Source organism: Streptomyces sp. NPDC093801 (assembly GCF_040701585.1).
GTDB lineage: Bacteria > Actinomycetota > Actinomycetes > Streptomycetales > Streptomycetaceae > Streptomyces.
Genome location: NZ_JBFBDP010000015.1, coordinates 1 through 57191, shown reverse-complemented (window position 1 = coordinate 57191; position 57191 = coordinate 1). Strand labels below are relative to the sequence as shown.

The 57191-nt window shown below is 74.4% G+C and carries 49 protein-coding genes (1 of these 49 running past the window's edge); 31 read left to right on the top strand and 18 right to left on the bottom strand.

Annotated elements, in window-relative coordinates; all coding sequences use genetic code 11:
• On the top strand, positions 1–377 hold the final stretch of the coding sequence (locus tag AB0469_RS18895) for a Na+/H+ antiporter (protein ID WP_366452547.1). The gene continues 1207 nt to the left of window position 1, outside the view; only the last 377 of its 1584 coding nucleotides appear in the window; the start codon falls outside the window, past its left edge; its stop codon occupies positions 375–377.
• Positions 378–402: 25 nt separating this feature from the next.
• On the opposite strand, the gene AB0469_RS18890 is transcribed toward AB0469_RS18895, so the two are convergent.
• The 4 genes from AB0469_RS18890 to AB0469_RS18875 all read right to left on the bottom strand — a co-directional run bounded on the left by AB0469_RS18890 (position 403) and on the right by AB0469_RS18875 (position 3840).
• Positions 403–1314, bottom strand: coding sequence for a pyridoxal-phosphate dependent enzyme (locus AB0469_RS18890; RefSeq protein ID WP_366452546.1), 912 nt, complete (start codon positions 1312–1314; stop codon positions 403–405).
• Positions 1315–1406: 92 nt separating this feature from the next.
• Entirely contained in the window at positions 1407–1997 is a 591-nt protein-coding gene (locus tag AB0469_RS18885; protein WP_366452545.1) for an N-acetylmuramoyl-L-alanine amidase, read from the bottom strand.
• Positions 1998–2088: 91 nt separating this feature from the next.
• Positions 2089–3279, bottom strand: coding sequence for a globin domain-containing protein (locus AB0469_RS18880; protein WP_366452544.1), 1191 nt, complete (start codon positions 3277–3279; stop codon positions 2089–2091).
• A 99-nt stretch (positions 3280–3378) separates the two neighbouring features.
• The gene (locus AB0469_RS18875; RefSeq protein WP_366452543.1) at positions 3379–3840 is read right to left on the bottom strand and encodes an Rrf2 family transcriptional regulator; all 462 of its coding nucleotides are present in this window, start codon (positions 3838–3840) and stop codon (positions 3379–3381) included.
• A gap of 172 nt (positions 3841–4012) precedes the next feature.
• On the opposite strand from AB0469_RS18875, the gene AB0469_RS18870 reads away from it, so the two are divergent.
• The 5 genes from AB0469_RS18870 to AB0469_RS18850 all read left to right on the top strand — a co-directional run bounded on the left by AB0469_RS18870 (position 4013) and on the right by AB0469_RS18850 (position 8128).
• Positions 4013–5419, top strand: a complete 1407-nt coding sequence (locus tag AB0469_RS18870) for a family 2B encapsulin nanocompartment shell protein (protein ID WP_366452542.1) — start codon at positions 4013–4015, stop codon at positions 5417–5419.
• Positions 5410–6468 carry a family 2 encapsulin nanocompartment cargo protein polyprenyl transferase gene (locus tag AB0469_RS18865; protein ID WP_366452541.1) on the top strand — a complete coding sequence of 353 codons (1059 nt, stop codon included), beginning with the start codon at positions 5410–5412 and terminating at the stop codon, positions 6466–6468. The genes AB0469_RS18870 and AB0469_RS18865 overlap by 10 nt, the downstream gene beginning before the upstream one ends.
• A gap of 131 nt (positions 6469–6599) precedes the next feature.
• Complete coding sequence (locus AB0469_RS18860) at positions 6600–7259, top strand: GNAT family N-acetyltransferase (protein WP_366452540.1); 660 nt, start codon at positions 6600–6602, stop codon at positions 7257–7259.
• Positions 7260–7306: 47 nt separating this feature from the next.
• The gene (locus AB0469_RS18855; RefSeq protein WP_366452539.1) at positions 7307–7891 is read left to right on the top strand and encodes a dihydrofolate reductase family protein; all 585 of its coding nucleotides are present in this window, start codon (positions 7307–7309) and stop codon (positions 7889–7891) included.
• Between the two features lie 36 nt (positions 7892–7927).
• A complete protein-coding gene (locus AB0469_RS18850; protein ID WP_366452538.1) occupies positions 7928–8128 on the top strand; it encodes a hypothetical protein in 201 nt (66 codons plus the stop codon).
• A gap of 57 nt (positions 8129–8185) precedes the next feature.
• Here AB0469_RS18850 and snpA read toward each other — a convergent pair whose 3' ends face one another.
• A complete protein-coding gene (gene snpA / locus AB0469_RS18845) occupies positions 8186–8851 on the bottom strand; it encodes a snapalysin (RefSeq protein ID WP_366452537.1) in 666 nt (221 codons plus the stop codon).
• Positions 8852–9073: 222 nt separating this feature from the next.
• On the opposite strand from snpA, the gene AB0469_RS18840 reads away from it, so the two are divergent.
• The 3 genes from AB0469_RS18840 to AB0469_RS18830 all read left to right on the top strand — a co-directional run bounded on the left by AB0469_RS18840 (position 9074) and on the right by AB0469_RS18830 (position 12033).
• Positions 9074–10006, top strand: a complete 933-nt coding sequence (locus tag AB0469_RS18840) for a LysR family transcriptional regulator (RefSeq protein WP_366452536.1) — start codon at positions 9074–9076, stop codon at positions 10004–10006.
• A 214-nt stretch (positions 10007–10220) separates the two neighbouring features.
• Positions 10221–11144 (top strand): DUF4097 family beta strand repeat-containing protein, encoded by a 924-nt coding sequence (locus AB0469_RS18835; protein ID WP_366452535.1) that lies wholly within the window; start codon positions 10221–10223, stop codon positions 11142–11144.
• Between the two features lies 1 nt (position 11145).
• Positions 11146–12033 (top strand): helix-turn-helix transcriptional regulator, encoded by an 888-nt coding sequence (locus AB0469_RS18830; RefSeq protein ID WP_366452534.1) that lies wholly within the window; start codon positions 11146–11148, stop codon positions 12031–12033.
• A 52-nt stretch (positions 12034–12085) separates the two neighbouring features.
• Here the strand turns inward: AB0469_RS18830 and AB0469_RS18825 are convergent, their stop codons facing one another.
• From AB0469_RS18825 to AB0469_RS18810, 4 genes are all read right to left on the bottom strand, one after another.
• Positions 12086–12646 (bottom strand): Clp protease N-terminal domain-containing protein, encoded by a 561-nt coding sequence (locus AB0469_RS18825; protein WP_366452533.1) that lies wholly within the window; start codon positions 12644–12646, stop codon positions 12086–12088.
• Positions 12646–12855: a helix-turn-helix domain-containing protein gene (locus AB0469_RS18820; protein ID WP_042818984.1), complete on the bottom strand. Its 210-nt coding sequence runs from the start codon at positions 12853–12855 to the stop codon at positions 12646–12648. Before AB0469_RS18820 ends, AB0469_RS18825 begins: the two co-directional genes overlap by 1 nt.
• A gap of 66 nt (positions 12856–12921) precedes the next feature.
• On the bottom strand, positions 12922–13884 hold the full coding sequence (locus tag AB0469_RS18815) for a zinc-binding dehydrogenase (RefSeq protein ID WP_366452532.1): 963 nt from the start codon (positions 13882–13884) through the stop codon (positions 12922–12924).
• A gap of 459 nt (positions 13885–14343) precedes the next feature.
• Complete coding sequence (locus AB0469_RS18810; protein WP_366452531.1) at positions 14344–15546, bottom strand: NADP-dependent malic enzyme; 1203 nt, start codon at positions 15544–15546, stop codon at positions 14344–14346.
• A 526-nt stretch (positions 15547–16072) separates the two neighbouring features.
• Here AB0469_RS18810 and AB0469_RS18805 point away from each other — a divergent pair.
• From AB0469_RS18805 to AB0469_RS18795, 3 genes are read left to right on the top strand one after another with little or no spacing between them, the layout of a single operon-like run.
• Positions 16073–17023 (top strand): ABC transporter substrate-binding protein, encoded by a 951-nt coding sequence (locus AB0469_RS18805; protein WP_366452530.1) that lies wholly within the window; start codon positions 16073–16075, stop codon positions 17021–17023.
• Between the two features lie 30 nt (positions 17024–17053).
• The gene (locus AB0469_RS18800; protein WP_042818979.1) at positions 17054–18007 is read left to right on the top strand and encodes an amino acid ABC transporter permease; all 954 of its coding nucleotides are present in this window, start codon (positions 17054–17056) and stop codon (positions 18005–18007) included.
• 11 nt (positions 18008–18018) lie between these two features.
• Positions 18019–18771: an amino acid ABC transporter ATP-binding protein gene (locus tag AB0469_RS18795; RefSeq protein WP_366452656.1), complete on the top strand. Its 753-nt coding sequence runs from the start codon at positions 18019–18021 to the stop codon at positions 18769–18771.
• A 79-nt stretch (positions 18772–18850) separates the two neighbouring features.
• On the opposite strand, the gene AB0469_RS18790 is transcribed toward AB0469_RS18795, so the two are convergent.
• Positions 18851–19360 (bottom strand): hypothetical protein, encoded by a 510-nt coding sequence (locus AB0469_RS18790; RefSeq protein ID WP_366452529.1) that lies wholly within the window; start codon positions 19358–19360, stop codon positions 18851–18853.
• Between the two features lie 104 nt (positions 19361–19464).
• On the opposite strand from AB0469_RS18790, the gene AB0469_RS18785 reads away from it, so the two are divergent.
• Positions 19465–20094, top strand: coding sequence for a CGNR zinc finger domain-containing protein (locus AB0469_RS18785; protein WP_366452528.1), 630 nt, complete (start codon positions 19465–19467; stop codon positions 20092–20094).
• Here the strand turns inward: AB0469_RS18785 and sodX are convergent.
• Positions 19998–20417: a nickel-type superoxide dismutase maturation protease gene (gene sodX, locus AB0469_RS18780; protein ID WP_366452527.1), complete on the bottom strand. Its 420-nt coding sequence runs from the start codon at positions 20415–20417 to the stop codon at positions 19998–20000. The genes AB0469_RS18785 and sodX overlap by 97 nt on opposite strands.
• A gap of 174 nt (positions 20418–20591) precedes the next feature.
• On the opposite strand from sodX, the gene sodN reads away from it, so the two are divergent.
• Positions 20592–20987: a superoxide dismutase, Ni gene (gene sodN, locus AB0469_RS18775; protein WP_007266490.1), complete on the top strand. Its 396-nt coding sequence runs from the start codon at positions 20592–20594 to the stop codon at positions 20985–20987.
• Between the two features lie 125 nt (positions 20988–21112).
• Here the strand turns inward: sodN and AB0469_RS18770 are convergent, their stop codons facing one another.
• Positions 21113–21298 carry a DUF6104 family protein gene (locus tag AB0469_RS18770; RefSeq protein WP_018102711.1) on the bottom strand — a complete coding sequence of 62 codons (186 nt, stop codon included), beginning with the start codon at positions 21296–21298 and terminating at the stop codon, positions 21113–21115.
• A gap of 147 nt (positions 21299–21445) precedes the next feature.
• Here AB0469_RS18770 and AB0469_RS18765 point away from each other — a divergent pair, with 147 nt between their 5' ends.
• From AB0469_RS18765 to fxsT, 7 genes are all read left to right on the top strand, one after another.
• Positions 21446–23509: a trypsin-like peptidase domain-containing protein gene (locus AB0469_RS18765; protein WP_366452526.1), complete on the top strand. Its 2064-nt coding sequence runs from the start codon at positions 21446–21448 to the stop codon at positions 23507–23509.
• Between the two features lie 46 nt (positions 23510–23555).
• Positions 23556–24566, top strand: a complete 1011-nt coding sequence (locus AB0469_RS18760; RefSeq protein ID WP_366452525.1) for a MoxR family ATPase — start codon at positions 23556–23558, stop codon at positions 24564–24566.
• A 6-nt stretch (positions 24567–24572) separates the two neighbouring features.
• On the top strand, positions 24573–28628 hold the full coding sequence (locus tag AB0469_RS18755; RefSeq protein ID WP_366452524.1) for an SAV_2336 N-terminal domain-related protein: 4056 nt from the start codon (positions 24573–24575) through the stop codon (positions 28626–28628).
• A gap of 95 nt (positions 28629–28723) precedes the next feature.
• Positions 28724–28924 (top strand): FxSxx-COOH cyclophane-containing RiPP peptide, encoded by a 201-nt coding sequence (gene fxsA, locus AB0469_RS18750; protein WP_366452523.1) that lies wholly within the window; start codon positions 28724–28726, stop codon positions 28922–28924.
• 147 nt (positions 28925–29071) lie between these two features.
• Positions 29072–30352: an FxsB family cyclophane-forming radical SAM/SPASM peptide maturase gene (locus tag AB0469_RS18745; RefSeq protein WP_366452522.1), complete on the top strand. Its 1281-nt coding sequence runs from the start codon at positions 29072–29074 to the stop codon at positions 30350–30352.
• Positions 30349–31974: an HEXXH motif-containing putative peptide modification protein gene (locus tag AB0469_RS18740; protein ID WP_366452521.1), complete on the top strand. Its 1626-nt coding sequence runs from the start codon at positions 30349–30351 to the stop codon at positions 31972–31974. The genes AB0469_RS18745 and AB0469_RS18740 overlap by 4 nt, the downstream gene beginning before the upstream one ends.
• Positions 31975–32120: 146 nt before the next feature.
• Positions 32121–35123, top strand: coding sequence for an FxSxx-COOH system tetratricopeptide repeat protein (fxsT, locus tag AB0469_RS18735; protein ID WP_366452520.1), 3003 nt, complete (start codon positions 32121–32123; stop codon positions 35121–35123).
• 71 nt (positions 35124–35194) lie between these two features.
• Here the strand turns inward: fxsT and AB0469_RS18730 are convergent, their stop codons facing one another.
• The 4 genes from AB0469_RS18730 to AB0469_RS18715 form a co-directional block, all read right to left on the bottom strand.
• Positions 35195–39073, bottom strand: coding sequence for a multifunctional oxoglutarate decarboxylase/oxoglutarate dehydrogenase thiamine pyrophosphate-binding subunit/dihydrolipoyllysine-residue succinyltransferase subunit (locus tag AB0469_RS18730; protein WP_366452519.1), 3879 nt, complete (start codon positions 39071–39073; stop codon positions 35195–35197).
• A 258-nt stretch (positions 39074–39331) separates the two neighbouring features.
• Positions 39332–40411, bottom strand: coding sequence for an ATP-binding protein (locus AB0469_RS18725; protein WP_366452518.1), 1080 nt, complete (start codon positions 40409–40411; stop codon positions 39332–39334).
• Positions 40408–41145, bottom strand: coding sequence for a response regulator transcription factor (locus AB0469_RS18720; protein ID WP_042820756.1), 738 nt, complete (start codon positions 41143–41145; stop codon positions 40408–40410). Before AB0469_RS18720 ends, AB0469_RS18725 begins: the two co-directional genes overlap by 4 nt.
• Positions 41146–41268: 123 nt before the next feature.
• On the bottom strand, positions 41269–41838 hold the full coding sequence (locus tag AB0469_RS18715; protein ID WP_366452517.1) for a hypothetical protein: 570 nt from the start codon (positions 41836–41838) through the stop codon (positions 41269–41271).
• Between the two features lie 90 nt (positions 41839–41928).
• On the opposite strand from AB0469_RS18715, the gene AB0469_RS18710 reads away from it, so the two are divergent.
• The 5 genes from AB0469_RS18710 to AB0469_RS18690 all read left to right on the top strand — a co-directional run bounded on the left by AB0469_RS18710 (position 41929) and on the right by AB0469_RS18690 (position 48287).
• Positions 41929–43314: a hypothetical protein gene (locus tag AB0469_RS18710; protein ID WP_366452516.1), complete on the top strand. Its 1386-nt coding sequence runs from the start codon at positions 41929–41931 to the stop codon at positions 43312–43314.
• A gap of 124 nt (positions 43315–43438) precedes the next feature.
• The gene (locus AB0469_RS18705; protein WP_366452515.1) at positions 43439–44272 is read left to right on the top strand and encodes a sulfurtransferase; all 834 of its coding nucleotides are present in this window, start codon (positions 43439–43441) and stop codon (positions 44270–44272) included.
• A 122-nt stretch (positions 44273–44394) separates the two neighbouring features.
• Positions 44395–45141, top strand: a complete 747-nt coding sequence (locus tag AB0469_RS18700; RefSeq protein ID WP_366452514.1) for a DUF4097 family beta strand repeat-containing protein — start codon at positions 44395–44397, stop codon at positions 45139–45141.
• A gap of 174 nt (positions 45142–45315) precedes the next feature.
• On the top strand, positions 45316–47712 hold the full coding sequence (gene lon / locus AB0469_RS18695; RefSeq protein WP_366452513.1) for an endopeptidase La: 2397 nt from the start codon (positions 45316–45318) through the stop codon (positions 47710–47712).
• A gap of 134 nt (positions 47713–47846) precedes the next feature.
• Positions 47847–48287, top strand: coding sequence for a MarR family transcriptional regulator (locus AB0469_RS18690; protein ID WP_042818349.1), 441 nt, complete (start codon positions 47847–47849; stop codon positions 48285–48287).
• Between the two features lie 30 nt (positions 48288–48317).
• Here the strand turns inward: AB0469_RS18690 and AB0469_RS18685 are convergent, their stop codons facing one another.
• Positions 48318–49091 (bottom strand): hypothetical protein, encoded by a 774-nt coding sequence (locus tag AB0469_RS18685; protein ID WP_366452512.1) that lies wholly within the window; start codon positions 49089–49091, stop codon positions 48318–48320.
• A gap of 346 nt (positions 49092–49437) precedes the next feature.
• On the opposite strand from AB0469_RS18685, the gene AB0469_RS18680 reads away from it, so the two are divergent.
• From AB0469_RS18680 to AB0469_RS18660, 5 genes are all read left to right on the top strand, one after another.
• Complete coding sequence (locus AB0469_RS18680; protein WP_366452511.1) at positions 49438–52938, top strand: nitrate- and nitrite sensing domain-containing protein; 3501 nt, start codon at positions 49438–49440, stop codon at positions 52936–52938.
• Positions 52935–53411 carry a roadblock/LC7 domain-containing protein gene (locus tag AB0469_RS18675; RefSeq protein WP_366452510.1) on the top strand — a complete coding sequence of 159 codons (477 nt, stop codon included), beginning with the start codon at positions 52935–52937 and terminating at the stop codon, positions 53409–53411. The genes AB0469_RS18680 and AB0469_RS18675 overlap by 4 nt, the downstream gene beginning before the upstream one ends.
• A complete protein-coding gene (locus tag AB0469_RS18670) occupies positions 53408–53791 on the top strand; it encodes a DUF742 domain-containing protein (protein WP_366452509.1) in 384 nt (127 codons plus the stop codon). Before AB0469_RS18675 ends, AB0469_RS18670 begins: the two co-directional genes overlap by 4 nt.
• Positions 53772–54413, top strand: coding sequence for an ATP/GTP-binding protein (locus AB0469_RS18665; protein ID WP_042811569.1), 642 nt, complete (start codon positions 53772–53774; stop codon positions 54411–54413). The genes AB0469_RS18670 and AB0469_RS18665 overlap by 20 nt, the downstream gene beginning before the upstream one ends.
• A 91-nt stretch (positions 54414–54504) precedes the next feature.
• Positions 54505–55764 carry a styrene monooxygenase/indole monooxygenase family protein gene (locus AB0469_RS18660; protein WP_366452508.1) on the top strand — a complete coding sequence of 420 codons (1260 nt, stop codon included), beginning with the start codon at positions 54505–54507 and terminating at the stop codon, positions 55762–55764.
• On the opposite strand, the gene AB0469_RS18655 is transcribed toward AB0469_RS18660, so the two are convergent.
• On the bottom strand, positions 55716–56873 hold the full coding sequence (locus tag AB0469_RS18655) for an NlpC/P60 family protein (RefSeq protein ID WP_366452507.1): 1158 nt from the start codon (positions 56871–56873) through the stop codon (positions 55716–55718). The two genes, AB0469_RS18660 and AB0469_RS18655, sit on opposite strands and share 49 nt — an antisense overlap.
• Between the last annotated feature and the right edge of the window lie 318 nt (positions 56874–57191).

Below are 57191 nucleotides of genomic sequence, written 5' to 3'. Positions count from 1 at the left end.
CGCGCGACACCCAGGCGGAGACCCTGGCGGAGGCCCAGGCCCAGAGCGAGGCCTCGCGGGCGGCGGAGGAACGCCTGGCGGAGCTGTTGGAGGCCCCGGAGAACAGCACCCTGCCGCCGCCGCTGGCGGACCGGCTGCGGACGGTCCTGGAGCGGCGCCGCAACGCGGTGTGGGAGCGGCTGGGGGAGGTCAACCCGGTGACGGGGGAGTCGGCGGACGACGTCTACCGCAGGCTGGCCCGGGAGATGATCGAGGCGGAACGGGAGGTCTTCGTGACCCTCCGTGATCGCCGCCGCATCGACGACGAGATGCTGCGGGGCCTGCTGCGCAGGCTGGACCTGGAGGAGGCGGCGGCGTACCGGGAGGAGACGGGCTGAGGGGCGGTGCAGGGCGGGCCGGCCGTCAGTACGGCCGGCCCGTGACGACCGCGGCGACGGTCGTGCCGGGGGAGAAGGCGCCGGACGCGGTCAGCGCCTCCAGGGCCCAGAGGAGCTTCGCCACGTAGACGCGCTCCACCGGGAGGCCGTGGCGGGCCTCGAAGTCCGCCGCGAAGGCCTCCAGGGGTGGGGGGACGCGGGCGTAGCCGCCGTGGTCGTAGCCCTCGGCCAGGGTCCAGGAGCCGGCCGGGCCGCCGAAGGCCGCCGCCTGGAGGGAACGTATCTCCGCCCCCAGGAAGCCCCCCGCCAGGACGGGGACGCCCAGGGCCGACTGGCCGGGGGCCAGTCCCGCCGCGAGGCCGGCCAGGGTGCCGCCCGTACCGCAGGCCACCGCCACCACGTCGCACACGCCCCGCAGTTCGCGCCCCAGCTCCGCGCACCCGGTGAGGGCGGGCGCGTTGCTGCCGCCCTCCGGGACGGCGTACGCGTCCGGGGCCCCGGCGGCGGCCAGGAGCCGGGCCAGGACCTCGGGCTCCGCCTTGCGCCGGTACTCCGCGCGCGTGACGAAGTGCAGCCGCATCCCGTCCGCCGCGCAGCGGGCGAGGGAGTCGTTCAGGGGGCGGTCCGCGAGCTCGTCGCCCCGGACGAGGCCGACCGTCTCCAGGCCGAGGAGCCGTCCGGCGGCCGCCGTGGCCCGGAGGTGGTTGGAGTAGGCGCCGCCGAAGGTGGCGAGCCGGCCGTGGCCGGCGGCCAGGGCCGCCCTGAGGTTCGGCGCGAGTTTGCGCCACTTGTTGCCCGGGAGCTCCGGGTGCACGAGGTCGTCCCGCTTGAGCAGCAGCCGTACGCCGTGCCGTTCGAACCGCTCGTCGCGGACCTCCTGTACGGGGGAGGGCGGGCGGGGGTGCAGGAGGGCGTCGCGGCCGGCGGAGTGGTCCACCCTCCCATTGTGGGCGGGGGCGGCCCCGCCGCCGCACGCGGGAGCCGCGCCCGCACCCGTGGGGGCGGACGCGGGGGCGGGGCCCGGGACGGCTACTTCAGGCGCTCCGCGACGCGGTCGCGCAGGGACTGCATCGTGAACCCCTTGGGGTCGATCTTGCCCGGCTGCCATTCGAGGTGGCCGATGACCGACCGGGACGTCCACCCGTGGAACCGGCAGACGGCCGCCGCCGCGCGGGCGATGGCGTCCAGCTGGACGGCCGGCCAGGGGTCCTCGCCGTCGCCGAGGTTCTCGCACTCGAAGCCGTAGAAGTAGCGGTTCCCGTCGGTGTCGGCGTGGTGGTCCGGGGGGAGGCGCCGCTCGGCGATGACCGCCGCCAGGACGTCGGAGTCGCCTGCGCCGGCGTGGTTGGCGCGGCCGTAGCCGACGAGGTGGACGCGGCCGTCCTTGGTGATGACCCCGTGGCAGAGGGGGCCGGGCAGGGCCCGGTCCCCGTCGCGGCAGAGTTCCACGGTGTAGGAGGCGCCGCTGGTGACGGTGTGGTGGATCATCACCCCGTGCACCGGCCCCCAGGGCCCGCGGTGGTTGCGGTTGTGCACGCGCCAGTTCCCGACCTCGACGACGGTCAGGCCTTCGGCGCGCAGGGCGTTGATGAAGCGGTCCGCGGACATGGGTGCGGACATGGCCGCCTCCCTTACGGTACGTGCTCGGTTCGTTACGTACCGGTGTAGCGGAGGCGACCCTTCCGCGACTAGGGCGTGTTTCGGCCAGTCGTCACGCCGAGGCGAGCCAGAGGTCCGGTCCGAAGACCTCGTAGTGGATGTCGGACGCGGGGACCCCCTTGGCGATCAGCTGCTCGCGGACCGAACGCATGAAGGGAAGCGGGCCGCAGAGGTAGGCCTGGGTGCCGGGGGCGACGGGGATGCCGGCCAGGTCGAGCAGGCCGGTCCCGTCGCCCGGCTCGGCGTCGGACTCGTACCAGAAGCGGGCCGAGGCGTCGGGGAGCTTCTGCGCCAGGGCGCGGTGGTCGGAGCGCAGGGGGTGGTCGGCGGGCGTGCGGTCGGCGTGCAGGACGGTGACGGGGGCGGGGTGGCCGGTTTCGGCCAGGTGCTCCAGCATCGAGAGCATCGGGGTGCAGCCGATGCCCGCGGAGGCGAGCAGCACCGGTGCGGCACCGTCCCGCAGGACCAGGTCGCCGTACGGGGCGGAGACGCGCAGGGTGTCGCCGGTGCGCAGGTGGGCGTGGAGGTGGTGGGAGACCTCGCCGTCGGGGCCGCCGGTGCCGTGGACCCGCTTGACCGTGATGGCGCGGACGGCGGAGCCGGGGGAGCCGGAGAGGCTGTACTGGCGGATCTGGCGCGCACCGTCGGGCAGTTCGGTCTGGACGGAGACGTACTGGCCGGGCTTGAAGCCGGGGGCGGGGGCGCCGTCGGCGGGGGTGAGGTGGAAGGTGGTGCAGTCGGCGGTCTCCTCGATCCGCGCGGCCACGGTCCACTCCCGCCAGACGTCGCCGGCCAGGACCTGCTGTTCGGCGTAGAGGCGCTCCTCGATGGCGATGAGGGCGTTCGCCATCAGCCAGTAGACCTCGTCCCAGGCCTCGGCGACCTGGGGGGTGACGGCCTCGCCGAGGACCTCGGCCATCGCCTCGAAGAGGTGCAGGCGGACGACCGGGTACTGCTCGCGGGTGACGCCGAGGGACGCGTGCTTGTGGGCGATGCGGCCGAGCATCACGTCCGGGCGGGTGTCCGGGTGCTCCAGGAGGTGGGTGGCGAAGGCCGCGATGGAGCCGGCGAGGGCCTGCTTTTGGAGGCCGGCGTTCTGGTTGCCCCGGTTGAACAGGTCGCGCAGGAGCGCCGGGTGGGCCGCGAACAGCTTCTCGTAGAACAGTTCCGTGATGTCGCCGATGGCCGCCCCGACGGCGGGCAGGGTGGCGCGTACGGTCGCGGCCGACTTCTCGGACAGCATGGGTGCTCCTCGCGTGGGTCGTTAATTGGTATCTGAGGTTCGTATTTAACGGTGCGGCGGAGTCCTCCGCCGGATGCGGAGGTCCGTGCGGGGGGGGGGCTAGGGGGCCGGCTTCCCGGCCGGGCCGCGCGCGGCGCCCGCGATGCCGAGCAGCAGGGGGCCCGTGGGGGCGGCCACCAGCTCGTCCACTGTGAGCGGGTCCAGTGCGGCGAAGAAGGCCTCCTGGGCCCGGCGCAGCGCGCCGCGCAGGACGCACGCCCCGCGCAGCGGGCAGGGGGTGGCGCCTTCGCACTCCACCACGTCCCCCGCGCCCTCCAGCTCCCGCACCACGCCGCCCACCGAGGCGGCGCGTCCGGTCGCGGTGAGGGCCAGCCCGCCGCCGCGGCCGCGCCGCGCCTCGACCAGGCCGAGGTGCTGGAGCCGGGCGACCACCTTGGCGGTGTGGGTGTACGGAACCTCCATGGTCGCCGCCACCTCGCGGGTGGTGGGGAGTTCCGCGTCCTCGACCGCCAGGCGCATCAGGACGCGCAGCGCCAGGTCGGTGAATCGGGTCAGCCGCATGGCGGTAGCGTAGAAAAAGTGGCATCGAAGATGCAAGTTAATGAGGGTCCGAACCCTGGAGGATGCCCAGCCGGGCCCGGAGTAGTCCCACCCTTTTGTGTAATGGTCTGACCGCGTTGCGTGCTGAAAGGCTTCTCCACCGCAGACCATGGAGTGATCGAAAGGCGAAGACATGTCGGTCCAGGCGGGCTCCGAAACCGAAGCCCAGACACCGCAGCGCAGTCTCGGCACCGCGGCCGCGCGGAACTTGGCCAGCACCACCAAGTCCGCCCCGCAGATGCAGGAGATCACCTCGCGGTGGCTGCTGCGGATGCTCCCGTGGGTCTCCGTGCAGGGCGGCACCTACCGCCTCAACCGCCGCCTCAGCTACTCCGTCGGCAACGGCATCGTGGAGTTCGTCAAGACGGGCAGCCGGGTCCAGGTCATCCCCGCCGAACTCGGCGAGCTGCCCCTGCTGCGCGACTACGCCGACGAGGAGGTCCTCACCGAACTCGCCGCCCGCTGCCGGCAGGTCGACTTCGAGGCCGGCCAGGAGCTCACCTCCTTCGGCAGCCCCGCCGACCAGGTCTTCCTCCTCGCGCACGGCCGCATCGACCAGATCGGCCCCGGCCCCTACGGCGACGACGCCGTGCTGCGCACCGTCGCCGACGGCGCCTACTTCGGCGAGGACGCCCTCACCGACGACGAGGCCATCTGGGAGTACACCGCCCGCGCCGCCACCCCCGGCACCGCCCTCGTCCTGACCCGCCAGGACCTCCGGCTCCTCGCCGACCGCGCCGACTCCCTCCGCACCCACCTCGACCGCGCACGGACCCGGCCCGAGCGCAACGCCAACCCGTACGGCGAGGCCGCCATCGACCTCTCCGCCGGCCACCACGGCGAGGCCCTCCTCCCCGGCACGTTCGTCGACTACGAGGCCCGCCCCCGCGAGTACGAGCTCTCCATCGCGCAGACGGTCCTGCGCGTGCACACCCGCGTCGCCGACCTCTACAACCACCCGATGAACCAGACCGAGCAGCAGCTGCGGCTCACGGTCGAGGCGCTGCGGGAGCGCCAGGAGCACGAGATGCTCAACAACCCCGACTTCGGCCTGCTCCACAACGCCGACTACGACCAGCGCATCCAGCCCCACGACGGCGCGCCCACCCCCGACGACTTCGACGCGCTGCTCAGCATGCGCCGCGACTCGAACCTCTTCCTCGCCCACCCCAAGGCCATCGCCGCCTTCGGCCGCGAGTGCAACAAGCGCGGCCTCTACCCCGAGACCGTCGACGTCGCCGGAACCCGGGTGCCGGCCTGGCGGGGCGTCCCCCTCTTCCCCTGCGACAAGATCCCGGTCAGCGACGCCCGTACGACGTCCATCCTGTGCATGCGCACCGGCGAGGAGAACCAGGGCGTGATCGGGCTCCACCAGCCCGGCATCCCCGACGAGATCGAGCCGAGCATGTCCGTGCGCTTCATGGGCATCAGCGAGCAGGCGATCATGTCCTACCTGGTCACCGCCTACTTCTCCGCCGCCGTGCTCGTCCCCGACGCGCTCGGCGTACTGGAGAACGTCGAGATCGGCCGATGGCGCTGATGGCCGCGCACACCGTCGCCGCCGGCGAGGGGCAGGAGGCGGCCGCCCTGCTGGAGAGCACGAAGGAGACGGTCGGCCCGGAGCTGCGCCGGGCCGTCGAGGGCCTGCCCGGCCCCACGCGCCGGGTGGCGATGTACCACTTCGGCTGGGAGCACGAGGACGGCAGCCCGGCCGCCGTCGGCGCGGGCAAGGCCATCCGCCCGGCCCTCGTCCTCGCCTCGGCGCGGGCCCTCGGCGGCCTCGGGGGCGACCACGAGTCCACCGTCAGGGCGGCGGCCGCCGTGGAGCTCGCGCACAACTTCACGCTGCTCCACGACGACGTCATCGACAACGACTCCCGCCGGCGCGGACGGCCCACCGCCTGGACCGTCTTCGGGATCCCGGACGCCCTCCTCGCGGGCGACGCCATGATGGCCCTCGCCCTGCGGATGCTCGCAGACGACCCGCACCCCGCCTCGGCGCGCGCCTCGGCCCGCCTCGCGGCCTGCATCGTCGAGCTGTGCGCGGGGCAGCAGGCGGACTGCGCCTTCGAACGGCGCCCGTCCGTCTCGCTGGAGGAGTGCCTGGCCATGGCCACGGCCAAGACCGGCGCCCTCCTGGGCTGCGCCTGCGCGGTCGGCGCGCTGTACGCGGGCGCCGGGCCGGAGGAGGTCGAGGCGATGGACGCCTTCGGCCGGGAGGCCGGCCTGGCCTTCCAGCTGATCGACGACCTGATCGGCATCTGGGGCGACCCGGGGCACACCGGCAAGCCCGCCGGGGCCGACCTGCTCGCCCGCAAGAAGTCCCTCCCGGTCGTGGCCGCCCTCACCTCGGGCACCGAGTCGGGGGAGGAGCTCGCCGCCCTGTACGCCGGCCCCATGACCGGGGAGGACGACGTGCGGCGGGCCGCCCGGGCCGTGGAGCGGGCCGGCGGCCGCGACTGGGCGCAGGCGCACGCCGGCGACCGGATGGGCCGGGCGGTGCAGGAGCTGTCCCGCGCGGTGCCGGACGTGGCGGCCGCGGGCGGCCTGCTGTCGCTCGCGGAGTTCGTGACGCGCCGCACGAGGTAGCAGGGGGAGCGGGGAGAGCGGGGGGAGGCCTGTTCCGGCACCGCGGGGGTGCCGGAACAGGCCTTTCCGCACGCTCGGGCCAACTCTAGGATCGCTCGCGGTAGTTGACATGCGAGTGAAGGGTGTGACCTGTGGTGCTGGAGATACGCCAGGCGGATCAGTCGGACCGGGACGCCGTCGCGCGCCTGCTGGACGAGGCCTTCCGCAGCGACCCGGTCAGCTCCTGGGTCTTCCCCGATCCCGGGCACCGGGCCGCCGTCCACGGCAGGTTCCTCGGGGTCTTCGTGGACGTCGCCCTGGCGGAGGGCCGGATCGACTACGCCGCGGACGGCTCGGCGGCCGCGCTGTGGCTGCGGATCCCGGCCGGCGAGCCGGAGGGCGGGGCCGCCGAGGACGACGTCCCGGCGAGGATGCGCGCGGTCGCCGACCCGGACAACGAGCGGTGCGAGCTCGTCGGGCGCCTCACCGGCGCCGTCCACCCCACCGCCGAGGAGCACGAGTACCTGCTGATGATCGCGGTCGCACCCGGGCGGCAGGGCGAGGGGTTGGGCACGGAGCTGATCCGGCCGGTGCTGGAGCGCTGCGACCGGGACGGGGTCCCGGCCTACCTGGAGGCGAGCAGCGAGCGGAGCGTGCGCCTGTACGAGCGGCTGGGCTGGGAGTTCACCGGCGAGGCGGTGCAGCTGCCGGAGGGCCCGCCGATGTGGCCCATGTGGCGCAAGCCCCGGGGGCAGGGGGTTCCCGGTCCTGCGCTCGACGCTTGCGTAACCACTTCAGCTGAAGTACTTTAACTGTCGTGCCACGCTGCGGTGGCGCTCCCCGACGGAAGAGATTTCGCTTGCGCAAGCTCACGTACTTCATCGCCACCACGGTCGACGGCTTCATCGGAGCCCCGGACGGTGATGCCGATTTCATGTACGCCCACGTCGACCAGGAGTTCCTCGGACACCTGATCGCCGAGTACCCGGAGACCATCGCCGCCGCCGGACGCGCCCACCTCGGCCTCGCCGGCACGGCCCCGAAGCGCTTCGACGCGGTGATCATGGGCCGGGGCACCTACGAGCCAGGCCTCAAGGCCGGCATGACCAGCCCGTACGGCCACTTCCGCGAGCAGTACGTCGTCTCGCGCTCCCTCGCCGGGGCCCCCGACCCCGAGGTACGGCTGATCAGCGGGGACGTCGCCGCCAAGGTCCGCGAGCTCAAGGAGCAGGACGGCCTGGGCATCTGGCTGTGCGGCGGCGCCGACCTCGCGGCCCAGCTGGTCGACGAGATCGACGAGTACGTCGTCAAGACCTACCCCGTCGTGGCGGGCACCGGCATGCCGATGTCCCGCGCCGGCTTCGGGGTGCGCCTGCTGGAGCTGACCGGCTGCACCGCCTTCGGCGGCGGCCAGGTCGTCACCTCGTACGACGTCAGGCGCTGACCGGCCGGACGCACGGAACCGGCCTACCGTGGAGGTATGGCCGGTGAACAGAAGCAGTACGGACGCGCGACGGTCGCCCCGCAGGCCGGGCACGAGCAGAGGACCTGCCCGGTCTGCGGGAGCCCCGTGGAGACGGTGGTCCGCCGCCGCAAGTCGCTGGGGATCTTCATTCCCGAATGGGGCCCGGGCCCCTGCCGGAACGCGGACTGCCGCCGGAGCACGCCCGCGGAGGGATGACCCTCCGCGGGCGCTGCCCGCTCACGGCCCCGAGGGCCCCCGGGACCGTGCGGGGCCTCAGCCCTTGGTGCCCAGCCCCGAGCCGACCAGGCCGTTGGCCCACAGCTGGTTGACGCGCGAGCGCTCGGTGCTGTTCGGGTAGGCGTTGGTGCACGAGGTGCCCGGGCCGCCACCCGACATCAGCTCGCTGCACGGACCCGAGTAGTGGTCCGGCAGGCCCAGCACGTGCCCGGTCTCGTGGGCCGTCACGCGCGTGGAGTTGTACTGCTGGTTCTGGGCGTAGTCGAGGAAGATGTAGCCCCGGCCGTGCCCGTCCGTGCTCGCGTACGAGCCGCGCGAGTCGTTGCCCTCGTAGTACGAGAAGTTCCCGCCCGAGGCCACCTCCTGCAGCTTCACGTTGGCGACCGAACCGTTCCAGATGCGGGTCGAGTTGGCTATCTGGGTACGGAAGCTCGGCGCGTTGCGGGTGTTGTAGGTGACCGTGACGACGGCCGTGGCGCTCGGGTTCGCGGCACGCTGCTCGGCGACCGCGCGCTGGACGGCCTCGAAGAACGCCTTGTTCGCGGCCTGGTTCTCCGGCGACCGCTCGTACGCGGCGTAGCTCGCCGGGCTGCCGCCCGCCGGGGTCGCGGCCGTGGCCGTCGGGACGACGCCGGCGAGGACGGCGACGACACCGAGGCCGACGGACGCGGCGGACAGCATGGTCCTGCGGGAGTGGCGCATGTGGGGGGCTCCTACTCGTTGGTGCGGTGGGGGGTGGATTGGACGTCCGGTACGGGAGTCTGCGGGAGCCGATGGCGGCGGCGGATGATGTCAGAGGCCGATAACACCGCCCTATCGGGGGGTTTCGGCGAGATTTACCTTGGTCAACTAGCGTGAGAATGGCGGGATTCGGGGGGCTATAGGCGGCTGGTGCGGTCCCCTGGGCCCGCCTACCCTCGGGTCATGGAGCTCGAGGTGAGGCACCTGCGCGCGCTGTGCGCCATCGCCGACGCCGGCAGCCTGCACAAGGCCGCCCGGCAGCTCGGCGTGAGCCAGCCCTCCCTGACGACGCAGCTGCGCCGGATCGAACGGGCCCTGGAAGGCGAGCTGTTCCTCCGCGAGCGCACCGGCTGCCGGCCGACTCCCTTCGGGCGCACGGTCCTCGGGCGGGCGAGACCGCTCCTCGCCGAGATGGCCGCACTGGTCGCCGAGGCGCGGGCGGCCGCGCACGGCCCGCGGCTGCGGATCGGCTCGACCGCGAGCCGGGCCCTGCCGGGGTGGCTGCGCCGGCTCCACCGGCGCGCACCGGACACGGAGACCACGCTGGTGGTCGACACCTCCCCGAACGCCCTGCTGCGGATGACCGCGGCCGGGCAGCTGGACGTGGCGTTCGTGCACGAGGTGGAGGGCAGCCCGCTGCGGGTGCCGGACGGGCTGGAACTGCGGGTGCTGATGGAGCGTGAGCCGCAGTTCGTCTCCATGTCCCTGGACCACCCCGCCGCACGGTCGGCGGTGGTGGAGTTACAGGACCTGGCCGGGGACCGCTGGACGGTGGACCCCTCGGTCGACGGTGAATGGGACGGCCTGCGGCGGGTGTTCGCACGGGCCGGCCTCACCCCGCAGGTCCTGCACGCCGACTACCACACGGCGGCGTCGCTGATCGTCTCCGGCGAGGCGGTGGCCCCCTGCCAGCCGACGTCGGGCCCGCGGGACGACATGGCGATCCGCCCGCTGCTGGGCGACCCCCTGGCGGTCCGCCTGCTGCTGGCCACCCGCCCCGGGGAGCACGCGGAGGCCTACGACGACCTCCGCGCCGCCTACCGCGAAGCGGCCCTGGGGGCCCCGCCGTACCGTGCGTGGCTCTCGCGGCAGGGGAGCCCGCTGCTGGTGGCCTAGAGGCCACCCCCTCGACGCGCCGGACGTCCCGGTCCGCTCCGGTCTGCCCTGATTCCGGCAGCCGCCCCCTCACCCCCCCCGCCCCCGCCCCGCCCGCCCCGCGAGGACGCGCGGGCGGGTCGCCGCGTGCTTGACTTCGCCGAACCGCGATATATCGTGTTCTACAGGAGACGCGATATGTTGCGTGCGTCAGTCCACGAGGAGGAGCAGCACCATGCCTGAGCAGATGACCTGGTCCGTTCCCGCCCCCCAGCGGCTCGCCTTCGAGCAGCCGGTCACGGACCTGCGCGTCCGCGTCGTCGCCGGCACCGTCAACGTCGTCGCGGCCGAGGACGGTGCCGCCCGGCTGGAGGTCACCGAGGTCGACGGGCCCCCGCTGCACGTGGTGCAGGAGGGCGGCACGCTGACGGTGTCCTACGAGGACCTCCCCTGGAACGGTTCCCAGGGCTTCAAGAAGTGGTTCGAGAACAAGCCCTGGAAGGCCTGGTCCGGCTCCTCCTCCGACGGGCGCAAGGCCTGGGAGCGCAGCGTCACCGTCACCCTGACCGTGCCCGCCGGCACCACCGTCCAGCTGGCGACCGTCAGCGCCACCGCCTTCGTCTCCGGCATCTCCGCCGCCACCGAGGTCAACGGGGTCTCGGGCGACGCCACCCTCGTCGGCCTCTCCGGGCGGGTCAAGGCGCACACCGTGTCCGGCAGCGTCGAGGCGCAGTCCGTCACCGGTGAGCTCGGCTTCCACTCGGTCTCCGGCGGTCTGACGGTCGTCGACGGCGCGGGCGGCAGCGTGCGGGCCGACTCCGTCAGCGGCGACATGCTCATCGACCTCGCCCCGCACGGCGCGGGCCCCAAGCCGGTGGACATCTCCCTCAACTCCGTCTCCGGCCAGGTCGCGATCCGCCTGCCGCACCCCGCCGACGCCAAGGTCGAGGCCAATACGGCCACCGGCAGCGTCTCCAACGCCTTCGAGGACCTGCGGGTCACCGGACAGCTCGGCGCCAAGCGGATCACCGGCACCCTCGGCACGGGAGCGGGCACCCTGCGGGCCACCACCGTCTCGGGATCCATCGCCGTGCTGCGCCGCCCGCAGGCCGACGGCGACGCCGCCGCCCCCCTCCAGCTCGACAAGAAGGTGCTCTGACATGCCGCCCGTCTTCGCCCACGGCCGCCTCCGGCTCTACCTCCTCAAGCTGCTGGACGAGGCACCCCGCCACGGGTACGAGGTGATCCGCCTGCTGGAGGAGCGCTTCCAGGGGCTGTACGCGCCCTCCGCCGGCACCGTGTACCCGCGGCTGGCGAAGCTGGAGGCCGAGGGGCTCGTCACGTACGCGACCGAGGGCGGGCGCAAGGTGTACTCGATCACCGAGGCGGGCCGTGCCGAACTCGCCGACCGGGGCGGGGAGCTGGCCGACCTGGAGCTGGAGATCCGCGACTCGGTCTCCGAACTGGCCGCCGAGATCCGCGACGACGTCCGGGGCGCCGCGGGCGACCTGCGGCGCGAGATGCGGGCCGCCGCCGCCAGTGCGTCGGCGACCCCGGTCGAGGACGAGTCCTGGAAGGCCGCCAAGGAGGAGCTCCGCAAGGCGAAGCAGGAGTGGAAGGAGCAGGCCCGCCGGGCGAAGGACGAGAGCCGCCGGGCCCGTGAGGAGGCGCAGCAGGCCCGTCGCCAGGCCAAGGAGGCCCAGGAGCGGGCCCGCGAGGAGGTCCAGCGGATCGCCGCGCAGCTCCAGGAGCAGTTCAGCAGGACGGGCGGGATGATCGGCAGCCTCGCCGGGGCCTGGCTGGGCAACGGCGGCTCCGCGGCCCCGCGGACGCCCACCGCCCCGGGGCCGGCCGGCTGGTCCTGGGCCGAGGACCTGGAGCCCACCGCCGACCCGGCCCGCGACTTGGACCGGTTGCTGGACCGCTTCCGCGACGACATCCGCGACGCGGCCCGCGACCACGGGGTCACCCCGGCCCAGCTGTCCGAGGCCCGGGCCCACCTGGCGGCCGCGGCGGCCCGCATCGAGGCGGGCCTGCGCCCGGCCTAGGCCTGCGTCCGGCTTGGGCCTGCGTCCGGCCTGGGTCTGCGTCCGGCCCGGGTCAGGCCGCGAGGGCGGATTCCACCCGCGCGTACGTGACTCCGTGGTCCGCCAGGACCTCGGAGACCGTGCCGGGGCGGGAGACCAGCGCCAGGAGCAGGTGGGGGGTGCCGATGTGGCGGTCCTTGCGGCCGAGTGCGATGCGCAGGGACTGCTCCAGGGTCTTCTTCGCCCCCCGGGTGAGGGGGACGTGGCGGCGGACCGGCCGCGGGTGGCCCAGGGCCGTGCGGAGCGAGGCGACCGGGCCGCGCCTGCGGGGTGCGGGGGCTGTGAGGGCGCCCTCGCCGTGGGTCTCCTCGATCCGGGAGACGATCTGCGAGAGGTCGATGCCCAGACCCGCGAGGGCCTCCTCGTCCGCCCGCGACATCCCGCCCCGGCGGCCGGCCGCCGCGAGACCGGCGGTGATCGCGGGGCCGTCCACGTCCAGGGCGTCCAGGGCGCCCAGGTCCAGCAGGGACAGCAGCAGGTGTTCCTCGGTGACGGTGGCGGCGTCGGCCTCGCGGGCCCGGGACACCGCCCCGGTCACCGCGTCGCGCGCGTCCGAGGTGAAGCGTTCGAACATCAGAGCCTCCCATGCTTCTTGTGCACGGCCTGCCGGCTGACGCCGAGTTCGGCCGCGATCTCCTGCCAGGACCAGCCCTGGGCGCGGGCGCTGCGCACCTGGACGGCCTCCAGCTGCTCCAGCAGCCTGCGGAGGGCGGCCACGGCGCGCAGGCCCACGCGGGGGTCCCGGTCTCCGGCCCGTTCGGCGAGATCGGTGGCTTCGGTCATGCGTGTCAATCTAGGTTGACACGGGAGGGGTGTCAACCTAGATTGACGAGCGGGCGTCGCGGAGGCTCAGACCGTGAGGACGATCTTCCCGAACAGGTCGCCGGACTCCAGGCGCGCGAAGCCCTCGCGGGCCCGGTCCAGGGGGAGCACCTCGTCGATGACCGGGCGGACGCCGGTGGTGGCGCAGAAGGACAGGAGGTCCTCCAGCTCGTCCTTGGTGCCCATCGTCGAGCCGACCACCTTCAGCTCCAGGAAGAAGATCCGCCGCAGCTCCCCGTGCGGCGGGGTGTCCCCGCTGGTGGCGCCCGAGATGACCAGGGTGCCGCCGGGGCGCAGGCACTTGACCGAGTGGGACCAGGTGGCCGCCCCCACGGTCTCGATCACCGCGTCCACGCGGTGCGGGAGCCGGGCGCCCGGCGGGAAGGCCTCCAGGGCGCCGAGCTCCACCGCGCGCTTGCGCTTGGCCTCGTCGCGGCTGGTGGCGTAGACGCGCAGGCCCGCCGCCCGGCCCAGGACGATCGCGGCGGTGGCGACCCCGCCGCCGGCGCCCTGGACGAGGACCGAGTCCCCGGGGCGGACCCCGGCGTTGGTGAAGAGCATCCGGTACGCCGTGAGCCAGGCCGTCGGCATGCAGGCGGCCTCCGCGAAGGAGAGCTCGGCGGGCTTGCGCAGCACGTTCCAGGCCGGGACGCTGACCTGCTCGGCGAAGGTCCCCTGGTAGTGCTCGGTCAGGACCGAGCGGGGCTCGTCCGGGCCGACGCCGTGGCCGCTCTGGCCGATCACGGAGTGCAGGACGACCTCGTTGCCGTCCTGGTCGGTGCCGGCCGCGTCGCAGCCGAGGATCATGGGCAGTTTGTCGGCGTCGAGTCCCACCCCGCGCAGGGACCACAGGTCGTGGTGGTTCAGCGAGGCGGCTTTGACGTTGACGGTCACCCAGCCGGGGCGGGCCTCGGGGGCCGGGCGTTCGCCCAGCACGAGGCCGTTCAGGGGCTGGTCTCGGTCGATTCGGGCGGCGTAGGCAGCGAACATGGCGCCAGAGGCTACCGGTCGGTAGGGCCCATGACCAGGGGCGACCGGGTCCGGGCGGCCGGGAGCGGAATCGGAGGGGGTTCTCTCAACTACCGTCCGTGCCATGTAGTTTGCAGGCCTCATAGAGCTAAACGGAAGAGATCGACTGCCCCCGGATGGGGGTAATATTCAGGCCATGCGGTGGCTCGTCATGCTCGTGTCGAGCGCCCCGCACACTCCTGCTGCGTTCCCGGGGCGCCCTTCGCGCGCTCTTTCCGCGCGCCCGGTCGTGCCTGGTCGTGCCTGGTCGAGCCGGTGAGGAGGCCCACGGCCGGCCGCGGCGAAGGACCCGGGACGTCCCCTCCCCGTTCGGGGGCGGGGAGGGTGCGTTCCCCTGCGCGGCGGCCCTCCGTACACGAAGAGGCCCGGCCGGATCGCTCCGGCCGGGCCTCTTCGTGTACGGCCCCGCGGGGCTCCGCCTCAGACGAGGCGGGCCACCCCGTCGGCCTTCGCGGCCGCGGCGACCGCGGCCGTGACGGCCTCGGCGACGCGCTCGTCGAACGGCGAGGGGATCACGTAGTCGGTGGCGAGCTCGTCACCCACGACGCCGGCGATGGCGTCGGCGGCGGCGATCTTCATGCCCTCGGTGATCCGGGTCGCGCGGACCTTCAGGGCGCCCGCGAAGATGCCCGGGAAGGCCAGCACGTTGTTGATCTGGTTCGGGAAGTCCGAACGGCCCGTGGCCACGACCGCCGCATACTTGTGCGCGATGTCGGGGTGGACCTCCGGGTTCGGGTTGGCCATGGCGAAGACGAAGGAGTTCCGGGCCATCGAGGCCACGGCCTCCTCGCCCACCGTGCCGCCGGAGACGCCGATGAAGACGTCGGCGCCCGCGAGGGCCTCCTCCAGCGTGCCGCTGCGGCCCGTCCTGTTGGTCAGGCCCGCGATCTCCGCCTTGACGTCCGTCAGGTCGGTGCGGTCCGCCGAGACGACGCCCTTGCGGTCGGTGACGCAGACGTCGCCGATGCCCGCGTCCACGAGGATCTTGGCGATGGCGATGCCCGCCGCGCCGGCGCCCGCGATCACGGCGCGCAGGTCGCCGAGCGTGCGGCCGGTCAGCTTGGCCGCGTTGCGCAGGGCGGCCAGCGTCACGATGGCCGTGCCGTGCTGGTCGTCGTGGAAGATCGGGATGTCCAGGGCCTCCTGGAGGCGCCGCTCGATCTCGAAGCAGCGGGGGGCGGAGATGTCCTCCAGGTTCACCCCGCCGAAGGACGGCGCCAGACGGATGACCGTCTCGACGATCTCGTCCGTGTCCTTGGTCGCGAGCGCGATCGGCACCGCGTCCACGCCGCCGAACTGCTTGAACAGGATGGCCTTGCCCTCCATGACGGGGAGGGAGGCCTCGGGACCGATGTCACCGAGTCCGAGCACGGCCGTACCGTCGGTGACGACGGCGACCACGTTGGACTTCCAGGTGTACTCGTTCACGAGCTCGGGCTGCTCGGCGATGGCGGTGCACACCTTCGCCACGCCGGGCGTGTAGGCCAGGGACAGGTCATCCTTGTCCTTGACGGGCACGGTGGCCTGGATGGCCATCTTGCCGCCCCGGTGCAGCGCGAACACCGCATCGGGGTTGTTGTCCGTCGCACTGTCACTGCGAGGGTTGACGATCTCCGCTGCCACTTCGTGTGACCCCTTAAGTCCTTTGATCATTGAGGGTGGCCACTCCTGGTTAAGGGGTGGGCGGGCACCGCGTTCGTACTCCGCTTCGACGGTTGGCCCGCCTCCGCGGAGGGGAGGTTCGTACGCGCGGGCGCGCCGCACGCGCGCCCTGAGCCCCGGATGAGGGGTGTAAGGATCTGTTCTACCCGAAGAGCACACGCCCAGACGAGTCGATTCCGGACCGATCGTAGGGTCCTTGTCCCGGTTTTGGCCAAAAGTCCAAAGGTCTGTGTCCAGCACCTGAGACGCACCGCAAATAGTGAGGTGAAAACGCCAGGTCACGGCGGTTTGTGCGGCTCCGAGGGGCCTTGCCCGCAGTCCTGTTGGGTAGTCGGGGGCGCCCGTTATCTGATTTTGACCTCACGGGCACCCTGAATGCGCCAGTCCGAATGGCAAGATGCCGTAATCACACAGGGACGCGGCACTCGATGGTGCGTGCTCGACCTGTTCTCGGATGCTTTTCCACCCCTGTCGGAGGAACCAGCTCATGACCGCAAGCACCACCCGTCGTACGACCGCCGCCCGGTCCCGGATCGCCGCGGTCGGCGCGATCGCGGTCGCCGGCGCCCTGATCCTCACCGGCTGTGGCGACCAGACCGACAAGGCCTCCTCGGGCACGGGCAAGGCGGACAGCAGCGCCCCGCTGTTCTCCAAGCTGCCGAAGAAGATCCAGGACGCGGGTGTCATCAAGGTCGGCTCGGACACCGCCTACGCTCCGATGGAATACGTCGACAACGGCAAGATCGTCGGCGTGGACCCGGACCTCGCCGAGGCGCTCGGCAAGCAGCTCGGCGTGAAGTTCGTCTTCACCTCCGGCACCTTCGACGGCCTGATCACCTCGCTGGAGACCGGCCGCCAGGACGTGGCCATCTCCTCGATCACGGACAACAAGAAGCGCCAGGAAGGCCTCGACGACAAGGGCCAGAAGATCGGCAAGGGCGTCGACTTCGTCGACTACATGTCCTCCGGCGTCTCGCTCCTGGTCAAGAAGGGCAACCCGGACAACATCAAGTCCCTCGACGACCTCTGCGGCAAGACGGTCGCCGTCCAGCGCGGCACCATCTACGAGGACACCTTCAAGGCCCAGGCCGACAAGTGCGGCGCCGACAAGAAGCTCACCATCGAGGCCTTCGACACCGACGCCGAGGCCCAGACCCGCGTCAAGGCCGGCGGCGCCGTGGCCGACCTGAACGACTACCCGGTCACCGCCTACATCGCCAAGACCTCCGGCGGCGGCAACGACTTCGAGGTCGGCGGCCAGCAGTCCGACGTCGGCCTCTTCGGCATCGCGGTCTCCAAGGACAACACCCAGCTCCGCGACGCCCTGAAGGACGCCCTCGACGCCACGATCAAGGACGGCTCCTACGCCAAGGTCCTCGAGAAGTGGAACGTGAAGGAAAGCGCCGTGCAGTCCGCCACGGTCAACGCTGGAAAGTAATACCGAGCGCTCCACTGAAGGGCAGTCATTGTGACTGACAAGATCGACAAGGGTCCGGCCGCGACTCCGCCGGCCGGGCCCGGGGCCTCGGGCACCACCCCCTACGAGGCCATCAAGGCAATCCCCGTACGGCACTACGGCCGCTGGATCAGCGCTGTGGTCGTCGCCGTACTCCTGGGATGGCTCGTCTACGCCTTCTCCCAGGGCAAGATCATCTGGGCGACGGTCGGCGACAAGCTGTTCGACCCCGCGGTCCTCAGCGGCCTCCTGAACACCATCATCATCAGCATCTCCGCCATGGCGCTGGGCCTCGCGCTCGGCATCCTCTTCGCGGTGATGCGGCTGTCGAAGAACCCGGTCACCAGCTTCGTGTCCTGGCTCTACATCTGGTTCTTCCGCGGCACCCCGGTCTACGTGCAGCTGCTGGTCTGGTTCAGCCTCCCGCTGATCTTCCAGTACATCAACCTGGGACCGATCTACAAGAACGAGACCGTGGACGTCATGACGCCGTTCATGGTCGCCCTCCTCGGCCTCGGCCTCAACGAGGGCGCCTACATGGCGGAGATCGTCCGCGCGGGCATCCAGTCCGTCGACGAGGGCCAGACCGAGGCCTCGCACGCGCTCGGCATGACCCAGACGCAGACCATGCGCCGCGTCGTGCTCCCGCAGGCCATGCGCGTGATCATCCCGCCGACCGGCAACGAGTTCATCAACATGCTGAAGACCTCCTCCCTGGTCTCGGCGGTCCAGTACACCGAACTCCTGCGGGCCAGCTCCAACATCGGCAGCACCGCCGGCGCGGTCATGGAGATGTTCTTCGTCGCCTCCATCTGGTACCTCGCGCTGACCAGCGTCTTCAGCGTCGGCCAGTACTACCTGGAGCGCCGCTACGCCCGCGGTGCGCAGCGCACCCTGCCGCCCACCCCGTTCGAGCGGCTCAAGGCCAACCTGAACATGTTCCGCCGTACGGAGGTGGCGAAGTGACCGCCCAGCCGATGGTCAAGGCCGAAGGCGTCCACAAGTCGTACGGCGCCGCCCACATCCTGCGGGGCATCGACCTGGAAGTCGCCCCCCGCGAGGTCTTCTGCCTGGTCGGCCCGTCCGGCTCCGGCAAGTCCACCTTCCTGCGGTGCATCAACCACCTGGAGCGCATCAACGCCGGCCGGCTCTCGGTCGACGGCCAGCTGGTGGGCTACAAGCAGAAGGGCGACAAGCTCTACGAGCTGAAGGACAGCGAGGTCGCCGCCCAGCGCCGCGACATCGGCATGGTCTTCCAGCGCTTCAACCTCTTCCCGCACATGACGGCCATAGAGAACGTCATGGAAGCGCCCGTCATGGTCAAGGGCGAGAGCAAGGCGACGGCGCGCGAGCGCGCCGTCAAGCTCCTGGACCGCGTGGGCCTCGGGGACAAGGGCGGGAACTACCCGACCCAGCTCTCCGGCGGCCAGCAGCAGCGCGTCGCGATCGCCCGCGCGCTGGCCATGGAGCCGAAGCTGATGCTCTTCGACGAGCCCACCTCGGCCCTCGACCCCGAGCTGGTCGGCGACGTCCTCGACGTCATGCGCGACCTGGCCGAGTCGGGCATGACCATGATCGTGGTGACCCACGAGATGGGCTTCGCCCGCGAGGTCGGCGACAACCTCGTCTTCATGGACGGCGGCGTCGTGGTCGAGTCCGGCCACCCGCGCGACGTGCTGGGCAACCCGCAGCACGACCGCACGAAGGCGTTCCTCTCCAAGGTGCTCTAGCGCTCCGGACCCCCCAGGGGTGCGGAGAAGGGGCGGTACGGGTCTGCCGTACCGCCCCTTCGCGCTGTCGCCGGGGAAGTTACTGCTTCGGTCCTAGGACCGGCGCGTCCGAGGGGGAGCGCCAGACCGTGCGGGCCTCGGCGAAGCCGGCTGCGCGCAGGGCGCGGGCGTGCCGGGCCGCGTCGGGGGATTCCCCGCCGGCGTGCTCCCCGTAGACCGCGAAGCGGGCCTCGGCTGCGTCGATGCGCGGGGTGCAGGCGTCGGGCATGGGGTGGGCGTTCACGAAGACCCCGCCGGGGCGGACCGCCGGGGCGGACCGCCGGGGCGGTCCGGCGGCAGGGGGCGCCGGCAGCGCGGGGTCGGGATCCAGCCCCGTGGCCACCGCCACCGGGAACCGTTCGAGGAGGCGGACCGTGATACTTCCCGTACCGCACGCGAGGTCCGGCACCCGGGGCGCGGGGCCGGTCGGCGCCTCGATCGTGTCCGGCATCACCCGGAACCGCTCCTCGCGGTCGGGCGCGTACCACTCCTGCCGGCGGTCCCGGCTGTCCTGCCAGGCCCGCCGGTCCGTACCGAACGAGCCAGTCACCGCATCCGTCACCCCGAACCCCTCCGTACGTAATACCCTCGAAGCGAGAGCAGCCGTTACCGGCGCCCGTGCCCGACCCCAACCCGCAGCCGTAAGGACTACAAGTGGAACTGGCCCATTACTCGGACTATGCCGTGCGCCTGGTCAACACCGAGGAGCCGGCCCGCAACAAGGACGCCCTCACCTCGGCGGACGACGTCCGTGCCCTCTTCGGCGCAAGCGTGCAGATGGCCCGCCGGGTCACCGACACCGACGTCACCCGCTTCCGCAACGTCCGCGGCAGGCTGCGCGCCGTCTTCGAGGCCGCCGACGGTGGCGACCACGTCCTCGCGGTGGACCTCCTCAACTCCCTGCTCATGGAGTTCCCCGTCAGCCCCCAGGTCTCCGGCCACGAGCTCGTCGGCCCCGACGGCCGCCCCGACTGGCACATCCACCTCGCCGACCACCCCTCCAACGCCTCCGCCGGCTACGCCGCGATCGCCTCCTTCGGCCTGGCCTTCCACCTCACCGAGCACGGCCCCGACCGGCTCGGCCTCTGCCAGGCGCCGCCCTGCCGCAACGCCTACCTCGACACCTCCACCAACCGCTCCCGGCGCTACTGCTCCGACCGCTGCGCCACCCGCGCCAACGTCGCCGCCTACCGCGCCCGCAAGCGCCTGGAGGCCGAGGAGTCCGCGCGCAGCGGCCGGACCGCCGAGAGCGCCCAGGACAGCCGGGCCCTCAGCGAACTCTGAAGGGCCCCGCGGGGCCGCAGCCGCAGCACGGCCGTCGCCAGCACGAGCTCGTCGGGGACGGCCCCGTAGTCGGTGCTGTCCCCCGTCTCGTTGAACGGGTTGTCGCCGAGCATCCACCAGCCGCCCGGCCGGCGCTCGGCGGCCCGCTTCACCACCAGCAGGTCCTGCTGGAGCGGATGCCGGAACACCACCACGTCACCCGGTCGGACCAGCGCCCCGTACCGGACCACCATCCTGTCCCCGTGCAGCAGCGTCGGCACCATCGACGGCCCCGACACCTCCGTGATCCCGAAGCGCACCCGCGCCCGCCCGCTCTCCGCCATCTCCGGCCTCCTCGTCCCTGCCCCGCATGCTGCCGTACGGCCCCGTAGGTTCGCTCACCACTCCTCGGCGGAGGCTGGACTTTTGTCCTAAGCCCATGGGGGCGCCCGCGATTTCCGTCTTCTCAGCGAGTAATCTCCACCCTTGAGAAGACGATCACGAGGAGGACCCACTCCATGCTTTCCCGCTTCTTCGCCCCCAAGGTGAAGGTCTCCGCCCACTGCGACCTGCCCTGCGGCGTGTACGACCCGGCCCAGGCCCGCATCGAGGCCGAGTCCGTCAAGGCCGTCCAGGAGAAGTACCAGGCCAACGAGGACGCGGACTTCCGCGCGCGCGCCATCACCATCAAGGAGCAGCGCGCCGAGCTCGCGAAGCACCACGTGTCGGTGCTGTGGAGCGACTACTTCAAGCCCCCGCACTTCGAGAAGTACCCGCAGCTGCACACGCTGGTCAACGACACCCTGAAGGCCCTCTCGGCCGCCAAGGCGTCGAACGACCCGGCGACCGGCGCCAAGGCCCTGGAGCTCATCGCCGAGATCGACCGCATCTTCTGGGAGACCAAGGCCGCCTGATCCGGGCCTTCCCCCAGCAGAACCACCGAGGGGCCCGACCGCGCGTGCGGTCGGGCCCCTCGGTCGTCCGCCCCGGACGGCGCACGCGCTGGTCGCCGCGCGCCCCGGGGCGGCCGTCGGGACGACTACTCGTCCTCGTCCTCGTCGTCGTCCAGCCGTGCCAGCCAGGTGGCCAGGCGTTCGACCGGAACCTCGAAGTCGGGGTTGAGGTCCACGAAGGTGCGCAGCTGCTCGGCGAGCCACTCGAAGGTGACCTCCTCCTCGCCGCGCCGCTTCTCCAGCTCCTCGATGCCGCGATCGGTGAAGTACAAGTCGGGCTCCGTGCCATGTAGTGAGTCGGGGGAACGGGGTGTTTCCCGCCAGGATAAGCCGGGTCCCCGGCGACACCTCCCGATGTGCGGCCCCCGGCGCTAGCGTGGACGCACCCGCTGGGACGTGCGGGAGAAGGGGGTCACGGGATGCCGGACGGGCGCACGGCCGGATCCGCGCGCGCCTTCGAGCTCCTGGAGCCCCTGGTCCGGGCCGCGACGGTACGCGTCCACGCGGCTCCGGGCGGGTATGACAGCGCTGGAACCGGACCCACCTGGGGGAGCGGCTTCTTCATCGCCCCCGGCTGGGTCCTCACGTGCGCGCACGTCGTCGGTGAAGGGGGTGCCGGGGTGCGTCTGGCGGGGCGTGAGGTCGGCATCAGCTTCTTCCCCGGGGGAGACACCACCACCACCGGGACGGTCACCGGGCGGGTGGAGTGCGTCCTGCCCGAGCGGCTGGAGGAGCGCCGTCCCGGGCGGCGGGCCCTGTGGGACCTCCCGGACCTCGCGCTGGTCCGCGTCCTCGCCCCCGTCACCCACACCTGCGTCTGGCTCACCGACCGGGCCCGGCCCCGGCTCGACGAGGCCGCCTACTTCGGCTGCACCGAGGAGCTCGGCATCCGCGAGATCACCGGCCGCACCACCCGGCTGCGCGGCCTCGCCGGCAACGGGGCCGCCATCCGCCTCGGCGACGACGACGAGATCGAGGCCGGGATGTCCGGCGGCCCCGTCGTCGACCTGGCCCGCGGGGAGGTCGTCGGCGTGGTCAAGGCCCGGCGGCACACGGGCGGCGGCGGTCTCGCCGTGTCCGTGGCGCAGCTGCGCACCCTGCCGATGCCCGCGGCCGGCCGGACCGGGCTCTACCGCCGGGTCATGCAGGCCCACGACCTCTACCACTACGACCGCCACCTCAGCGACCTCGACAACCGCCGGACCTGGACCGACGTGCACGACGTCCTGCTGCTCGGGGAGGCGGACCCCTACGGCGGGCGCGGGCGGCTCACGCCCGGCGAGCGGACCACCCTGTGCGGGCTGCTCGCCGAACTGCCGCCGCCCGGCTCCTCGGAGGCCGTACGGGAGCTCGCCGAGCAGGCGCGCGGCGAGGAACCCGACAGCACCCTGCCCGCCCCGCTCAGCTGGCGCGACGGCCTCGGACTGCTGCACGATCCGCCCGGCGCCGGCGGCGAGGCCGCGGCGGTGCTCCGCTACGCCACCGGCGTCAGCGTCGCCGACCACCGCGAGCCGCCCGCGCCCGGAGCCGACGACGAGCTGTGGGACTGGGTGCGGACCACCGCCGAACGGCTGTGGCGGCCGCTGCGCCGGGAGCTCGCCGAGCGGCACGAACGGGGTCTGGCCGAGCGGGAGCTCCGCCGGCGCCTGGCGGCCGGGCAGGCGGCGCTGGGCCGCGCCCGCCGGCCGGCGGGCCTGCCGGCCGGGCCGTCCGTGCTGCTGGAGGCCTGGGCGCACGGCTGGGAGGACGTCTACGACTGGCGGGTGTCGGTCCTGGCGGGCCCCGCCCGCCCCGGCCGCGTCACCCCGGTCGCCGCCGGCGTGCGGGCCAGCCTGGCGGGACTGCCCGACGTGCTGCGGGCCCCGCTCGCCGAGGGGTTCCGCCGCTGCGACACGCACGAGGCGGCGGCGCTGCTCGAAGTGGCGGTGGCGCCCGAGCTGTTCGGGCTCGCGGTCGACGCGTGGGCCGTCTCGGGCGGGGTCCCGGTGGGGGTGCAGCGGCCGGTGGTGTTCCGCCACCCGGACGGCGGCGGGAGCCCCGCCGCCGACGCGCGCTGGGCCCGGGTGCAGGCGGGACCCCTGCTGGACCAGCGCGCCGACTGCGCGAGGGGCCGGCCCCGCAGCCCCTCGCCGGGCTGGCTGGAGGGGCTGGCCGACACCACCGTGCCGGTGCTCTGCCGGGACCCGGCCGCCGAACCGACGCTGGGCGCGCTGCACTCCGTACGGGACGCGGGGTACGGGGCGGTGCTGTGCCGGCGCCCCCCGGAGGACCCGGGGGCCTCCTGCGCGCCCTTCCACCGGGGGGTGCGGGAGGAGCTCGCCGAGGCGGGCCGGGGCGCGGTGCTCCCGCTGCGGCTCCAGGCCCTGCGCCGCAGGGCCCACGGAGCGGACCCCGACGCGTACTGGGCGGCCGGGCTGGCACTCGTCTGGGAGGACCCGGCCCGGGCCCTGCCGGAGGACGAGCCGCTCCAGGGGGATCTGTGAGGCGGGGGCCCGGGGAAGAGCGGCTGAGGCGCGGGAGGGAGCGGCAGTGAACGAGGAATGGCTCATCTACCGGGGCGTGGGCGAGCCCCACGACGGGATCGACGCCCTGCCCGACCCGCCGCCCTGGCGGGACTTCGACGGCGGGCCCGTCGCCGAGCCCGGCGCGGCGGCCGCGGCCGCCGACGGGAACGTCGCGCGCCGGCTGGGAGCCCACCGGCAGGCCGCCGAACTGCACCGGCCCGAGCCGGAGGAGCTGGAGGCCATCAACGCCGCGCTCTACCTGCGCAGGCCGCTGCTGGTGACCGGCTACCCCGGCACCGGCAAGTCCACCCTCGCGCACGCCGTCGCGCACGAGCTGAAGCTCGGCCGCGTGCTGCGCTGGCCCGTGGTGTCGAGGACCGTCCTCCAGGAAGGGCTCTACCGCTACGACGCCCTCGCCCGGCTCCAGGACGTGCAGATCGCCGCCGGCGGCGGAGGGGCGGGAGCCGCCCCCGGCATCGGGAAGTACATCCGGCTCGGCCCCCTCGGCACCGCCCTGCTGCCCACCGCGCGGCCGCGCGTCCTGCTCGTCGACGAGCTCGACAAGAGCGACATCGACCTCCCCAACGACCTGCTCAACGTGCTGGAGGAGGGCGAGTTCACCCTCCCCGAGCTCGAACGCGTCGCCGACTCCGAGCCCGAGGTGCAGGTCCTCACGGACGACGGGACCAAGGCGACCGTCCGCGACGGGCGGGTCCGCTGCCGCGCCTTCCCCTTCATCATCCTGACCAGCAACGGCGAACGGGACTTCCCCGCCGCCCTGCTGCGCCGCTGCATCCAGCTCAAGCTGGCCCAGCCCGGCGAGAAGCGCCTCGCCACCATGGTCCGCGCCCACCTCGGGGACGAGGCCGCCCAGCTCGGGGCGGACCTGATCCGCGAGTTCCTCAGCCGCTCGCGCTCCGAGCTGGTCGCCGCCGACCAGCTGCTCAACGCCATCTACCTCACCCACTACGCCTCACCGCCCAGCCGCGAGGACCTCGCGGACCTGCTCATCCAGCGCCTCGACCGTCCGAGGTGAGGGCCGGTGCCCCGAGAGCACGCGGACCACGAGGCCGCGGGTCTGCGCACGCTGGCCGGGCTGCTCCGGGCCGCCGGGCTCGACCCGTCCCCCGAGGAGCTCGCCGACGCGCTGTGGCTGGCCGGGCGGACCCGGGAGGCCGCCCGCGCGGCGGCGCCCGGCGACGGCCCCGGCCAGGAGCCGCCGCCGGCCCGGACCCGGGCGAAGGCCCCGCCCGGGCGGCCCCCCGCCGCGAGCCCCCCGGAGGACGCCGGGGAGCCGCCGCCCGCCCGGGTACGGGAGGACGACGACGGCGACGAGGACCCGGTCCGGCTCTACCCCGCCGGAGCGCTGGAACCCCCCGAGGCCGAGGTCCCGGTGGCCGGGGTCCCCGTACGGGTGCCCGGGGCGGCCGCGCTGCCCCGGATACTCGACATCCAGCGGGCCCTGCGCGCCCTCCAGCGCCACCGGCCGCCCGGCCCGCCCGCCCGTACCGTCCTCGACGAGCCCGCCACCGCCGAGGCCAGCGCCCGCGCCCTCGGGCTGGTCCTGCCGGTCTTCCGGCCCGAAACCCGGCGCGAGGCCACCGTACGGCTGGTGATGGACGCCTCCCCGTCCATGGCGGTGTGGCAGGACGTGTTCGACGAACTGCGGGCGGTGTGCGAGCGGTTGGGCGCCTTCCGGGACGTCCAGGTGCACTACCTGCACCGGCTCCCCGACGGCACCGCCGCCGTCGGCCGCGGCCCCTCGCCGGCCGCCGGGGTGCGTTCCGGGGACCAGCTGCGCGACCCCACCGGGCGGGCGCTGACCATGGTGGTCTCCGACTGCGCCGGCCCGGTGTGGCGGGAGGGGGAGGCGCAGCGGCTGCTGCACCGCTGGGCCGAGTGCGCCCCCTGCGTCGTGGTCCAGCCCCTGCCGCAGCGGCTGTGGGGCCGCAGCTGGCTGCCGACCGAGCGCGGGGTGCTGGAGCGGGCCCCGGGCGGCGGGGCCGGGGCGGCGCGCGGCGGGCCCGGGCTGCGGTTCCGCCCGGACCGGCCCGCCCGCCCCGGGCGGCCCACCGGCGGGCTGACGGTGCCGGTGCTGCCGCCGAGCGCGAGCGCGCTGGGCGCCTGGGCGCGGCTCGTCGCCGGACTCGGCTCCGGGCCCGTACCGGCGGAGGTGGGCCGGGTGCTGGCCCGCCATCCGGCCGCCCCCGTGCCGCTGCCCGCGACCGCCCGGCCCCCGCGCGAGCTGGTGCACCGCTTCCGCTCCTCCGCCGCGCCCGGCGCCGTACAGCTCGCCGTGTACCTGTCGGCGGCGCCGCTGACCCTGCCCGTGATGCGGCTGGTGCAGCGGACGATGCTGCCCGACTCGGAGCCGTCCGACCTCGCCGAGGTCCTGCTCAGCGGGCTGCTGCGGCGCAGCGGCGCCGCGTCCGGGCCCTGGTACGAGTTCGTGCCCGGGGTGCAGGACGTGCTGTTGGGGCCGCTGGGGCGGGACGAGGCCGCGCTGGTGCTCAAGCACTGCTCGGAGTACGTCCTGGCGCACTTCGGCCGGGGCGTGCGCAACTTTCCCGCGCTCGCGGTCTCCCAGCTGACCGGAGCTCCGGCCGGGGAGCCCGCGGAGGACGACGAGGACGCCGAGCAGGCGCCGGCGGGGCCGCTGCCCCAGGCCTTCGCGCAGGTCTCGGCGAAGGTCGTACGCCGCTACCTGCCCGGGCCCCCGGAGGAGGAACCGGAGCCGGCTCCGGCACCCGTACCGCCCGGCCGTGCCGCGTCCGTGCGGGCGGCGCGCGACCGGCTGGCCCTCGGCGACGCCGACGGCGACGCCCGCCACCTGCACGACGCCGCCGCACTGCTGCGGCGGGCCGTGGCGGTCCCGCCCGGGCCCGGGGACCCGCCGGAGGAGGCCGAGGCCGAACTGGCCGGGGTGCTGCTGCGGCTGTGGGCGGCCCAGCGGGACCCGGAGCTTCTCGACGAGGCCGAGCGGGCCGTGACCGGGCTGCGGACCGCCGCGGGGTGGGCGGCGCTGGGCCGGGTCCTGTACGAGCGGGCCCTGGCGTCGGGCCCGGACGAGGAGCCGCTGCTGGCCGCCGCCGCCCGGGAGTTCGCCGCGGCCGGGGCCGCCGCCGCGCAGGACGGGGACCTGCGGGTGGACTGCGCCGTGCGCCGGGCCCGGACCCTGGTCCGGCTGGCCGAACTCCGCGCGGACGCGGGCCCGCTCCACGAGGCCCTGGCCGCCCTGGAGCCCCTGGCCGCCGGCCCGGGGACCGCGCACCCGGACGTCCTGCTGGCCCTGGGCGGGGCCCTGCTGGCCCTCCTGGCCCGCACCCCCGACCCGGCGGAGCGCACGGCCCTGGCGGAACGCGCGGCCGCCGCCCTGGCGACGGCCCTCGCCGCACTGGAGGCGGACCCGGCACAGACGGCCCCCGTCCCGGACCGCCGCCCGGGCCCCGCCGGCCCCGGAGCGGTCCCCGCCCCGCACGGCCCTCCCGCCGACGGCCGGGCCCCGGGCGCCCCCGGCCACCCGGCCCCCGGGGGCGGTACGGACGCCGGCACGGGGCCGGGCGGAGCCGCGGCCCCCCGCACCGGCACCCCCGGACCCCAAGGGAACGCAGCCCCCGGACCCGCCGCCGGAACGGGGACCGGAACCGAACCCGGCGCCGCAGCCGAACCCGGTACCGGGCCCGGCACCGGTACCGGGCCCGGCGCTGGAATCGAACCCGGAGCCGGAACCGCAACCGGGACCGGAACAGCCGATGCCGGAACCGGACCCGGGGCTCGCGCAGGAACCGGAACCGGCTCCGCAACCGGACCCGGACCAGGCGCCGGACCCGGACCCGGACCCGGCACAGGAGTCGGAACCAGCACCGGAACCGGACCCGGGGCTCGGGCGGGAACCGGAACCGGTGCCGCAACCGGATCCGGGCCCGGCGCCGGATCCGGACCCACCGCCGGATCCGGACCCAGCGCAGGAATCGGAACCGGCGGCGGAACCGGAACCGGGGGCGGCGGGCGGGGCGGGGGCGCCGCGGCCCACGAGTGCCCCGGGCCCGGGGACGGCGCCGGCTCCGCCGTCCGGCCCGGCTCGGGCGGGATCACGGGGCCCGGCACGGACGACGCCGCCCTTCCCGGTGCCGGCCCGGCCGCCGGATGGGGCGCGGTCCCCGCCGCCCGTACCGGCGCCGGGACGGCCGGCCGGGCCCGGACCGCCCCCGGGGGAGCCGAGCGGGCGCGGCGGATCGCCCGGGTGCGCGTGGAGCTCGCCGGGGCGCTGCGGTACCTGCCCGTGCGGCTGGAGGAGGCGCGCGCCCAGCTGCTGCGGGCGCTCGACGAGGGGGTCGGGGAGCCCGAACTGCGGCTCGCCGCCCTGCTGTGCCTCGCCCGCGTGCACCGGGCCCGGTACGCCCGCGACGGGGAGCCCGCGGCCCTGGAGGAGGCCGCCGAGGCGTACGGGCGGGCCCGGCGGCTGATCCCCCGCGACGGCGACGCCTACGCCGAACTGCTGCCCGAGTGGGGCGACGTGCTCCTGGAGCGGGCCCGCGCCGCCGACGGCCGCCGCTTCGCCTCCACCGCCGTACGGGTGCTGCGCGAGAGCCGGTCGGCGGTGGCGCAGTCCGACCCCGGGGCCGCGTACCGGCTGCTGCGGCTGGCCTCCGGGCTGCGGCTGCGGCACACGTACGAGGGGGACCTGGTCGACCTCCGCGAGGCCGAGTACCTGCTGGAGCTGGCCGTCCGGCAGAGCCGCAGCGCACTGGAGCGGGCCCGCGCCTGGCGCGACCACGGCGACGTGCAGCAGGAGATCCACTTCCACACCCGCACCGCCGACCGGCTCGACCGGGCGGCGGACTCCTACCGCCGGGCCTGGCGCGCCGCCCTGGGGGCCGGCCCGGACGACGGCCCCGGGGACACCGCCGCCGCCCTCCGGCTCGCCGCCCGGGTCCAGGAACTGCGCGGCGGGGTCCTGGAGCGCCTGGCCAGACCCCGGGCGGCCCTGGACGCGTACCGGGCCGCCCTGGAGCTGTGGCAGCGCCAGGGCCTGCCCGACGGGGAGCGCGCCGAGGCCGTCCGGGCGCGGATCCACGCCCTGGAGAGCGGCGGATGAGCCGTTTCCCCCCGCCGGACCGCGGGAAAGGGCAGTGGACCACGGCATTCCACCGCATTCCACATTCCACGGTGCGACAGGGGGACGGGCAGCCCATGGTGACCGGACGTCAGGAAGTGGCCGCGCCCCCCGACCCCCGCCCCTGCGCCGGGCAGCTCCCCGACCTCTCCGGGCTCGACCTGGCCGCCCTGCGCGGCATCGCCCACCCGGTGCTCGCCGAGGTCATCGAGGGCCTCGTCGAGCGGGTCACCCATCCGGCCGAGATCCTCAACGCCTTCGACTCGGGCGTCGCCTGACCCCGGCCCCCGCAAGGCCGCCGCACGCGTCCGTACCGCCCGGAGTTGACCACTTTCCGCCGTTAGCCGGGCCCGTCCGGAGGGCAGGGATGGACCGTCCTGGGGGCCGGATCACCCCAGCGGTGGCCGGGGGAGGAGGTACGGGCGATGAGCCGAGCGACCACGAGCGGCCCCGCGCTGCCCGCGCACCGGACCCCCGCCGGCCTCGCCGCCCACGCCCGGCACGCGCCCTGGCCGTACGCCCGGCTCGACGTCCCCGCCCTGCGCGCCGCCGGCCATCTGCCGCAGCCCGTGGCGCAGTTCGTGCTGAAGACGCACAGCCGGTGCAACCTCGCCTGCACCTACTGCTACGTCTACGAGATGGCCGACCAGAGCTGGCGCACCCGCCCCGCCGCCATGGCCCCCGCCACCGCCCTGCGCGCGGCCGAGCGCATCGCCGAACACGCCGCCGCGCACGAACTGCCCCGCGTGGACCTCGTCCTGCACGGCGGGGAGCCCCTCCTCGCCGCCCCCGCCGAACTGGCCGCCCCCGTCGAGGCGGTACGGGCCGCGCTGGCCCGCCGCTCGCCCCGCACCCGGGTCACCGCGAGCGTGCAGACCAACGCGACCCTGCTCACCCGGGGCCGGATCGCCGCCCTGGCCGCCGCCGGGATCCGCATCGGCGTCAGCCTCGACGGCGGGCTCCCCGCGCACAACGCCCGCCGCGTCGACCACGCCGGCCGGCCCGGCTTCGGCGCGGCCGCCCACGGCCTGAGGCTGCTGGCCCGGCACCCGGCCGGCTACGCCGGGGTGCTGTGCGTGGCCGACATCGCGCAGGACCCGGTGGAGACGTACGAGTCCCTGCTCGCGTTCGCCCCGCCCGCCATCGGCCTGCTGCTCCCCCTGGCCAACTGGAGCACCCCGCCGCCCGGCCGTACCGGCCCGGCCCCCGGCACCCCGTACGCCGACTGGCTGATCGCCGTCTTCGAACGCTGGTGGCACGACGGGGCGCGGCGCACCCGCATCCGGATCTTCGAAGAGGTCATCGCGCTGCTGCTGGGCCTGCCCGCGGCGACCGAGAGCCTCGGCCTGGCCCCCGCCACCACCGCCGTGGTGGAGACCGACGGCAGCATCGAGCAGGCCGACTCCCTGAAGTCCGCCTACGAAGGGGCCGCGGCGACCGGCATGACCCTGGACACCCACAGCTTCGACGACCTCCTCGACCACCCCGGCTTCGCCGCCCGCCAGCTCGGCCGCGACGCCCTCGCCGCCGGCTGCCGGGGCTGCGAGCTGGTGGAGGTCTGCGGCGGCGGCCACTACCCCCACCGCTACCGCGAGGGGGAGGGCTTCCAGCAGCCGTCCGTGTACTGCGCGGACCTCCAGACCCTGATCCGCCACATCGCCCGCGCGGTCCACACGGCCGCCACGACCCAACGGGCCGCCTCATGACCCACCCCGCACCCCCCGACCCCGCCCGCTCCACCGGGCCCGCCGACCCGGCCCGCCCGCCGCGCCCCCCGGCCCCCGCCGAAGCCCCCCGCGCCCCCGGGACCCCGCCGGTCGCCCGCCCGCCGCTCCCCGCCCAGTCGTCCGCGGGCCCGGCGCACCCCGCCGAGCCCCCCCGCGGCGCCGGGGAACCGCCAGGGATCCGTTCCGCCGTCCCCGCCCAGCCGGCGGGTCCGGCGCGGTCGCCGAAGGCGCCGGACCCCGCCGGGCCCCCTCGCGGCGCCGGGGCCCACCCGGCCGCCCCGGCGCGGCCCGTCGCACGGCCCGCCCCCGGCGGCCCCGGCGCGCCCGAGGCCGCCGGCGGCACCGGCGCCCCCGGCGGACCGCCCGCCGTTCTCGCGCGGTTTTCCGTCGGGTCACGCGTCCTGCGCGACCTCGCCTCCACCGAGCCCTCGCCCGAAGGGCTGCGCCTCGTCGGCGACATCCGCCGGTCCAAGCGGCTGCTCCTGCTGCGGGCCGTGCTCGACGCCGCCCCCGGGACCGAGGCCGGGGAGTGGTGGGAGCTCCTGGAGGAGGCCGAGCGCCAGGATCCCGACGCCGTGCGGGACGTCCTGCACTACCCCTCCACCGGGGTGTGGGCCGAAGAGACCCTGCGCCGGCTGCACGCCCCGCACGGGCCCGCCCCCGACCTCGGGCACCTCGGAGCCCTCGCGGCCGCCGCCGCCCTGCGCGCCGGGATCGGCTTCAAGACCACCCTGCGGCCCGCCCACGGCCGCCTCGCCCTGCCCACCCTCGGCCTGCTGCGCCCCGAGCGGCCCGGCCCGCTCGCCCTGACCGAACGCTCCTGGGACACCTCCGACGTCCTCCCGCTCCACCCCCTGCCCGGCGGCCGCACCTCCCTCGACGACCTCGACCCCTACCGCGCCCCCGCCACCGGACACCCCGCGCCCGTCCGCCCGGCCCGCCGGCTCACCCCCAAGGGGCACAAGCGCTGGGACACCCAGTGGACCGGCGCGCTCACCCTCCTGGAGCGCTACGACTCCGCCCGCGCCGACGAGGCGGGCCGCCTGCTGCGCTCCGTCGTCCCCCTCGGCGGAGGCTCCCGCTCCAGCGGCGCCACCCTCCCCGCCGCCGCCGGGGCGGTCCTGGCCCGGGGCCAGTCCCCGCCCGCGCTGGCCGCGACCCTCGTCCACGAGGTCCAGCACGGCAAGCTGGCCGCCCTCACCGACGTCCTCACCCTCCACACCGCCGACCGCGCCCCCCGCCACTGGGCCCCCTGGCGCCCCGACCCGCGCCCCCTCGACGGGCTGCTCCACGGCACGTACGCCCACCTGGCCCTGGCCGGCTACTGGCAGCGCGCCGCCCTCTACGGGGCCCGCGGCGCCTGGGCCCAGCACGCCCGGATCCGCGCCCAGGTGGCCGCCGTCCTGCCCGTCCTGCGCGCCCACGCCCGACTGACCTCCACCGGACGGGAGTTCGTCGACGGCATGGCCGAGGCCGAGCGGGCCATGGACGAGCTGCCGCCGCCCGGCGACCAGCACGCCACCGCCCGCCGCGCCCTCGAACGCGAGCGCCGCGCCTGGTGCGCGGCACACCCCGAACTCGCGCCGTTCGCAGGGGCCTGACGGGCCGTCCGCTGCGGTACCTTTCAAGCCCGCCCCTCGCACCGCCCCTCGCACCGGCCCTGCCGCCCCGGCACCACCGCCGGCGGCAGCGCCCCCGCACCGCCCCGCACCCGTCCACCGCCCGGACACCCCAGGGAGACGGCCGCATGACCGGTACCGGTACGCGTCACGACCGCGACGGAGCCGCCCAGCCCCAGCGCTTCGTCATCAGCTTCGCCGGCTTCAACCGCCCCTGGGCGGTGTGGATCGCCCACCGCCTGGAGGAGCACGGCCACCGCGTCGCCCTCCAGCGCTGGGACCCGCAGACCGGCCCGGGCATCACCGAGGCCCTCGACGACCTCGCCCGGGCGGGCGGCAAGGTCCTCGTCGTCCTCAGCGAGCGCTACTTCTCCGTCGGCACCCACACGGACGAGGAGTGGAACGCGGCCCTGCGCACCGTCACCGAGGCCCACCCCGACCGGTTCGCCGCCGTCTGCCTCACCGACGCCCCGCTGCCCAGCGCCGTCGCGGCCCTGGAGAAGGCCGACCTGTGGGGCCTGGACGCCTACGAGGCCGAGTACCGGGTCCTGCGCCGCCTCGACCTGCCCACCGACCGGATCGGCACCGAGAGCGGCCGCCGCGGCCCCCGCTTCCCCAACGACCCGCCCGAGATCTGGGGCCGCGTCCCGCGCCGCAACCCCCGCTTCACCGGCCGCAACGACGTCATCGGCCGCCTGCGCGCCGCCCTCACCGAGGCCCCGCCCGGCGCCTCCACCGTCACCCTCCTGGGACTGTCCGGGGTGGGCAAGACCCAGGTCGCCACCGAGTACGCCTACCGCTTCGCCTCCGAGTACGACGTCGTCTGGTGGGTCCCCGCCGAGGACCGCCCCACCCTCCGCGAACGGCTCGCCGACCTGGCCGTCGAACTCGGCCTGCCGCGCGGCGCCGGCAGCTACGGCGAGCAGATCCGGGCCGTCCTGGAGGCACTGCGGCGCGGCTCCCCGTACCACCGCTGGCTGATGGTCTTCGACGGCTGCGACAACCCCGACGACCTCACCGACCTCCTGCCCTCCGGCGCCGGCGACGTCATCATCACCTCCCGCAACCGCGAATGGGCCGCCCGGCACACCAGCCTCGTCGAAGTCCCCCTCTACGCCCGCCCGGAGTCCGTCACCTTCATCCGCCGCCGGGCCCGCCGCCTCACCGGGGAGGAGGCCGACCAGCTCGCCGAGGCCCTGGAGGACTACCCCCTCGCCCTCGACCAGACCGCCGGCTGGCTCGCCGACTCCCCGCTCGGCGTCGGCGAGTACCTCGCCCTCCTCCAGCGCCGCCTCGACTCCCACGAGGCCGTCACCCTCTCCGACGACTACCCGCTGCCGTTCCCGACCGCCCTGGCGATACTCCTCAACAACGTCCGCGAGAACTTCCCCGACGCCCTCGCCCTGCTGCGCCTGTTCGTCTTCTTCGCCCCCGGCCGGGTCCCGCTGCGCCTGCTGCGCGAGTTCCCCGCCGAGGACGTCCCCGAACACCTCGCCGGGATCGTCAACGACCAGATCCGCTGGAACGCCGCCCTCAACAAACTCGTCCAGTTCTCCGTCGTCCGCCTGGAGTACTCCGACCTGTCCGTCGAGGAGGGCGGCGGCCTGGAGACCGTCCAGCTGCACCGCATGGTCCACAACATCGTCCGCGAGAACCTCGCCGAGGACGAGGCCGACCAGCTCTCCCGCGCCGTCCGCCAGGTCCTCGCCGCCGCCGACCCCGGCCGCCCCACCGACTCCCGGCTGTGGCCCCGCTACGCCGAACTCATCCCGCACCTGGAACCCGCCGGGGTGCTCACCAGCAGCAACCCCCGCATCCAGAACTTCCTGCTGCACTGCCTGCGCTTCCTGATCCTCGCCGGCGAGTACCGCACCTGCCTGCGCCTGTCCGAACAGACCGACGGCGTCTGGCGGGCCATGCTGGGCGACGACCACGACCAGGTCCGCGAACTCAGCTACCACTACGGCGGCGCCCTGCGCATGCTCGGACACTTCCGCCGGGCCGAGGCCCTCGCCCGCCAGGTCGCCGACCGGCTCGTCGCCGAACGCGGCGAACGCGACCTGGAGACCCTCCGCGCCACCAGCACCTACGCGGGCGTCCTGCTCAGCACCGCCAAGTTCGACCAGGCCCGCACCCTCCTGGAACACGCCTTCGCCAGCTACCGCGAACTCCTCGGCGAGGACGACTCCACCACCCTCAACGCCCAGAACAACGTCGCCGTCGCCCTGCGCCTGCTCGGCCGCTACCAGGAGGCCTACGACACCGACCTGGACACCCTGCGCCGCCGCGAACGCGTGCTGCGCGTCCGGCACATCGCCACGCTCTCCTCCGGCATCGGCTGCGCCATGGGCCTGCGCCTGATGGGCCGCTACCGCGAGGCGCTCGCCCGCCAGGAACAGGGCCTCAAACTGCACGTCCAGGTCCTCGGCGCCAACCACCCGCAGACCCTGCGCGCCGAACACAACCTCGGCCAGTGCCTGCGCCGCACCGGCGACATCCCCGGCGCCGGCGCCCGCCTGCGCAGCGTCCTGGAACGCTCCACCCGCGTGTTCGGCGCCGAGTTCCCCTGGACCCTGATGGTCGCCTCCGACTACGCCACCTACCTGCGCGAGTACGGGGACATCGAGGAGGCCCGCCGGATCTCCGAGGAGGTCGTCCGCGGCTACCAGTCACAGCTGGGCCTCGCCCACCCGTACAGCATCGGCACGGTCGGCAACCTCGGCCTGGTCCTGCGCGCCCAGGGCGAACGCGCCGAGGCCCTGAGCCTGGCCGAACAGGCCCTGGTCGGCATGCGCGGCGCACTCGGCGACCGCCACCCCTGGACCCTGGGCTGCGCCCTCAACGCCACCGGTCACCGCAACATCACCGGCCGCCTGGACTCCGCCCTGGACCTCAGCCGCGAGACCCTGCGCGCCACCGAACAGGTCCTCGGCCCCGACCACCCCATGGCCCTCAGCGCCCAGATCGCCCTGGCCGCCGACCTGCGCTCGGTTCGGGAGGACGCGGAGGCCGCCAAACACGAGGACGCCGGCCTCAAGGCCCTCACCCGCACCCTGGGCCCCCAGCACGTCCACACGGTCTCGGCCCGCCAGCAGACGCGCCCCTACTGGGACTTCGAACCGCAGCCGTAGCGGACGCCGGAAGGCCCGGCCCCCCTCCTGGGGGACCGGGCCTTCCTCCTCCGTGCGGGTCGCGGTGGCGACTACGCCTCGAAGACCTCGTTCATCAGCAGCTGCTGCTCCGCCTGGTGGCGCTTCGCGGAGCCCACCGCCGGGGACGAGCCGTGCGGACGCGAGATGCGCCGCAGGCGCTCGCCCGCCGGGATGTCCGCGCCGACCGCCAGGTCGAGGTGGTCGATCAGGTTCAGCGCGATGAACGGCCACGCACCCTGGTTCGCCGGCTCCTCCTGGGCCCAGATGTACTTCGCCGCGTTCGGGAACTTGGCGATCTCCGCCTGGAGTTCCGCGCCCGGCAGCGGGTACAGCCGCTCGATGCGGATGATCGCGGTGTCGGTGATGCCGCGCTTCTCCCGCTCGGCCTCCAGGTCGTAGTAGACCTTGCCCGCGCAGAAGACGACCTTGCGGACGGCGTTCGGGTCGACCGTGGTGTCCCCGATGACCGGACGGAAGGTACCGCTCGTGAACTCCTCCGCCTTCGACGCCGCGGCCTTCAGGCGCAGCATCGACTTCGGGGTGAAGACGATGAGCGGCTTGTGGTGCGGGTTGTGGACCTGCCAGCGCAGCAGGTGGAAGTAGTTCGACGGCAGGGTCGGCATCGCGACCGTCATGTTGTCCTGCGCGCACATCTGCAGGAAGCGCTCCGGGCGGGCGGACGAGTGGTCCGGGCCCTGGCCCTCGTAGCCGTGCGGCAGCAGGAGCGTGACGCCGGAGGTCTGGCCCCACTTCTGCTCGGCCGAGGAGATGAACTCGTCGACGACGGTCTGCGCGCCGTTGACGAAGTCACCGAACTGGGCCTCCCACAGCACGAGCGCGTCCGGGCGGGCCAGCGAGTAGCCGTACTCGAAGCCCATGGCCGCGTACTCGGAGAGCAGCGAGTCGTAGACGTTGTAGCGGGCCTGGTCGTCCGACAGGTACTGCAGCGGCGTGTAGTCCTTGCCGGTCTCCCGGTCGATGAGGACCGCGTGACGCTGGCCGAAGGTGCCGCGGCGGGAGTCCTGGCCGGACAGGCGGACCGGGGTGCCCTCCATCAGCAGCGAGCCGAAGGCCAGGGTCTCGCCCATGCCCCAGTCGATGGTGCCGTCGTCGATCATCGCCGCGCGGCGCTGCAGCTGCGGCAGCAGACGCGGGTGGACCGTGTGGCCCTCGGGGATGTTGACCTGGGACTCGGCGATCCGCTTGACGACGTCCTGCGAGATCGCGGTGTTCACCGAGACCGGGAACTCCTGGGCGGTCTGCGCCGGCGCGACGGCGGCGCCCGCGGGCTGCGTGGCGGCCTCGCGGACCTCCGCGAAGACCTTCTCCAGCTGGCCCTGGAAGTCCTGGAGCGCCTGCTCCGCCTCTTCCAGCGTGATGTCGCCGCGACCGATGAGGGACTCGGTGTACAGCTTGCGCACCGAGCGCTTCTTGTCGATCAGGTCGTACATCAGCGGCTGCGTGAACGCCGGGTTGTCCGACTCGTTGTGACCGCGGCGGCGGTAGCAGATGAGGTCGATCACGACGTCCTTGTTGAACGCCTGGCGGAACTCGAAGGCGAGCCGCGCGACGCGGACCACGGCCTCCGGGTCGTCGCCGTTCACGTGGAAGATCGGCGCCTCGATCATGCGGGCCACGTCGGTCGCGTACATCGACGAACGCGAGGACTCCGGGGCGGCGGTGAAGCCGACCTGGTTGTTGATGACGACGTGGACGGTGCCGCCGGTGCGGTAGCCGCGCAGCTGCGACATGTTCAGCGTCTCGGCGACCACGCCCTGGCCGGCGAACGCGGCGTCGCCGTGCAGGGCGACGGGCAGGACGGTGAAGTCCGTGCCGGCCTTGCCGATGACGTCCTGCTTGGCGCGGGCGACACCCTCCAGGACCGGGTCCACGGCCTCCAGGTGCGAGGGGTTGGCGACGAGCGAGACCTTGATCTGCTCCCCGTCCAGGCCCGTGAAGGTGCCCTCGGCGCCCAGGTGGTACTTGACGTCGCCGGAGCCGTGCATGGACTTCGGGTCGAGGTTGCCCTCGAACTCGCGGAAGATCTGCGCGTACGACTTGCCGACGATGTTCGCCAGGACGTTCAGGCGGCCGCGGTGGGCCATGCCGATGACGACCTCGTCGAGGCGGGCCTCGGCGGCCGAGTCGATGACGGCGTCGAGCAGCGGGATGACGGACTCGCCGCCCTCCAGCGAGAAGCGCTTCTGGCCGACGTACTTCGTCTGCAGGAAGGTCTCGAAGGCCTCCGCCGCGTTCAGGCGGCGCAGGATGCGCAGCTGCTCCTCGCGCTCGGGCTTGGAGTGCGCGCGCTCGATGCGGTCCTGGATCCAGCGGCGCTGCTTCGGGTCCTGGATGTGCATGAACTCGACGCCGGTGGTGCGGCAGTACGAGTCGCGCAGCACGCCGAGGATGTCGCGCAGCTTCATCATCGACTTGCCGGCGAAGCCGCCGACCGCGAACTCGCGCTCCAGGTCCCACAGGGTGAGGCCGTGCTCGGTGATGTCGAGGTCGGGGTGCTTGCGCTGCTTGTACTCCAGCGGGTCGGTGTCGGCCATGACGTGGCCGCGGACCCGGTAGGAGTGGATCAGCTCGAAGACGCGGGCGGCCTTCGTGACGTCGTCGTCGTGGGACGCGTCGATGTCGCGCATCCAGCGGACCGGCTCGTACGGGATCCGCAGCGACTCGAAGACGCTGTCGTAGAAGCCGTTCTCGCCGAGGAGGAAGTTCGCGACGACGCGCAGGAACTCGCCGGAGGCCGCACCCTGGATGACCCGGTGGTCGTAGGTCGAGGTCAGGGTCATGACCTTGGAGATGCCCAGCTTGTTCAGGGTGTCCTGCGAGGTGCCCTGGAACTCGGCGGGGTAGTCCATGGAGCCGACGCCCATGATGACCGACTGTCCGGGCATCAGGCGGGGCACGGAGTGGACGGTGCCCAGGCCGCCGGGGTTGGTCAGGGAGACCGTGACGCCGGTGAAGTCGTCCATCGTCAGCTTGCCGACGCGGGCGCGGCGGACGATGTCCTCGTAGGCCTGCCAGAACTCGAAGAAGTTCAGGGTCTCGGCCTTCTTGATGCCGGCGACGACGAGCTGGCGGTCGCCGTTCGGCTTCACCAGGTCGATCGCGAGGCCGAAGTTCACGTGCTCCGGCTTGACCAGGGTCGGCTTGCCGTCCTTCTCCTGGAAGGAGTGGTTCATCGACGGCATGGCCTTGATGGCCTGCACCATCGCGTAGCCGATGAGGTGGGTGAAGGAGATCTTCCCACCGCGGGCGCGCTTGAGGTGGTTGTTGATGACGATGCGGTTGTCGAACAGCAGCTTCACCGGGACGGCGCGCACGGACGTGGCCGTCGGCACCTCCAGCGAGGCGTTCATGTTCTTGGCCACGGCGGCCGCGGGGCCGCGGAGCGTCACCAGCTCGGGGCCCTGGGGGGCCTCGGTGGCGGGCGCGGCCTTCTGAGCCGGGGTGGTGGCGGCCGGAGCCGCGGCCTGAGGGGCGGGCGCGGCCGGTGCGGCGGCCGGGGCCTGGGAGGTGACAGTCACAGCAGGGGCACCAGAGGGGGTGGCAGGAGCAGGGGAAGGAGCTGACACGGGTGTGGTCGCGGCGGGGGCAGGCGCGGCGGGCGCCGCCCCCGTGGCGGCGTCGGCGGCCTGCGGGCGCGCGACGGGGGCGGTGGCGGCCTGTGCGGAGGCGCCATCCGTCGTCGCGGACTTCTCGGGACCGTCCGCCTTCACCGGAGCGGCAGCGCCCCCCGGCTGGTAGTCGGCGAAGAAGTCCCACCAGGCCCGGTCGACCGAGTTCGGGTCCTGGAGGTACTGCTGATAGATCTCGTCGACGAGCCACTCATTCGCGCCGAAGCCTGAGGCAGGGGTCTTCCCGCCCTCTGCTGCGTCGGTCGTGGTGCTCGGGTTACTGGGGGACTGTGGCGACACGGCGGCAACCGCCCTCTTCCGCTTCACAAGGTATGGACAGCGGGAATAAAGGCTACGCCTCCCCGGCGGTGCAATGCAGGCCGGGCGGGACTTCCGTCGCGCAGGTCACACCGAACGGCGGGTTTCGCCACGTGGAATGGCGGGAAACAAGCGTGGTTCGGGTAGGCGGCAGCCAGGTTGCGACCCCCGTGGCCTCGCACCCCTGACGACCTCGGGCACGTGTGGCCGAGATCATGTCCTTCCCACTCGAACCCTACGTCAAGACAGCACCGGCGAGCTGCCCGGAAGGGTGACAAGGATTCGGCAACCACGTGACGATTCGGCCACGCGGATCTCCCCTCCGTGCAGGCCGACGGCCCAGCGGGCGATCGCCAGCCCCAGCCCGGTGCCCCCGTCGCCGCCGCGCGCCGAGCCCCGGTTGAACCGCTCGAAGACCCGGTGCCGCTCCGCCTCCGGAATCCCCGGCCCCTCGTCCACGACCTCCAGCGCCAGGCTCCCGGGCGTGTCGCCCGACCGCGCCCGGACCGTGACCCGGCCGTGCGCCGGGCTGTGCTTCACGGCGTTGTCGATCAGGTTGGCCACCACCTGGTGCAGCCGCTCCGCGTCCGCGTACGCGGTCAGCTCCGGAGGATGCACGTCCAAGTGGAGGTGCACGTCGTTGCGGGTGTGCCCACCCGAACCGGAAGACAGCCCCGGCCGCCCCGCGGCCGCCAGCCCCGACTCCTTCAGCACCCCCGACAGGTACGGCCACACCTCGAAGCGGCGCGCCTTCAGCGGCACCACCCCGTTGTCCACCCGCGACAGGTCCAGCAGCGTCTCCACCAGCCGGCCGAGCCGCTCCGCCTGCTTCAGCATCGTCCGCATGGTCTCCGGATCGGCCTCCGAGACCCCGTCCACCACGTTCTCCAGGACCGCCCGCAGCCCCGCGATCGGAGTGCGGAGCTCGTGCGAGACGTTCGCGACCAGCTCTCGACGGTGCCTGTCCTCGGCCTCCAGATCGTCGGCCATCCGGTTGATCGTCGACGCCAGGTCGCCCAGCTCGTCCCGGCGCCCGGCCCCGCGCACCCGGCGGGTGTAGTCCCCGTGCGAGACGGCCCGGGCGACCCTCGTCATCTCGTCCAGCGGCGCCGTCAGGCCGTGCGCCACGAACTGGGTGATCAGCATCGAGGCGATCACCGAGAAGACCGTGATGAACCGCAGCTCCGTGGCCGTGCGCAGCGCCACCATCAGCAGCCCGGTGGTGATGAACACCGAGACCACGACGAGCGTGCCCAGCTTGGTCTTGATCGAGAACGGCGAGAACGGCCGGAGCCTCCCCTCGGGGCGTCCGCCGCTCACGCCTGCGCCGGGGTCTCCAGGGCGTACCCGACGCCGTGGACCGTACGGATCCGCTCCGCGCCGATCTTCCGGCGCAGGGCCTTGATGTGGCTGTCGACGGTGCGGGTGCCCGACGCGTCGGCCCAGTCCCACACCTCCGCCAGCAGCTGCTCCCGCGACAGCACCGCCCGCGGGGTCCCCGCCAGGCACACCAGCAGGTCGAACTCGGTCGGCGTCAGGTGCACGTCCTCCGCCTGCACCCGCACCCGCCGCTGGGCGTGGTCGATCTCCAGGTCCCCCAGCCGCAGCGTCGCCCCGCGCGGGGCGGTCGCGGCCTGCGTGGCCCGCTCCACCCGGCGCAGCAGCACGTGCACCCGCGCGGCCAGCTCGCGCATGGAGAACGGCTTCGTCATGTAGTCGTCCGCCCCGACCCCCAGGCCGACCAGCATGTCGGTCTCGTCGTCCCGGGCCGTCAGCATCAGCACCGGGACGGGCCGCTGCGCCTGCACCCGCCGGCACACCTCCAGCCCGTCGAACCCGGGCAGCATGACGTCCAGCACCAGCAGCTCGGGCAGCCAGCTCTCGGCCGACGCGACGGCGGCCGGTCCGTCGTAGGCGGTCTGCACCTGGAAGCCCTCGGCGCGCAGCCGGGCCGCGATGGCGTCGGCGATGGTGCGGTCGTCCTCGACCACCAGCACGCGCCGCTGGGCACCTGGGGTGGCCGCGGCGCCGTTGTGGGTGTGTGTCTGTTCCATGTCCCGCCCCTGATGATCCGCGTGATGGCTGGGGTGCAGCGTAGAGGAGGCACCGGGCTGCGGCCATGGAGGGTTCGGACAGGACCGGACACCATGCGGAATCAGAGATTCATCCCGGATTCCTCAGGCGGAGTCGAATCCGGGGAGGGCCGCCAGCACCCGGGACAGGGCCGGCGGCAGTGCCGTCTGGTCGGCCGCCACCTCGAATCCGCCGTGGACGAAGGAGTACGTGAACCCGTCGTAGACCGGCGGATCGGCGGTCGCGGTGCGGGGCAGGTGCGCGAAGTCCGCCTCCCGCAGCGCGGTGCGCAGGTCCTCCAGTTCCGCCGGGGCGAGACGGCCCTTGCGCAGGTCCTCGTCCTGCCCGCCCAGGAGGGTCCAGGAGCCGTCGCCGTTGACGAGCAGGGTGCGCGTCCGGCCCGCGAAACCGCCGCTGCGGGTGACGCGCAGCAGGCGCTCGGTGGACGGGTCGGCGGTGGGCCGCGCGCTGCCGGGGGCGGTCGCCGTCGCGCGGGTGGCGGGCGGTGCGCTCGGCGTGGGCCCCGGGCCGGTCGCCGCGGGCGCGGTGGGGACGGCTGCCGTGGCCCCCGCCGGCGCAGGGCCGCCCGGGGAGCCGTCGTGGCCGCACCCCGCCAGGGACACCGCGGCGAGCAGCACCGCCGCCGCGGCCCCGGCCGCTCGCATCGCTCGCACGCCCCACCTCCAGCGGGTCACCGGTACCGCCCCCGAGTATGGAGGCCCCGAACCGCCACGGAAAGCACCCCGGAGGACGTCATCCACCGCATGGCCCCCTGGCGCTGGTTCCCGCCCCTGCTCGCCGTCCTCCTCCTCGGCCTGTGGGGGCTGGAGCGGGGACCGGGCCCCGGCAGCATGTGGCGGGACGAATCCACCACCTGGCAGGTCGCGCACCGGCCGGCCGGGCAGCTCCGGGACCTGCTCGGGCAGGTCGACGCGGTGCACGGGCTGTACTACGGGGTGATGCACGCCGTGTTCGCGGCGTTCCCCCTCGCGGGGGACGCCGGCGGCCCGGGCCTGTGGGCGCTGCGGCTGCCGTCCGTGGCGGGGACGGCCCTCGCCGCCGGGGGCGTGGCGGCCGCGGCGCACCGGCTGGCGGGGCCGCGGGCCGCGCTGGGGGCGGGCACCGTCTACGTCCTGCTCCCGCCGGTGCAGATGTACGGGCAGGAAGGGCGCTCGTACGCCCTGGTCGCGGCCGCCGTGGCCTGGGCGACGTACCTGATGCTGCGGCGGTGGTGGGCCGCCTACGCGGTGGTGCTGCTGGCGGGCTGCTGGCTGCACGAGTTCGCCGCGCTGGCGCTGCTCGCGCACGGCTGCTGCGCCTGGCGCGCGCGGGGCTGGCGGTGGGCGGCCGCGGCGGTCGCCGCCGGGCTGCTGCCCCTTGTGGTGGTGAGCGCCGGGCAGGCGGGCCGGCAGCTGGGCTGGCTGGGGCGGCCCGGCTGGCAGGACTGGGCGGCGTACGGGGTGCTGGTGGCGGCCGTGCTGCTGCCGGCCCGCGGCGCGGGAGCCGCGCCGGAGCTCGTCCGGGTCGCCGTTCCGCTGGCCCTGCTGCCGCCGGGGCTGCTGATGGCGGTCTCGCTGGTGCACCCCTGGTACGTCGACCGGTACGTCCTGTACGCCCTGGGCGGGCTCGCCCTGTCGGCGGGGGCGCGGCTGGCGCAGGTGCGGGCGTCCGGGGTGCGGCGGTGGGCGCCCTGGCCGGCGGCGGCCCTGCTGCTGGTGCCGGCGGCGGTGTGGTCGGCGTGGCTGCGGACCCCCGAGAGCCGCAGGGACGACGTCCTCGCCGTCGCGGCGGTGGTCCGGGAGGAGGCCCGCCCGGGGGACGCGGTGCTGTTCCTGCCCGCGCGGCGGCGGGAGTGGCTGCTGTCCTCGCCCCGGGTGTACGGGGGGCTGCGCGACGTGGCCCTGGCCGGCGCCCCGACCGCCTCGCACACCCTCCACGGCACGGAGCTCCCCCCGGACCGGATCCGGCGGGCGCTGCTGGACTCCGCCCGGGTGGTGGCCCTGCTGGACCCCGCGGACCAGCCGCTGGACCCGTACCCGGCGGAGGCGGTCAAGCGCGACACCCTGGCGGCCTCGTTCGACCGCTGCTCGGTCACCGGGGTCCAGGGGGCGAGGGTGGCGGTGTACGCGCGGCGGGGCGGGTGCGGCTGACCCGGGCCCGACGGCCCCAACGGCCGTGCGGGTGCGGCTGACCCGGGCCCGACGGCCCCACCGGCCGTGCGGGTGCGCCAGGATGGGCGGCAGACCGTGCCCGACGCCGCCCCGGAGGCCCCGCATGCCCGTCCCCCCGATACCCGGACCCCTGGTCACCGCCGACTGGCTCGCCGCGCACCTCGGCCGGGTCGTGGTGTTCGACGCCTCCGTCGGGGCGCACCGGGGCGCACCCGCGAGGATCCCCGGGGCCCGCCCCTTCGACCTGGACGGCGACCTCTCCGACCACACCGCCCCCGCCCCGCACACCATGCCGGCGGCCGCGGCGTTCGAGGAGGCCGTGCGGGGGCTCGGCGTCGACGACACCGACACCGTGGTCGTCTACGACGCCGCCGGGATCTACTCCAGCGCCCGCGCCTGGTGGATGCTGCGCGCCACGGGCTTCGACCGCGCCGCCGTGCTCGACGGCGGCCTGCCGGCCTGGACCGCCGCCGGGCTGCCCGTCGAGGCGGCCCCGGCGGTGTACGACGGCCCGCGCGGCTCCTTCACCGCCCGGCTCCGCCCCGGGCTGCTCGTGGACGCCGACACCGTCGCCGGGGCCCTCGCCGACCCGGCCGCCGCCGTGCTCGACGCCCGGACCCGGGAGCGCTTCGCCGGTACCGCGCCCGAGCCCCGGCCGGGGCTGCGCGGCGGCCACATGCCGGGCGCGCTCAACCTGCCGTTCGGCGAACTCCAGGGGCCGGGGGGCCTGATGCGTCCGGCCGGCGAACTCCGCGCGGCCTTCGAGGCGTTGGCGCCGGGGCGGGAGCGGCTCTACTTCAGCTGCGGCTCCGGCGTCACGGCCTGCGTGCTCGCCCTGGGGGCGACCCTGGCCGGGTACGGGCGGACCGCGGTGTACGACGGCTCGTGGAGCGAGTGGGGCGCGCCCTCGGACCGGCCGGTGGCGACCGGGGGCTGAGCGGCGCCCGGCCGCGGGGGCGGGGCGGGGACCGGGGCAGGGGCGGGGGTGGGGCTGGCTCCACCCCCGGTTCGGATGCCTGCACCCGCGCAACCGGGCCGCCCGCTGGGCAGACTCCCGGTATGGCACCTCACACCACGTCGACCCGCCTCGTCGTCACGGCCCTCGGGGCCGCCCTCCTGCTGTCCGGCTGCGCCCTGACGGGGGTGGGCCCGGCGAAGACCGCCGACGCCGACGCCACCGTCACCGAGGCGGTCACGGCGGTGGAGCTGACGGGCGTCCGCAGCGGTGACGTCGAGGTGGCCCCCGGCTCCGGCCCCGGGGTCGCCGTCCACCGGGTCGTCCACTACCGGGGCGCCGAAGCGCCCACGCCCGGGCAGCGGGTCTCGGGCGGGGTGCTGACCTTCAGCGACGGCTGCGGGGACGACTGCTGGATCGACTACCGCCTGGAGGTGCCGGCGGCGGCCCGGATACGGGTCGAGAGCAGCAGCGGCGACATCACCGTCAAGGGCGTCGCCCGGGCCGACCTGACCTCCTCCTCCGGAGACGTCCGCGCCGAGCGGATCACCGGCCCGGTGAAGGTCCGCACCTCCTCGGGGCGGATCACCGCCACCGGCCTGGAAGGGGCCGGGGCCGAGTTCCGGGCCAGCTCCGGGGACGTCGAGGCCGGCTTCGCCAAGGCCCCGGCCTCGGTGTCCGTCACCACCAGCTCCGGCGACGTCGCCGTGACGGCCCCGCAGGGCCCCTACGCACTGTCCACCGAAACCTCCGCCGGGACCCGTCACCTCTCCCTGGCCGACACCCCCGGCGCCCCGTCGAGCATCAAGGTGCGCACCAGCTCGGGCGACATCCGCGTCGCCGCCTCCTGACCGGCGCCTCCCGGTCCTCGTCGAGAACGGCATCGACCTCCACCTCGAAGGGCCGGGCGGGTCGTTGACGGAGCCGCGCAGCTGTTCGCCCCCGGCGAACGCCAGTTGGGGAACATTGCCGGGCGCAGAAGCATTGAGTCGGCATAGCTCAACTTCACTGCCGGAGGGAAGATCATGGCTTCGACGTCCGTAACGCTCACCCTGCCCGTGCTGCCGCTCGACGACGAGGTCGTGCTGCCCGGGATGGTCGTCCCGCTGGACCTGTCCGACGCCGAGGTGCGCGCGGCCGTCGAGGCCGCGCAGGCCGCGCGGGGCAGCGGGAAGCCCCGGGTGCTGCTCGTGCCACGGGTCGACGGGAAGTACGCCGGGATCGGCGTGCTGGGGACCGTCGAGCAGGTCGGGCGGCTCTCCGACGGCGATCCCGGGGCGCTGATCCGCGGGCGCGGACGCGTCCGGATCGGCGCCGGGACCACCGGGCCCGGGGCGGCGCTCTGGGTCGAGGGGGAGAGCGTCGAGGAGAAGGTGCCCGACCCGCTGCCCGGATCGGTCGCCGAGCTCGTCAAGGAGTACAAGGCCCTCGCCACCAGCTGGCTCAAGAAGCGCGGCGCCTGGCAGGTCGTGGACCGGGTGCAGCAGATCGAGGGCGTGTCGGCGCTCGCCGACAACTCCGGCTACTCGCCGTTCCTGACCGTGGCCCAGAAGGTCGAACTGCTGGAGACCGTCGACCCGGTCGCCCGGCTGCGGCTCGCCGTCAAGGCGCTCGGCGACCACCTCGCCGAGCAGGACGTCGCCGAGTCCATCGCCAAGGACGTCCAGGACGGCGTCGAGAAGCAGCAGCGCGAGTTCCTGCTCCGCCGCCAGCTGGAGGCCGTCCGCAAGGAGCTGCGCGAGCTGGGCGGGGAGAAGGAGGGCGAGGAGTCCGACGACTACCGCGCCCGCGTCGAGGCCGCCGACCTGCCCGAGAAGGTGCGCGAGGCCGCCCTCAAGGAGGTCGACAAGCTGGAGCGCTCCAGCGACCAGAGCCCCGAGGGCTCCTGGATCCGCACCTGGCTCGACACCGTCCTGGAGCTGCCCTGGAACGAGCGCAGCGAGGACAGCTACGACATCCGCGGCGCGCGGGCCGTGCTCGACGCCGAGCACGCCGGGCTGGACGACGTGAAGGACCGCATCACCGAGTACCTCGCCGTGCGCAAGCGGCGCGGCGAGCGGGGGATGGGCGTCATCGGCGGACGGCGCGGCGGCGCCGTGCTCGCGCTGGTCGGGCCCCCCGGAGTCGGCAAGACCTCGCTCGGGGAGAGCGTGGCCCACGCCATGGGCCGCACCTTCGTCCGCGTCGCCCTCGGCGGCGTCCGGGACGAGGCCGAGATCCGCGGCCACCGCCGCACCTACGTCGGCGCCCTGCCGGGCCGGATCGTACGGGCGATCAAGGAGGCCGGGTCCATGAACCCGGTCGTGCTCCTCGACGAGATCGACAAGGTCGGCTCCGACTTCCGCGGCGACCCCGCCGCGGCCCTGCTGGAGGTACTGGACCCGGCGCAGAACCACACCTTCCGCGACCACTACCTGGAGGTCGAGCTCGACCTGAGCGACGTGGTCTTCCTGGCCACCGCGAACGTGCTGGAGGCCATCCCGGAGGCCCTGGCCGACCGGATGGAGCTGGTGCGCCTCGACGGCTACACCGAGGACGAGAAGGTCGTCATCGCCCGCGACCACCTGCTGCCCCGCCAGCTGGAGCGCGCCGGCCTCGCCGCCGACGAGGTGGTCCTGGAGGAGGACGCCCTGCGCAAGCTCGCGGGGGAGTACACCCGCGAGGCGGGCGTGCGCACCCTGGAGCGGTCCATCGCGCGGCTGCTGCGCAAGGTCGCCTCGCAGCACGAGCTGGGCGAGCGGGAGTTCCCGTTCTCCATCGGCGCGGGCGAGCTGCGCGGCCTGATCGGGCGCCCGCACCACGTGCCGGAGTCCGCCCAGGACCCGGCCGAGCGGCGCACGGCGGTCCCCGGCGTGGCCACGGGCCTCGCCGTGACCGGAGCCGGCGGCGACGTGCTCTTCGTCGAGGCCTCCCTGGCCGACCCCGAGACGGGGGCCGCCGGACTGACCCTGACCGGGCAGCTGGGCGACGTCATGAAGGAGTCGGCGCAGATCGCGCTCAGCTTCCTGCGCTCGCACGGCGCGGAGCTGGAGCTCCCGGTCGCCGATCTGAAGGACCGGGGCGTGCACATCCACTTCCCGGCGGGAGCCGTCCCCAAGGACGGACCGAGCGCGGGCATCACCATGACCACCGCGCTGGCCTCCCTGCTCTCCGGCCGCCAGGTCCGCACGGACGTGGCCATGACCGGCGAGGTCTCGCTGACCGGGCGGGTGCTGCCCATCGGCGGGGTCAAGCAGAAGCTGCTCGCCGCCCACCGGGCCGGGCTGACCACCGTGATCATCCCGAAGCGCAACGAGGCCGACCTGGACGACGTCCCCAGCGAGGTGCTGGAGGGGCTGGAGGTGCACCCGGTGACCGACGTGCGCCAGGTGCTGGAGCTCGCCCTCGCCCCTGCGGTGGTCTCCTTCACCAAGGCCGCCTGACCGGCGGCGCAGCGTCACCGCAGGCCCGGGACCCCGCATCGGCGGGGCCCCGGGCCCGCGGCACACCACCTGCGAAATACTGGACCCGTACAGGGGTGCCAGGCTCGCACCCCCATCACCGATGGGAGCGGCACGTGCACGGCAGCGAAGACCAGGAGTTCCTCGCCCTGGAGCGGGAGCTGTCCGTCTTCCTTCGGCGCGCCCGCGCCTCCTCCGGCGAGATGGCCCGCGCCCTGCACCCGGAGCTGGAGCCCGCCGCGTACGGGCTGCTCGTCCGCCTGGAGGCCGCCGGCCGCCAGCGGGCCACCGAGCTGGCCGCCTACTTCGGCGTCGGCAAGGCCACGATGAGCCGGCAGCTGCGCGCCCTGGAGCTGCTGGGCCTGGTCGCGCGCGAGCCGGACCCCGCCGACGGCCGCGCCTTCCTCGTCGGCCTCACGGACGAGGGCCGGGAGCGCTTCCTGCGCGTACGGGGGGCCCGGCGCGAGCAGTACATGCGCAAGCTGGCCGACTGGGACCGCGGCGAGGTCGCCGAGCTGGCCCGGCTGCTGAACCAGCTGAACTCCGGCGAGGAGTAGCACCCGCCCGGAGCGGCCCCCGGCCCCGTCTCACAGCTCCGCGTAGACCGCCGAGGCGTCGTCGTGCCGCTTGTGGCGGGCCGGCGGGCGCAGCGGATCGGACTCGAGGGCCCGGACCCGCCCGATCAGCCCCCGCGCCCCCTCCCCGCGCAGCACGTCCAGACAGGCCGCCCAGTCGCCCTCCCCGAACGTGTCCGTCCACCGGCTCGCCCCGTCCGTCAGCGCGGCCAGCGCCCCCACTTGCTCGCGCGGGGTGCGCCCGGTGACCGCCCGCGCCGCCACCGACGGGTCCGCCGCGGCCGTGAAGAACCCGCCCTCGGCGTTGCGCAGCGCGTCCGTCGCCGCCACCGAGCCGCGCACCCCGTGCGGGATCCGGTCCAGCCGGTCGTCGAGCACCGCCGTGACCCCGCCGCCCGGCGCCCGCAGCAGGAGCACGGAGTCCGACAGCACGAGGTGCTCCACGCAGGCCGCGTCCCAGCGCGCCATCACCACCGTCGCCTGCGGGGTGCGGACGTGAGAAAGGTCACAGGTTTCACGGTGCGCGTCGGCCGTGTCCTCGATGGCCCGCGCCAGGATCCGGTCGAGCGGCATGTCCCGCCGCGATCCGGACAGTTCGGTCAATCGGCCGCCCAGCCGGGTGGTGAACCAGGGCACTCCGTGCGCGCACCCGTCGTCCCCGCGCGGCGGGGTGACCCCGTCCAGGACGACCACAACACCCCCTCCCGCCGCAGGTGTCGACGCCGACACCCAGTCCTCGTTGGGGCGTTCCGCAGTTCCGGGGGCCGAGGCGAGGTCGATGTGCATGGGGACATTCTGCCCACCGGGGCCCTTTGGTGCCGGGAAGGTGCGGACCAATACCGGAACGGGTACTGCCGGTAAGTGTGGGCGGGCATATTGCCAAAGCCCGCCCCGACCTTCAACCACCCGTCCAAGGAGGGCCCCTGGCACGCCGTGCCCGAGTTGGTCGGCCACTCCTCCGTGATGTTCACTCCTTCGAGTGGCCGGGTGGGCGATGTGCGGCTCTCCTCCCAACACACTGCGAAGGTCTGAGGCGGTACGAGGGGGCAGGGGGCGTTTACTTGTTGACCGGCCGTTACCTCGGCCACACGAGTAGACGAGCACGACCTCACGTACAGGATTGCGAGCACCGGTGCAGAAGAAGCGGTCTCGGAAGAACGGCACCGCCAGCGCCGACGGACCCGCCAACGCAGGACGACGCGTCCGCGTCCGCAGCAGGCTGGTCGTCGGAGTAGCAGTCGCCGGACTCACCGTCCTCGCGGCCGGCACCCCCGCCGTCGTCTCCGCCACCAGGGAACTGGACGACTCCCAGCGACTCGTCACCCTCGCCGAGCAGACACAGCACGCCCTCACCCTCGTCCACCTCCTCGGCGACGAGCGCGACGCCGTCGTCGAGTACGTGGCCAAGGGCCGCCCCGGCAACGCCAAGGCCCCCGTCGACGAGCGCACCGCGCGCACCGACCGGCAGCTCGCCGAACTCCGCCCGGAGGCCGACGAGGACCTCGCCCGCGCCCTCGGCCACATCAAGGCCGCCCGCGCCGAGGCCGTCGACGGCAAGGGCACCGCCGTGGCCGCCCAGCAGGCCTACGCCGGCGTCCTCACCGAACTCCTCGCGCCCGGCGACCGGCTCGCCGAGCTCACCCCGCCCCGCGCCGACGCCGCCCTCGCCTTCACCCGCCCCATGGCCCCGCTGAGCCAGGCCGTGGACCAGGCCTCCGCCACCCGCGGGCTGCTGCTCGCCGCGCTGGCCGTCCCCCGCGCCGAACAGGCCCCGGGCAACGCCGCCGCCGACGAGCTCAGCGCCGCCGCACAGCGCTCCCGCGTACGCGAGCAGGCCGCCCTCGACGACTTCGCGCGCGCCGCGCGCCCCGACGTCCGCCAGACCCTCGCCGCCACCGTCACCGGCCCCGAGGTCAAGAGCGCCGAGGACCAGCTCAAGCGGCTCACCGAGCGGCCCACGCTGACCCCCGCCGAACGCAAGGCCACCGACCCGGCCGCCCTCGCCGCCGCGCTGACCGCCCGCCTCGACCGCATGCGCTCCGTCGAAGCCACCCTCGCCGGCCAGCGGGCCACCGCCCTCGCCACCCTGCGCGACGACGACGTGACCCGCCTGGAGCTGATGGTCGCCGGACTCGGCGTCCTCTTCCTCTTCGTCGTCGGCTTCTCCACCGCCGTCGCCCGCTCCCTGACCCGGCCCCTGTCCGTACTGCGCCGCGGCGCCGAACGGCTGGCGACCCCCGAGGGCGCCCAGGAGCCGGTGCGCTTCACCGGCCGCAACGACGAGTTCGCCGAGGTCGTCCGGCACCTCAACGCGGTCCGCGAGCAGACCGTCGCCCTCCACACCAAGGTCGCCGGACTCGACGCCGACCGGCGCCGGCTCATCGGCCGCAACGAGGCCCTCACCTCCGGCCGCGAGGCCCTGGAGAAGGAGACCGCCGCCGGCCGCAAGGCCCTGGAGAAGGAGCTGGCGGAACTGCGCGCGGGGCTGGAGGAGCACCGCCGCGTCATGTCGACCACCTCGGTCTCCCTCTCGCTGCGCACCCTGGGCCTCGTCGAGCGCCAGCTCGCCGTCATCGAGGAGCTGGAGTCCAAGGAAGGCGACCCGGACCGGCTCGCCACCCTCTTCAAGCTGGACCACCTCGCCACGGTCATGCGCCGCCACAACGAGAACCTGCTGGTCCTCGCCGGACAGGAACACGGCCACGGGCAGAGCCTGCCCGTGCCGCTGGTCGACGTCATGCGCGCCGCCGTCAGCGAGATCGAGCGCTACGAGCGCGTCGACCTGACCACCCTGCCCTCCTACACGCAGGTCGCCGGGCACGCCGCCGACGACATCTCGCACGTCGTCGCCGAGCTCCTGGAGAACGCCACCACCTTCTCCCCGCCGGACGCCAAGGTGAAGGTCTCCGGCCTGATCACCGACGCCGGCGACGTGGTGCTGTCCGTCGTCGACGAGGGCATCGGCGTCACCGGGGACCGGCTCGACTCCCTGAACTCCCGCCTCGCCTCGCCCGAGGCCTACGACGAGGAGCCCGAGGCCGAGCACGGTCTGGGCCTCGGCCTGTACGTCGCCGGACGCCTCGCGGCGCGCCACGGCGTCACCGCCGAGCTGCGCACCGCCGCCCACGGCGGCACCGAGGCCGTCGTCGTCATCCCCGCCTCGCTGCTGCCGGACGCCCCGCCGGCCTCCCCGGTCCACCGCCTGGGCTCCTCCGGCGTGCCCGCGCTCCAGCTGCCCGGCGTGATCGCCGAGGCCAACGAGCACACCCTCCCGCCCCGGCTGCGCCCGGCCACGGCCGATGCACCGGCCCCCGAGGAGACCGCCAAGGTGGTCCCGCTGGCCGAGGCCTTCGACGCGGAGCCCGCCGGTGACGCAGCCGATGGGTCCGGAGCAGAGGCCGCCGAGGTCGAGGCCGTGGAGCCCGAGGCCGCCGGGTCCGGCGCCGCCGAGGCCGACGCGGTCGACGCCGACGCCGCCGTGTCCGACGCGGTCGACGCCGACGCCGACGCCGTTGAGGCCGACGCGGTCGAGGCTGACGCCGTGGAGTCGGGTGCCGCCGAGGTGCAGGGCGCCGTGTCCGGCGACGCAGTGTCCGGGGCTGCCGCGGTCGACGCCTTTGAGGCCGACGCTGTGGAGTCCGGTGCCGCCGAGGTTCGGGCCGCCGTGTCCGACGCGGTCCAGGCCGGCGCCGTTGGGGCCGACGCTGCGGAGTCCGGTGCAGGGCTTCAGGGCGCCGTGTCCGGCGACGCAGTGTCCGGGGCTGCCGCGGTCGACGCCGACGAGCCGGAGGCCGACGGGTCCGAGACCGCCGCGTTCGAAGCGGACGGGTCCGACGACGTCGAGGCCGACGCCGACGCCGACGGGTTCGAGACCGCGGGCTTCGACGCCGACGACTTCGACGCCGACGACACCGGATCCTTCGCCGCCGCGGACCTCGTGGCCGAGGCCTTCGGGGAGCGGGCCTTCACCAAGAAGGCCGCCGCCGTCGGCCTGGACGCGGACCCCGCCCCGCACCCGGCCGACCCGCAGTCCGCGGACGCCGGGGACGAGGCCCGGCCCGCCCGCGTCGTCCCGCCGGCCGGGGCCTTCGAGGACGTGCAGCTGCCCCCGGCCGACCAGGTCTTCACGGCCGGCGCCGACGCAGGCGCCCCCGCGTCGGGCGACCCCGCTCAGGGGGACGCCGCCGCGGGGACGGACGCCGCGCCCGGAGCCCCCGCAGGCAAGGCGAGACTGCCGCGCCGCACACCGGCAGCCGACCCCGACCAGGGCGGGCACCGGCGGGCGCCCGACGCCGGGGACGGCTTCGTCCCCCGCCAGGGCAGCCACCCCGAGCCCGTCACCGAGGCCGTCACCGCGAAGGGCCTCCCCAAGCGCACCCCGCGCGCCGTGGCCGCCCCCGGCGGCGGCGCCGGACGTCCCGCCGCGGCCCGCCCCGAGCCGCGCCGGGTCGACGCCGAGGAACTGCGTCGCCGTCTCGGCGGGTTCTACCAGGGCGCCCAGGACGGGCGCCGGGTCGTCGCCGCCGAACTCGCGCAGGACCAGCGGCAGACCCCGGGGGGTCCGGGGGCCCAGGAGGCCCACGGACAGGGACACACCGACCAGGGGGACACGGCACAGGAGGCACGCACATGACCGCGCCCAGTACGTACGGACTGAGCAGCCAGGCCCGCAACCTGCAGTGGCTGCTGACCGACCTGGTGGAGGAGGTGCCCGGGGTCAACTCCGTGGCCGTGGTCTCCTCGGACGGGCTGCTGCTGCTCTCCTCCGAGGCGGCGCCGGAGTCGGGCAAGGGCGGCCGGCCCAAGGGCCCCCGCGGGGCCTCGGCCGACCTCGCCACCATCGTGTCCGGGCTCGGCAGCCTCACGACCGGCGCCGCCTCCCTGATGGAGTTCGGCTCGGTCAAGCAGACGATGGTGGCGATGGAGAACGGCTCCGTCTTCGTCATGTCGATCAGTGACGGCTCCCTGCTGGGTGTGCACGCCACGCCCGACTGCGACATGGGCGTCGTCGCCTACCACATGGCCCTGTTCGTCGGCCGTGCCGGCCACGTCCTGACCCCCGAAGTCCGCAGCGAGCTGCGCCAGTCGATGGAGAACACCCCGTGAGGAGTCCGGCCTCCGACCGGCTGCCGATACGCGGAGCCGATCGCCGCCCCGCCCGCGTCCGCCCGTACTCGCTCACGGGCGGCCGCACCCGCTTCGCGCAGGTCCTGCTGGTGGAGACCTTCGTCGCCACCCTGGACGCCGGTCCGGCCAAGACGCCCGACCGGATGCCCGAGATGCGGGCCATCGTCGAGGTGTGCCGGCGCATGCGGACCATCGCCGAGATATCCGCACTGCTGAAGCTGCCGCTCGGCGTGGTCCGGGTCCTCGTCAGCGACCTCGCCGACCAGGGCCGGATCCGCGTCTACGGCACCGGGCACGGCACCGGCCGCCCCGAACGCGCGCTGCTGGAAAGGGTGCTCGATGGCCTTCGCCGTCTCTGAAGCCGTCACTGGTCCGGACACCGCGCTCCTGCTGGACGACGAACCCGTCCAGCCGTGGCAGTACGACCGCTCGCGCGCGCCCGTCGCCGTCAAGGTGCTGGTCGCGGGCGGCTTCGGCGTCGGCAAGACCACCTTCGTGTCCTCCGTCTCCGAGATCACCCCGCTGCGCACCGAGGCGGTGATGACCCAGGCCAGCGTCCCCACCGACGACCTGACCGGGACCCCGGACAAGAACACCACCACCGTCGCGATGGACTTCGGCCGGATCACCCTCGCCGACGACCTCGTCCTCTACGTGTACGGGACCCCGGGCCAGGAGCGGTTCTGGTTCATGTGGGACGACCTGGTGCGCGGCGCCATCGGCGGCCTGGTGCTCGCCGACACGCGCCGGCTGCGGGACTGCTTCCCCGCCCTCGACTACTTCGAGAGCTGCGGACTGCCGTACGCCGTCGCCGTCAACCACTTCGAGGGCTCGAAGGAGTACGAGCCGGAGGACGTGCGGGAGGCGCTCACCATCCCGCCGGACGTACCCGTCGTGATCATGGACGCGCGGCGCCGGGAGACGGTCGTCGAGTCCCTGCTCACCCTGGTGGGCCACGCGCTGGACGCCACGCCCGCATGACCCCGCCCGTCGGCCCCGGGTGCGGTCCGTACCGCCCGGAGCGCCGGTAGTGCCCGTGTAGTGCCCGTACCGCCCAGATTGAGAACGTGAGATGCGCAGGATACTTGTCGTGGGGGCCGGGCAGTCCGGCCTCCAGCTCGCCCTCGGCCTCCAGGCGAAGGGCTACGAGGTCACCCTCATGTCCAACCGGACGGCGGACGAGATCCGCACCGGGCGGGTCATGTCCACGCAGTGCATGTTCGACTCCGCGCTCCGCCACGAGCGCGACCTCCAGCTGAACTTCTGGGAGCGGCAGGCCCCCCGGATCCAGGGCCTCGGCGTCTCCGTCGCCGCCCCCGACGGCGGCCGCGCCGTCGACTGGCTCGGGCGCCTCAAGGGCTACGCGCAGTCCGTGGACCAGCGCGTGAAGATGGCCGGCTGGCTCGACGTGTTCGTGCAGCGCGGCGGCCAGCTCGTCATCCACGGCGCGTCCGTCGCCGACCTGGACTACTTCTCGCGCGCCTACGATCTGGTGCTGGTCGCCGCCGGCAAGGGCGAGCTCGTCTCCATGTTCGGCCGGGACGCGGCACGTTCCCCGTACGACAGCCCGCAGCGCGCGCTGGCCGTCGCCTACGTGCACGGGCTCGGGCCGCGCCCCGAGCACCCGGACACCGACGCCGTGCGCTGCAACCTCGTCCCGGGCGTCGGCGAACTGTTCGTCATGCCGACGCTGACGACGTCGGGGCGGGCGGACATCCTGTTCTGGGAGGGCCTCCCGGGCGGTCCGCTGGACGTCTTCCGCGGGGTGAACGACCCGGGCGAGCACCTGGCGCTGACGCTGGAGCTCATGGAGAAGTACGTGCCGTGGGAGTACTCCCGCGCCACGAAGGTCGAACTGACCGACGCGGGCGGCACCCTGGCCGGCCGCTACGCGCCGGTGGTGCGCAAGCCGATCGGGCGGCTGCCCGGCGGCGGTCTGGTGCTGGGCGTCGCGGACGTGGTCGTCGCCAACGACCCGATCACCGGCCAGGGGGCGAACGCCGCCGCCAAGTGCGCGGCCTCGTACCTGTCGTCGATCCTCATGCACGGCGACAAGCCGTTCGACGAGGCCTGGATGAAGGCGACCTTCGACAAGTACTGGTTCACCACGGGCAAGCCCGTCACCCAGTGGAGCAACGCCATGCTGGGCGCCCCGCCGGAGCACGTCCTGAACCTGATCGGGGCGGCCGGGCGGTACCAGCGGGTGGCGGATCGATTCGCCAACGGCTTCGACAACCCGGCCGACTTCGACGCGTACTTCTACGACCCGGAGGACGCCGAGGACTACCTGGCCGAGGTCGCGGAGGCGGCCGGCCCCTCCTCCGCGTCGTAGCCCCGGTCGTCCGCCGCGCCGTCCGCCGCCGCGCCCTCGGGCAGCGGCGGCGGGGTGAAGCGGGCGAGGGGAGCCCCGTCCGGGTCCGGACGGACCGCGCCCAGGAGCGGGTTCGCCGCGATCGGGGAGACCTTGACCCTGGCCCCCGGGCGGGGGGCCTGGATCACCTTGCCGTCGCCGATGTACAGGGCGACGTGCGTGGCCTTGGGGAAGTAGACCACCAGGTCCCCCGGACGCAGCTGGTCCAGCGGCACCCGGCGCAGCTGCGCCCACTGCTCCTGGCTGGTGCGGGGGATCGACCGCCCGGCGTGCTGCCAGGCCTGCGAGGTCAGCCCGGAGCAGTCGAACGAGGCCGGGCCCTCGGCGCCCCACACGTACGGCTTGCCGATCTGGGCGGTGGCGTAGCGCAGCGCGGCGTCGCCCGCGGCGGTGGGCGGGGTCGTACGGGCCGGCAGCCGGCCCGAGTCCAGCAGGGAGCGCTGCGCCCCGGCGGTGACGGCCGCCTCCCGCGCGCCGAGCCCGGCGAGCTCGGCGGGGGTCAGCGAGGCGAGCAGCCGCTCGACCTCCCTGAGCCGGCCGGTGACGTCCCGCCGGGCCTCCTTCTGCTGCGCCGCGAGGGTCTGCTGGGCGTCGAGGGCCTTGCGCGCGGCGTCGGCGAGCGCACCCGCCTGCTTCCGGTCCCGCTCCAGCCGCGCCACGACACCGGCCCGCCGGGCCCCCTCGCGGGCGGCGAGGCGGCGCTGGTCGAGGGCCTGGCCGGGATCGCCGGAGAGCAGCATCCGCAGGTAGGGGGAGAGGCCGCCGCCCTGGGCCCCCTGGTACTGCTCCCGGGCGAGCCGCCCGGCGGTGGCCCGCTCGGAGTCGAGGGCGGAACGCGCCCTGCCCAGGGCGGAGCTGAGCCGTTCGTCCTCCGCCTGCCGGGCCTTGAGGGCGACCTCGGCGGCGTTGTAGGTCTCGGTGGCCTCCTCGGCCTTCTGGTACAGCCCCTGGAGCCGGGTGAGCAACTCCCCGACGGGCTCGGCCCGGGCGGCGGGCGGCGGACCGGCGGCGACGAGGACCCCGGCGAGGGCGACGGCGAGACAGCCGGTGCTCAACAGTCGTTTTGTCATGTAATCACCTCCGCGGCCTGATGCTGCCACGGCGAACCCCGAGGACCCCGGACCACCCCCGGCGGTGACGGCGGGGTCACCCGGACGGGGGGCGGGGCGGGGTCCGGGGTCCGGGGTCCGGTTCGCTTCGCGGTGCGGGGTCCGGGGTCCGCCGGGCGGGGTCGGTGGGGGCGGGGTCCCTGCTGGGCGGGACAGGGAGGGCTTGGGGGTTTCCCGTCAGTCTCATCGTCCTTCCGCGTCGTGACGGCCCGTCAAGGGCGCTCCCTCCGGTCGCGTCGCTGCGCGATCGCCTGCGGCGACCCTTGACAGACCGCCCCG

Coding starts and splice junctions, on each gene's coding strand:
- AB0469_RS18885 (WP_366452545.1), bottom strand. CDS start 1,997: ATGTCCGCACCCATGTCCGCGGACCGCTTCATCAACGCCCTGCGCGCC.
- AB0469_RS18880 (WP_366452544.1), bottom strand. CDS start 3,279: ATGCTGTCCGAGAAGTCGGCCGCGACCGTACGCGCCACCCTGCCCGCC.
- AB0469_RS18875 (WP_366452543.1), bottom strand. CDS start 3,840: ATGCGGCTGACCCGATTCACCGACCTGGCGCTGCGCGTCCTGATGCGC.
- AB0469_RS18870 (WP_366452542.1), top strand. CDS start 4,013: ATGTCGGTCCAGGCGGGCTCCGAAACCGAAGCCCAGACACCGCAGCGC.
- AB0469_RS18865 (WP_366452541.1), top strand. CDS start 5,410: ATGGCGCTGATGGCCGCGCACACCGTCGCCGCCGGCGAGGGGCAGGAG.
- AB0469_RS18850 (WP_366452538.1), top strand. CDS start 7,928: ATGGCCGGTGAACAGAAGCAGTACGGACGCGCGACGGTCGCCCCGCAG.
- snpA (WP_366452537.1), bottom strand. CDS start 8,851: ATGCGCCACTCCCGCAGGACCATGCTGTCCGCCGCGTCCGTCGGCCTC.
- AB0469_RS18840 (WP_366452536.1), top strand. CDS start 9,074: ATGGAGCTCGAGGTGAGGCACCTGCGCGCGCTGTGCGCCATCGCCGAC.
- AB0469_RS18835 (WP_366452535.1), top strand. CDS start 10,221: ATGCCTGAGCAGATGACCTGGTCCGTTCCCGCCCCCCAGCGGCTCGCC.
- AB0469_RS18830 (WP_366452534.1), top strand. CDS start 11,146: ATGCCGCCCGTCTTCGCCCACGGCCGCCTCCGGCTCTACCTCCTCAAG.
- AB0469_RS18825 (WP_366452533.1), bottom strand. CDS start 12,646: ATGTTCGAACGCTTCACCTCGGACGCGCGCGACGCGGTGACCGGGGCG.
- AB0469_RS18820 (WP_042818984.1), bottom strand. CDS start 12,855: ATGACCGAAGCCACCGATCTCGCCGAACGGGCCGGAGACCGGGACCCC.
- AB0469_RS18815 (WP_366452532.1), bottom strand. CDS start 13,884: ATGTTCGCTGCCTACGCCGCCCGAATCGACCGAGACCAGCCCCTGAAC.
- AB0469_RS18805 (WP_366452530.1), top strand. CDS start 16,073: ATGACCGCAAGCACCACCCGTCGTACGACCGCCGCCCGGTCCCGGATC.
- AB0469_RS18795 (WP_366452656.1), top strand. CDS start 18,019: ATGGTCAAGGCCGAAGGCGTCCACAAGTCGTACGGCGCCGCCCACATC.
- sodX (WP_366452527.1), bottom strand. CDS start 20,417: ATGGCGGAGAGCGGGCGGGCGCGGGTGCGCTTCGGGATCACGGAGGTG.
- sodN (WP_007266490.1), top strand. CDS start 20,592: ATGCTTTCCCGCTTCTTCGCCCCCAAGGTGAAGGTCTCCGCCCACTGC.
- AB0469_RS18765 (WP_366452526.1), top strand. CDS start 21,446: ATGCCGGACGGGCGCACGGCCGGATCCGCGCGCGCCTTCGAGCTCCTG.
- fxsA (WP_366452523.1), top strand. CDS start 28,724: ATGGTGACCGGACGTCAGGAAGTGGCCGCGCCCCCCGACCCCCGCCCC.
- AB0469_RS18745 (WP_366452522.1), top strand. CDS start 29,072: ATGAGCCGAGCGACCACGAGCGGCCCCGCGCTGCCCGCGCACCGGACC.
- AB0469_RS18740 (WP_366452521.1), top strand. CDS start 30,349: ATGACCCACCCCGCACCCCCCGACCCCGCCCGCTCCACCGGGCCCGCC.
- fxsT (WP_366452520.1), top strand. CDS start 32,121: ATGACCGGTACCGGTACGCGTCACGACCGCGACGGAGCCGCCCAGCCC.
- AB0469_RS18720 (WP_042820756.1), bottom strand. CDS start 41,145: ATGGAACAGACACACACCCACAACGGCGCCGCGGCCACCCCAGGTGCC.
- AB0469_RS18710 (WP_366452516.1), top strand. CDS start 41,929: ATGGCCCCCTGGCGCTGGTTCCCGCCCCTGCTCGCCGTCCTCCTCCTC.
- AB0469_RS18705 (WP_366452515.1), top strand. CDS start 43,439: ATGCCCGTCCCCCCGATACCCGGACCCCTGGTCACCGCCGACTGGCTC.
- AB0469_RS18700 (WP_366452514.1), top strand. CDS start 44,395: ATGGCACCTCACACCACGTCGACCCGCCTCGTCGTCACGGCCCTCGGG.
- lon (WP_366452513.1), top strand. CDS start 45,316: ATGGCTTCGACGTCCGTAACGCTCACCCTGCCCGTGCTGCCGCTCGAC.
- AB0469_RS18685 (WP_366452512.1), bottom strand. CDS start 49,091: ATGCACATCGACCTCGCCTCGGCCCCCGGAACTGCGGAACGCCCCAAC.
- AB0469_RS18675 (WP_366452510.1), top strand. CDS start 52,935: ATGACCGCGCCCAGTACGTACGGACTGAGCAGCCAGGCCCGCAACCTG.
- AB0469_RS18665 (WP_042811569.1), top strand. CDS start 53,772: ATGGCCTTCGCCGTCTCTGAAGCCGTCACTGGTCCGGACACCGCGCTC.
- AB0469_RS18660 (WP_366452508.1), top strand. CDS start 54,505: ATGCGCAGGATACTTGTCGTGGGGGCCGGGCAGTCCGGCCTCCAGCTC.
- AB0469_RS18655 (WP_366452507.1), bottom strand. CDS start 56,873: ATGACAAAACGACTGTTGAGCACCGGCTGTCTCGCCGTCGCCCTCGCC.